Consider the following 57,671-nt stretch of genomic DNA (forward strand, 5'->3'; position numbering starts at 1 on the left):
CATTGCTTCATTCGTTGGGTTAACAGATGTTCTTCTCGCTCCAGATGAGCGCTTTCTCGGTATGTCTAAGGAAGAAATTCAAGAATTCAGTGAGCACTTATTTAAGTTTATGTCTCATGACCGGATTAGTCTTGCCGGCGTAATGATATCAGCTGGCTTTCTATACATGATGCTCGCCTATTTCGGAATACGAGTCGGTCAGCACTGGGCTAGAAAGGTGTTTTACATTGCTGCAACTTTAGGATTCTTAAATTTTTTCTATTTCATTGGTTTCGGCTATCTTGATCCCATTCATTTGTTGTACAACGCATTAATATTACCCTTTTTCATCTATGGCTTTATTCAAACGCGCAACATGCCGCATGGAAGTCATGGCCAAAACCTCCATAATAGTAGAGCCTGGCGGAAGAGTCAGTTCGGTCAGACGATGTTCATCATACTTGGAGGAGCTTTCCTCACTGCGGGAATGGTCATTTCATTTATTGGGGTGACCGATGTATTCGTGAAAGAGGATCTCGGATTTCTACAACTAGAGCCAAATGAAATTCACGAACACAATCATCAATTCATTTCTTTAATCGCTCATGACCGTGCAGGATTCGGTGGTGCATTAATTTCAGCAGGAATTTTAATCATGCTTATAGCCATGTGGGGATTTCGCGAGGGAGAAAAGTGGATTTGGTGGACATTGACTGTAGGTGGCATTCCTGGGTTTGCAGCTGGTATCGGCATCCATTATCATATCGGTTATGTTGATCAGTATCATCTGGCTCCTGCATACTTTGCCATTCTACTCTACCTACTAGGTGTCATTTATTCTTACTCCTATTTAATGACTGCAAAGCGCTCTCCAGAATGAAGAGCGCTTTATGATTTATGAAGTAAAATAAGGTAGATAGTAGATAAATGTAATTACACCACTAGTCAGCAAATACACAATAGATCCGATCATGAATGGGTTAAACTGAATCTTAAAAGTCTTCATTTCCCCTGTACTAATCCCAGTAGTCCCTTTAATCGTTGCATCCATCATATTGGTCGATCGATTTAACCCTAACAATACGAACCATACAATTCCAAACATTAGTAAACCACATAGAAACATTGACTCCATGAAACTCCATCCTACTAGCTTAGAAAACAACCAAGATACGGCACCGTTAAAAGCAATCGTAACTAGAATAAATAAATATCTCATGTAACCCCCACCTTTTATGTATTTAATGATTTTACGAAAATAGATGGTGTAAGGTTTCAATTTTTTCCAATTTATATAGGTGTAGCTTTATTGCCTTTAATCGCATTAATAATTCTAAGTCCGTCAGATGGTAAGCCCGCGTAAGATTTCATCCAATTAGGATATCGGATTGGAATAATGGTCATGAAAAACAAATAGAAATTAAACAAGCTAATAGCAGCAACGAAATTTCTCATCGAACCATCCATTAACTGAGAGAAAGATAGGATGATCGTTAATGTAGCAAGGATGAAGGACAGAATCGGACCTCCTGCAGCGACGATAATTTGTTGTCTATAACTTAGAGGATATTCTACGGTTCTAATAGATCCAAAATAAGCCCACTTAATATGGAAGCGGATCCTACCAAGCTTGAAGGACTCACGATTTGAACGGTCATTTGGTCCGAGGAATACAATCGCATTGGAATTAGACGACAGTAGGACACCTATTGCATGTCCAATTTCATGCAAAAGAACAGATATCGGAATGACTAAAATATAAAATACTAAAAAGAAAATCATGTTCATAAGATCCTCCACTCACTTAAAGGAGCTTTTATTGTAATACTTCCTATTCGTTATTTGTTTTCTTTAACTATCTTTTCAACATAATTCCATGCATCATTAATTTTAAAATTTTCATCTAAGTGGAAGTTCATTTGAAATGAACCGTTTTTTACGTTAAACGAACTAGATAAAATGTGATTGTTATTTTGTTTCTTTTCAATGTACTCTACGGTTACGCCATTCATATCTCTTACCTTTGAGTTGTTCATACTGTTTTTAAAATTACTAACTGACACATTTATGTTTGGCTTTCCTTCATAAGGACCATAAATATATTCTTGCTGCTGTTCATCATGTTTTGTTTCTAATTTTTCACCTAGTTCACCTGCATATGATACTAAAACAACATGGCGGTCTCCGTTTGGCTCGCCTGGGTTAATCTCAGGTGGGTATTCCAAACTAATATTATTTACTTTATAGTTATCTATATCTGGGAAAGAAACGTCAAACCCGATGTGATCTTTAATTTTTGTTTGAATATCATCTGTGAAAACCGCTTCACTTTGATTGGAACAAGCAATCAATACGAATAACATAAAGATTCCAAAGAACTTTATTGATTTACTCATAGATACCCCCTCGTATTATTAACTAGCACTTTATGTATCTATAGACATCATCTCGATTCTTCACTTTCTTTTCCGTTTGTACTCCATGTTTCCATATGGAAGTCTTCTAGATAATTATCTTTTCCTATCTTTTCAAATATCTTCTTTTCCTCATTGAATTCTAATATGAGTATATCTCCTCTATTACCTGAATGAAGCTTTGTTTCTATTATTGCAATTCGATTCTCTCCGAGTTGTACTACCCGCTCCCCTTCATCCACAACTTGATAAGAATCATGAGAGTGGTTGTCGGGCATTTGGTTTACATCAAGTGATGGAACAGGTTTCAACGCAATGAAAATTAAACAAATTAATATCCCAATGAAAATATTTCTATTAGACCTTTCTGGCACTTTCTTTTCCCCCTAATGATTTTCAAGATCATCTATGTCTATAAAATAGTGCCACAAAAGGCAAACCAATTTGTGGCACAAATTCTTCTTATATACTAATATCTCGCTTTTGGAAGAAGACAAAAGTAAGAATCATAAAAATTACATAATACACGGATAAGATTAACAGCGATATTGGCAATGTAATATCTCCTAAAATATGATCCTGTAGCGCATAAACCGTTAAATCGAGATGCGGAAAGATCAAAAATTTTGCCCATTCGTATTTCTCTGCCAAAAAGACAATTAATCCGCCTAGTGTTGAAGATACAAATAATACAAAGATTCCAATACCGACAGCCAACGCCTGACTTTTGAATAATGTGGAGAGCATAAAGGCAATTGCTGTAATGATCAACAAACTTGGAAGGTAATAGACCATCTTCAAGAAGAACTGCGGACCTAGTTCCGCTACCTTTTCTCCTTCTAAAGTATATTCAAAGAATTTAGCTGAAAAATCCCCATTACCGAATGTGATTAATCCAACTAGATAGCCAGAAACAATGAGTGTTACGACTAAAATTAATGAATAAATGATCAATGATAAATATTTAGAAAGTAGAATGGACCATCTTGGATGTGGCCTAATTAACAGCTGCTTAATTGTCCCATCAGCAAATTCAGAAGACACACTTGCACTGCATACAATTACAGCAAGTAACGTCACCAGCGTAGTCATACCATATATAACATCATTCATAAAATGCCAATTACTTACTGCGGTAGGGTTAATGTTTTCATCAAGACTTTTCTGCTTTTGTTCAATTTCATTGTTAATAAATTGTTTTTTTTCTTTTGGTGCCTCATTTGCTTCCTTCTGTAATTGCTCAATTTCTGCCTTCATACTCGCCTTCCAATTATCATCTTGTTCACCTGTAGCTGCATTGTATATGATACCGCTCGCAATGACCCCTATTACAATGATAATGAGATAGATCCAGCTCGATTTCTTTTGGAACAGTTTCATAAGTTCATTACGGACTAAGGAAATCATTTCACTTCCTCCCTTGCGCCTTTGTTTGTTATTTCAAAAAAGCGGTCTTCAAGTGAAGCTTCTACTCTATTAATGCCATAGACATTGATATCATTTGAGATTAATGTCCTATTAATTGTACTTATGTCAGCTCGGTTTACGTTGACCGAGAACTGGTGGTCTGAGAGTACTTTGACGCTTAAAGCTTCCATTTTCTCTTTCACAACCTCTACTGCTTCTTCAGAGTTGTCCACCTCAAAGACGACTTCTTTCGCTTCATCGATTTCCATCGTTTCTTTCATGGAAGAAATATGTATGAGCTTACCTTTTTCAAGGATTGCAAATCGATCACACATAAGCTGCATTTCAGATAACAGATGCGAGGAAACGAGGACTGAAATTCCATCACGCGCAAGCATATGTAAATAATCTCTGAATTCTCTAATACCCTGAGGGTCCAATCCATTTGTTGGCTCATCTAGAATAAGCAGTGACGGATTATGTAATAACGCTTGAGCCACTCCGAGCCTTTGCCTCATTCCAAGGGAATATGTTTTAACCTTTTGATGAATGACATCTTCTAATTTTACTAATTTAGCAACCTCATTAATCCGTTCATCTGACACTTTTTTAAGTGCCATATTTGCATAATGCTTTAAATTTTTGTACCCACTCATATACTTGTAAAACTCGGGGTTTTCAACAATGGCACCCATCTCACTCATTGTCTCTTTAAATTGTTCATCAAGGTTATTTCCATTTATGATTACTGCTCCGTCTGTTCGATTGATTAAGCTTACAATCATACGAATAATGGTTGTTTTTCCTGCACCATTAGGGCCTAATAGTCCAAAAATTTCCCCCTTATTCACACTGAAACTAACTTGATCTACTACTTTTTTCTTACCAATGACCTTCGTCAACGATTGTACTTCTAAAGCGTATGCCGTCATACTTTCCCCCTCTTTCTGAAAAAATAATAGCTTAATAAACTCACCTATAAATACGACCCAGAAGCAAAAAAGTTCCAAATTTTCACAGAAAATGTTCTTATGCTTTATGTATCAATAATTAAATCGTCTTAAATCTTCTATAATTGGAAGAGTCACAAATGTAAGACAAACAACCATTTATAAAGGATAGTTTTCAATATCTTCGAATAAAGACACCAGGATACTCAAGGATAAGTCCATCCTGATCCACTGTGATTACTGTTTCATAATCTCTACACTTGTAGTGAAACTTTCTAGTTCCACCTTCCGAATATCCTTTAAACTTATATTGTTGTTCTAATTTCATAAACCCCAGAGTTGGAACATCAATATAGAGCACATTAAAGTTTCTTTCTTGCCCTTCCTCCCATTCAAAACGATTAATTGGAAGAGTATTTGAAAATGGTGTCATTGATATGTCAATATCAATAATTCCGTCCATTTCAACTAATTCACTGTTATGTAAAAACCATTTTCCTTTACAATTTGAATCCAATTGAAGTTTTTCATTAAGTTCTAAATTAATGATTTCAATACTTTTAGTAAACCACCTATTATCTGTTATCACTTCATATGAAAATTTATACGCGTCTCGTTTGGATGTATAAAGAACCAGTCCTTCTGCTTTTATGTTTGTATCATTTTCACTGATTCTTAAGAATTCAGATCCCGACTGCTCTTTATGTTCCCAGAAAACTTTCTTATACAATCAATCACTCCTAAGCTCAAGTTCTTTTACTTTGTTAACTTTCATTTAAAATTACTTTTGTGATTTTCTCCTTAATCCCTATAAATGATTGATTTCAAAAACTGCCTGTTCAGCTGCCAGGAGGGCACCTTCAAGATGGCCACCATATTTTGAATGAGCCTCTGTACCAGCAAAAACAATTTTCTTTTCCCATACCTCAGATTTTGGTGGTTGACCATAGACCGGAAAATCTTTAAGCGGGTCTAAATCTTCCTCAACAGCCGTTTCGAGATCTCTGGACCAATCCTTGTATAGGATTGCCTTTACGTTTTGAGCAGAAGGACCAAAGAGTCTAACCAATTGATCTATGACCAAATTTAAAACTTTATCCTCACCCATTTCTCGGCGCGTTTTCGCTGACATGCCGAAGAATCCAAATAATGCACCAGATCCTGTTTCAGGAGAAGCATCATGGATTTCTTGTAAAGGTCCAACCCAGCTTGTTGCAAACCCAGAGAGTTCCGACTCCCTCCAAAAGGGACGCTCATAAACTGCAATTGCCTTGGCTTGCCCTGCCATCCACGTAGGTTTGCTTATGAGGTCAGTTACTATATCTTGGGATAAGGAAGGAGAGAAATTAATATGACGCGCCACAATCCGAGGCGGCACTGCTAGGATTACAGCTCTTGCCGGAACTTCTTTTCTCTTTCCCTCAGCACATGCTGCTTCAACCTTAATAACACCGTCTTCATCAAGTTGAATTGCTGTAACTCGCGTTTCAAGCTCAACTACACCTGTGGGAATTGTATCTTCGACAGCATTAATAAGGGACTCCACCCCACCAATGATGCGAACTGATCTTTCACTTGAGTTTTCTGGTAGTACATAACGCTCTGGCGGAATGTTATGCGATCGTTCTGAAAGCATTGCCCCTTTTGTGTACTGGGCGAACGTTCCGATCTTCAGTTCTTTTACAAGGTTGGTGATCGTGCTCTCATACTGCGGCCAGTACCATGTCGGGCCGAGATCAAATTTTCCTAGGTCAGGTCTAATTGGATCTGATGTACTTAAGACCCTACCGCCAATCCTATCTCTTGCTTCTAGTACCTTACAGTCGATACCTTGTTTAGCAAGGAGAGACGCAGCCCGCAAGCCACTTAAACCAGCACCAACAATGACTACAGGATTGTTCAACTTCCTTCCTCCTTCCAATGATGTATAAAATTCCATTTAAACTTAATAATCTCTTACAGTATCCAATTCTCAATACAATAAACTTTTTTATCTCCCGCATCTAACTTTACTTTCTTCCCTATAGCTAAGGGGTGCATCGGATGAGTATGACATGTATCGAAATCAGCTAGTACAGGCACATCCACACCATCCAATTGTTCTAGGAGTAGATCTAATGGCGTCTTCCTTGTATCTAAATCATCATAACATTCATGTTTTCCTAAAATGATGCCCGACACTTTATTAAAAAGCCCATGCATTTTCAACATAGCAAAATTCTTTTCTACTGTTGCAGCATTTTTCCCACAATCTTCTATTAAAAGAATGTCCCCATAATTAATAGTTGGGAAATACTCGGTGCCAATAAAACCATACATGGCATTAACATTTCCTCCGATTAATCGACCCTCTGCAACACCTGGTATTCCAGTTATCCATTCATTTTGATATAACGTTTTTTCAGTTGTTTTTTCCAGCCAGTTTACAGGTTCATCAGACCAGTATGGAGGCATCGGTATTTCATATGGTATTTTTTCTTTATACGTAAAATAGTTTTCAAAGTAACGATATGTATCATTCACTAGTGGTTCAAATTCACCAAAAGATGGAATGAGAGCGGGTCCATAATAAGTAGAGATATTCGTCTTAGCAAATAGCGCCAAAATAATCGCTGTTGCGTCTGAATATCCTACAACCATCTTTGGGTTTTGCTTGAACGCTTCATAATCGATATAGGGCAACATGCTGTTAGAGTTTGTCCCACCAATCGTGGACATAATCATGTTGATTTCTGGATTTCTGAGTAATTCATTTAATTCTAGTGCCCGTTCTTTAGGTGAACCCGAACGATAAACTTCGGATTTCCCCGTCAAACTACCTTCTACAATAACAAAGCCCTTCTTTTCCAAAAAAGACTTGGCACGTTCGAAACGTGGCTTTGCTGTAACCGTTGCAGGTGAAGATGGAGTAAAGATTCCTATCTTATCTCCTTTTTGTAATACTGATGTCAAAACAATCAAATCCTTCCATGATTTTAAATAAGATCGATATCTTTGTAACGAAGTAATTCCAATTATTTCAAAACGATCTGCATTCCGCAATAAAAATTTACACAAAAAAGAAGCTCATCCTTTTTAGGAATCGCCCTTTCATTGAAAAGCATCTAAATAATTAGCAAATTGAATGGATACTTTTAATAAATTTACCACTTTGGTCATCAATATGGTCAATACCACTCTCACAGTTTTCGATATTTTCCCATTCAACTACATACTTTCCTCTTTTATGATTCACTTCTATTATTTTACCTCCAGGATGCCGTTCAATTACGATTGATTCTACTTCTTCTATTGATATTTTTGAATCCGAATTTTCACAGCCATTGGAGATGAAAAGTATAAAGACAAATAAAATACTAAAACCAATTTTCTTCATTTTATCCCCCTTTATCTAGACCAAAATTATTGAAACTTAGAAACCAAAAAGAAAAACATTCTAATCCTTCTACCATTTAAGCTTTTTCCATCCGTCAAAATAGGTTTTTACGATTTTCACGGTACGAAAGGACTCATTGTGATTAAATAAAAAACACGTATCTCTGTGTGAGTTACGTGTTTTCGCCGTCTTGTTATTTCGTTGAGTCACGAAGTTGAATTCGGTGTGGCAGTATGACTGTTCGATCTTCAACCGTTTCGTTTTTCATAAATTTCGTCAGCAGTCTCATTGCAACTGCACCAATGTCATACATCGGTTGTACGACAGTTGTTAACGTCGGTCTAACCATAGAGGCTAACCGTGTATTATCAAATCCGATAACTTCTATATCTTCAGGAATGCTTAGCCCTCGATCTTGTGCACCATGAATGACGCCGAGTGCCATTTCGTCAGTACCGACAAACACAGAAGTTGGCTGTTCTGTTAATGATAAGAACTTTTCTACTGCTTCAATCCCTGAATCATATGTGTAGTCACCAATGGAGACATAGTCTTCATTCATTTCCAAATTCGCTTCTTCTAAAGCTCGGCGATATCCAGAAAACTTATGGTGACCGTTAATTGGGTCTTCTAATGGACCTGATACCATGGCAACCCGTTCGTTACCTTGTTCTATTAACATGTGCACTGCATCAAAAACCGCTTCCTGATAGTTGATGTTAACAGTTGGAATCTCCTCATCAGGTGATATGGTAGCAGCAAGAACAATCGGTACAGGAGAGCGCTTAAATTCCTCGACATGCTCCTCAGTAATTGTGCCTCCCATAAAGACGATGCCATCCACTTGTTTACCCAAGAGTGTGTTCAGCAAATGGATCTCTTTGTCTTTATTTTGATCAGAGTTACAAAGAATGATGTTGTAGTTATACATTGTAGCAATGTCTTCAATTCCTCTAGCTAACTCTGCAAAGAACATACTAGAGATATCTGGGATAATGACACCTACTGTTGTCGTCTTCTTACTAGCCAAACCTCGAGCGACTGCATTTGGACGATATCCAAGCCTTTCGATCGCATCAAGCACTTTCTTCCGAGTTGCTGGTTTAACGTTTGGATTCCCGTTCACAACACGTGAAACGGTTGCCATCGATACTCCGGCTTCTCTAGCTACATCATAAATAGTTGAATTATTGTTCATAACGGCCTCCTATTCTGCACGTTGTTGTTCCAAACGATGATTTATGTTTATTTTATCCTAAAAGGGCTACTTTCTATGAATTAAATTAGCTCAGGATAAGTTTGTTTCAATGATGAGACAAATTCATTGTATTGATTGATGTCCATTTGTTGCGTTGCATCTGACAAGGCAACAGCTGGGTCAGGGTGCACTTCTGCCATGATGCCGTCTGCTCCAATTGCTAATGCAGCTTTGGCAATAGGGAGTAGAATATCTCGACGGCCCGTTGAATGGGTGACATCCACAAAGACGGGTAAGTGTGTTTCCTGCTTCAAAATGGGTACAGCTGAAATATCTAGCGTGTTCCTCGTTGCTCTCTCATACGTTCTTATGCCCCGCTCACAAAGAATAATATCACCATTTCCTTGTGACATAATGTATTCAGCAGCATTCATAAACTCAGAGAGTGTGGCAGCCAGACCACGTTTCAATAGTACAGGCTTGGATGTTCTTCCTGCCTCTTTAAGTAATTCAAAGTTATGCATATTACGTGCACCTATTTGAATGATATCTACATATTCAGTTGCTTCTTGTATGTCAGCTGGATTGACAATTTCGCTTATTACAGCTAAATCATAATTTCGTGCAACATCTCGCAAGATTTTCAGACCTTCCATCCCTAGTCCTTGGAAGTCATATGGAGAGGTCCGAGGTTTGAAGGCACCACCACGAAGGATTTTTCCGCCTTGCTCCTTTACAGCTTTTGCTACTGCATCCACCTGTTCATAGTACTCGACAGAGCATGGACCGGCAATTATCCTCTGTTTTCCATCTCCAATGGTTTCACCGAGTACATTAACGACAGAGTCCTCGGGTTTGTTTTTTCTAGAAACGAGTAAATCTCGTCTATGCTCATCCTCCTGTAACTCTAACCCTGCTTTAAAAATTTGCTTAAATAAATGTTGTAGTGTTGCAGTTTCAAGAGGTCCATGATTATGTTCTGCAATCAAATCCATCATATGTCGTTCTCGGACAGGTTCAAAACGATTAACGCCTTGCTTCTTCTTCACTTTACCAATTTGTTGAACAATCTCAGCACGTTGGTTAAGAGTTTTGACTAATTGTAAATTTATTTGATCAATCTGTTCACGTAAATGGTCGAGTTCTTGGTTACTCATTATTTCACTTCCTAGAATATAAGGATCCCTCATAAATTAAGTATGATTCATTTCTAGTTTAGTCGACAGAAAAAATGTCGTCTACTTCTGAGTCATCTAACATGTTCTTTTGTTAACTTCTCTAATTTATCATAAGTAATGTTCCAATGGGAATCGTGAGCAAGCACTTTTCCGTCTTTTATTAGAAAAAGCTGTGGAGATTCATGCTTTATACCAAACTCTTCAGCCAGTTGATTAGATAGTGGTCTAGCTTCTTGTACATTTAAATAATAAACTGGGATGTCAGAGTGATCATCCGAAAAGTTCTTCACTTCTTCATAAGCTGAACCACTAATTGGACATGTTGTACTATTTTTTAGAAAGTAAAAGGGTTCTGCTCTTTCAATTGCTTTAAATTCTTCCAGGCTACTCACTTTCTTCATGTATATCCACCTCTTTAATGTGTCTGGTTCTCCAAATCCCTTTAATCCCTTATAACATAAAGGAAAAGTGCCGGACAATCTCAAATAGGGTTAGCGTCCTAATGAGTATCCGTGCACTCTACAAATGATTATATCAACTTACTTAGATTTCGTCGTGTGCTTCTCTTCATAATTTGTTTCTAAATTGTTCAAATCTTTATTCGGCGTTTGCATTGCATCTTCAATTGCATCTGCTTTACCTTCATTATATTCTTCTTCAAGTAACTCGGCCTCTTTATCCTTGTTTCTCCAGTTCGCATAATCGTCTTTCACATTGCTTGAGAATTCTTTTACTTTATTAGCAGCTTGAGAAGTTTGTGTACTTACTGTTTGAGCAATATTGGATGACTTTTCTTTTGCCATTGATGCAACTTCAGTACTCTTCCCCTTTAATTGAACAGCTTGGTCATTCAAGTCTGTTCGGAGCTCTTTCCCTGATTTAGGAGCGAGCAACAATGCTGTAGTAGCACCTACAATTCCTCCGATTAAAGACCCGATCAAGAAATCCTTCGTATCAATACTTGAATTTTGATTGTTGTTTTTTTCATTTGACATACATGATTCCTCCTCTATTTTGGTTCGGTCGTTCGTTCAACTCTTCTGTTTCTAAGTTTAAATTTCTCGTAAATATCTAATGCTGCATTACTCCATTGTACAACTTGTGAAACGGTATCCGATTTATTCTCACCCTCGCGTGCGATACGAGTAGATACATTTTTCACAGAATGACTTACAGTAGAGAGACTATCTCCAATTTCACGTACTCCATGGAATACGGAGTTAAGAGACTCAGATTTGTGTTGGATATCTTCGGCCAATCGATTGGTCTTATGTAACAAATCCGTTGTTTCCCTCGATACCCCGTCTAGTTGATTTTCCAGTCCATCGAGTGTTTTTGCGACATTCGCCAAAGTCAGTTGGAGTGATTTCAAAGTCTTTGAGATAAATACGACCAATACTGCAAACGCTACTGCAATTAGAGCTACACTTAAATACAAGATTATTTCCATAACGTAAACCACCTCCTGTTTAGTATTCCATTTCCCATTCTGTCTATTCGTTAAACCAAGTATCTATTGTAATGAAATTCGATGCTAAGCACAAACAATCCTCCTACCTTTTTTCTAAAGTGAAAATAAAGTACAATAGTATGTAGGAAATATTTTAGAGAAGAGAGAGGAGATAGATTTATGAGAGACCCTAGAATTCAAACATTAGCAAACAATATCATTACATATTCAGTTGATTTACAACCCGGTGAGAAAGTTTTGATAGAAAATACAGGCTATCAGCAAGAGCTTGTAAACGCTTTAGTGGAAGAAGCATATAAGGTGGGGGGATTGCCATTCGTATCAATTAAAGACGAGTCCACCCAGAGAGCCTTACTCATGAATGCAAAGGAAGAACAGCTTGCATTACAAGGTAAGTTCGAGGAAACGATTATGAAAGAAATGGACGCTTATGTGGCGATCCGTTCAGGAAACAACATTTCTGAGATGTCAGATGTTCCTTCTGAACAGATCGCGATGTACCAAAAGAAAGTATACAAAGGTGTTCATCACGGCATCCGAATCCCTAAAACAAAGTGGTGTGTGCTCCGTTATCCTACACCAAACATGTCACAGCTTGCTGACATGAGCTCAACTGCATTCGAAAACTTGTATTTCAATGTATGTAATCTTGACTATAGCAAGATGGATGAAGCGATGAATCCATTGGCAAAATTAATGGATCAAACAGACCAAGTTCAAATTAAAGGACCTGGAACTGATTTAACCTTCTCGATTAAGGATATTCCATCAATTAAATGTGCAGGAAATAAAAATCTTCCAGATGGAGAAGTTTACACAGCACCTATTAGAGAATCTGTAAATGGAACGATTACTTACAACTCTCCATCACCTTATCAAGGATTTGTCTTCCATAACGTGAGCTTTACGTTTAAAGACGGAAAAATTATTGAAGCAAGTGCAAATGATACTGAACGACTCAATAAAGTGTTGGATACCGATGAGGGTGCACGCTTCATTGGAGAATTTGCAATTGGTGTAAATCCATTTATCCAAAATCCAATGCAAGATATCTTGTTCGACGAAAAAATTGATGGCAGCTTCCACTTCACACCTGGACAATGCTATGAAGAGGCTTCAAATGGTAATGACTCTAACATCCACTGGGACCTTGTTAATATTCAGCGCCCAGACTACGGTGGAGGAGAAATTTACTTCGATGGCGTATTAATTCGTAAAGACGGACGATTCGTCTTACCTGAATTAGAACCACTCAATCCTGAAAACCTGAAATAAAATCATACAGAATGAGAGTGATGCAAAATGAATTGCATCACTCTCTTTTTTGTTAATACCTCATACTAAAATTGTACATTAAAGACAAAACAGCTGGCTCGATGTCAATATAACATCTGAGCCAGCTGTTTGTTCATTTAAAATTACGAAGCCAATTCATTTTCGTAGGCTTTTTGATACTTTTGTATGTCACCTGCACCCATGAATAGGAGTACACTATTGGTATGTTTCGATAACAAATCAATCGTCTCTTCACTAATTTTGTGCGAGTTTTCTATGCGTTCTTGAAGGTTATCTATTGATAGGTTTCCAGCATTTTCACGAGCTGATCCGAAAATGTCGCAAAGATAAACCTGATCCGCACGACCGAGGCTATCCGCAAATTCATCCAAGAAGGTTTGAGTACGGGTGTACGTGTGTGGTTGGAATATTGCAACCACTTCCTTATCAGGATATTTTTGCTTTGCTGATTCAATCGTCGCCTTAATTTCAGTTGGATGATGAGCGTAATCATCGATCAACACTTGTTGTCCAACAAACTTTTCAGTGAAACGTCTTTTCACACCTTTAAACGTTTTCAGTTGCTCCTTCAAAATTGTCACATCGACTTCTTCATAATGACAAAGGGCAATGACGGATAAAGCGTTTAATACATGGTGTGTACCATAGCCTGGAATAGAAAACGTTTCATGGAATGAATTTCGGATGAACACATCGAATGTTGTTCCATTCTCATTCACTTTAATATTTCTAGCTTGAAAATCATTGTTCTCATTTAGTCCATAGAATAGAACAGGTACATTTGCTTGAATTTGTTGCAAGTAAGAATCATCGCCACACGCAATAATCCCTTTCTGAACCTGCATCGCCATAGATTGGAATGCGTCGAATACGTCATTTACATCCTTAAAGTAATCAGGATGATCAAAATCTATGTTCGTCATGATCGCATATGAAGGTTCATATGAAAGGAAATGCCTACGATATTCACATGCTTCAAAGACGAAGTACTCACTGTCTTCCACACCTTTACCAGAACCATCACCAATTAAAAATGATGTCGGATGAGCCGCTCCTAAAACATGAGCAAGTAATCCAGTAGTAGATGTTTTTCCGTGTGAACCTGTAACAGCCACACTTGTGAATTTCTTAATGAATTCACCTAAGAAATGATGATAACGATAAACAGGAAGTCCTAATTCATTCGCCTTTGCCACTTCTTCATGTTCGTCTGGAAAAGCATTACCCGCAATGACAACTTGATCAGGGTTAATGTTGTCTGCTTGAAAAGGTAATACTGAAATATTTCTTTCTTCTAAAGCTTGTTGGGTAAAGATATACTTTTCGATATCAGATCCCTGAATCGAAAATTTCATATCGTGTAGTATTTGTGCCAGGGGACTCATTCCCGTCCCTTTAATCCCAACAAAATGGTATGTTGTCATAAAAATGAACCTCCAACTGATCTGGACTCTTTGCTCATTTGATCTATTTGTATTATATGTTTTATTTCCTTAAAAAGGGCTAGTTCCCCATATAGGCGTAAAACTCATTTTACTATTATATCAGAAACCAATACTTCAAACCATTCGCACCTATTTACCAGTCAACTTTTTCCATTCTTTCGTTCGGGCGATACTTACGGCCTTTCTTCGCTTCCTCTTTTCCATTGAGGATCACATTGTCTCCCGTGAAACCAATATTTATCTTCAATAATGAACTTCCAACACCATAAATATCGACAGGAACGTTCTCTTTCTCAAACGAACGGATACGGTCTTCCGTAAATCCACCACTTACGACAATCTTTACGTGATTGTACCCTTCTTGATCGAGTGCATGCCTTAAAGCGAAGATTAACTCTTGGTTCACACCCCGTGGGTCGAATTTCCCTAGAACGTCTTGGTTTCTCCAAAAGTACTGATCTACCATCGTTCTAGAAGTATCCACTCTAACACCCTTCAACAAGTCGCCGAATTCCCTTGCTACTTTAAGGGCATCTGTTACTACATCATTGTTGTAATCTACTAAAGCCATCAATTCATCCTCTGGAAATTGTTCATGATAAGCCCTAGATGCAGCAACAACATCTCCTTCAAATAATTGGATAAGTGCATGAGGCATCGTCCCCATACCTCTTTTACCCCACCATTCATTCATTGCATGCGTGGCTTGAGCTGTAGAACCACCAATGTATGCAGAGTATCCATCGCCGGATTGTTGTGTGAAATGATCATCACGATCTCCCATGAATATGACAGGCTTTTGTACGCCTGAAGTACTTGCAGCTTTCACAACGTTATATACATTCGTTGCAACTGACGTTCTTCTGCCTAGTATTCCGTCAATAATTCCTTCTAAGAATCCGAAATTTTGATAGGGTCCTTCAATCGTCATAACCGTTTCATACGGTTCGACCTTATCCCCATCTTTTAATGAATGGATCGTCAGTTCTTCCGGGTTTTTGGCAAACGTTTGTATTAATGCAATCGCCTCATCGGTCCCACATAAGACAGCATGCTTCTTTTGGAAGAATTGCATCATCACCTGGTTATTTGGCTTGTGCGACTCTGCAATTGCACAAGTCTTTAGGAAGTAAACTGCAGAGAACCATCCCTCACTCACTCGTTCATCAAATTTAAAGGTGTGATTCGTAAGTCTTTTTATCTTTCCTTGCATTTTAAGTTCTATTTCTTTCATGTCCATAACATGCACCTAATTCCTTCACTCGAAATAACAAAACTATAGTTTTTATTAATGTTTGTTTTTAAAAGATTGTTGCTATTGAAACCATTTAAGCGGAAGAAATATTCGAGACTCCTGCGGGAACAGCGAGCCAAGCAAGACTCCGCCACGATTAGGGATCTTCGACTAACAGTAAGGACCTTCGACTAAGTGTAGCCACGTCCTGTGGTGAACGTCGAAACCAGTACTCCCTGTGAAAGTGAGTGAGGACGCTTGCGGTTCGCCCGCGGAAAGCGAGTATATTTCTGTAGCCACTAAAAAACAACAATCTTTATGAAAAAGAGCGTTATTGATAAGCTTTCGATCTAGATAGCTCATCAATGTACACGTATATCTATAAGATAACCATTACTTTATCATATAAAACGACTGAACATAATACAAGCGCTTCCTTTAACGCTTAATCTCCTCACCAGAGTGTTCAAAGTATTCGGCTTTCGTTATAAGTACATTCCTAGGTTTACTACCCATTGCTTCAGAAACAAAACCTTTCGCTTCCATCATATCAATGAGTCGAGCTGCACGATTATAGCCGATTCTGAATCTTCTTTGGAGAGATGAGGATGAAGCAGCACCTTGCTCCAAAACAAATTCACATGCTTCATCAAACAGTTCATCACTTTGATCAAGTTCAAGAGTAGATTGTATCAGCTCTTCTCTTTCAAAGAAATAGTCTGGATCTCTTTGTCTTTTCACATGATCTGTGATTCTTTCAATCTCATCATCAGAAACAAAATTCCCTTGAATCCGTACTGGCTTCGATACACCATTTCCTAAAAAGAGCATATCACCTTTACCAAGAAGTTTATCTGCACCATTCGTATCGATGATTGTTCTCGAATCAACTGAAGATGAAACAGCAAATGCAACCCTTGTTGGAATATTAGCTTTGATTAATCCTGTAATAACATCAACTGAAGGTCTTTGCGTTGCAAGTAATAAATGAATCCCACATGCCCTTGCTTTTTGAGCAATACGACAAATTGAATCTTCAACCTCTTGTGGGGATACCATCATTAAATCAGCAAGCTCATCAATGACGACAACGATATAAGGTAGCTTTTGATCTGGATCGCCCTTCTCTTTAACGAGTTTATTGAATCGCTCCATATCCCTTACACCAGATTTTGCAAACAATTCATACCTACGTTCCATTTCATCAACGGCCCACTTCAACCCTTGTGTAGCTTCCTTGGCATCAGTGATAACAGGTGTAACAAGATGTGGTAGTTGATTGTAAGGGGCCAACTCTACCATTTTCGGATCAATTAATAATAATCTTACGTCATCTGGATGTGACTTATATAAAATACTAATAAGTAGCGAGTTAATACAAACACTCTTACCAGACCCTGTTGCTCCTGCAATTAAGCCATGTGGCATTTTCTGAAGGTCTGTAACGACTGGCTGTCCAGAAATATCAAGTCCTAATGCAACGGATAAAGGTGATGAATTTTGATTAAAGTTCGGATGAGTAATAATTTCGCGTAATGGAACAGCCTTACTTACACTGTTCGGAACTTCAATACCAATCGCGTTCTTCCCTGGTATTGGTGCTTCAATTCTAATATCTTTAGCTGCCAAGCTAAGTTTAATATCATCAGATAGATTTGTAATCTTATTCACCTTAACACCTGGTGCTGGTTGTACTTCAATTCTCGTAACGGAAGGACCTTTTGTTGCGCCTAGCACTTTCGCCTTCACATTAAAATTATCAAGAGTGGATTGAAGCAAATCAATTTGATCATCAAGCCATGTGTCATCATCATTCGGCTCAAACAGTTCAGCATCTAAGAGTTGTGCAGAAGGGAATTCATAGTTCTCATGATGCACTTGAACTTGATTACTCTGCCTTATCGTTTCTTGTTGGCGCTCAACCTTTTGCTCAGGTTGGGACTGAGTATTCGATTGAGTCGGAGTATGATTCGCTGACTTCAGATTGGGCTTATTTGATTCTTTTGAATTACGGTCTCTTTGTAACATCATGACGTTGAAAGGAATCATGCTCTTCTTTTGCTCTGATCCGATCGGATTTCGTTTCTTCTTCTTCTCGGATGGCATCTCTTTCTGCTGTTGTTCTTCTTGTGTCTCTTGCTTAGGATGTGCTTCAGCTGTTGGTTGTTCTATTTGATCGTCTAGATCGGTATCTGTATCAGTTTCAGTATTCTCATTAGTGTAGGTACCTCCATCGTCTTCATCATGCTCGGTACCTGCTTTGATTACTGCGTCAGTATCTATTTCATCGTATGTAACTTGATCTTCTTCAGTATTTTCACCTTCGTTTGGTTCATCATCACTTACAGAACTGTTGTACGATTCTTCCTGATTCTCATCTTTCTCTAACTCGAAAATCGTTTTAATTTCTTGATCATCATCAGCTTCTATTTCATCATTCATATGAGTTTCAACTGCAAATTGAAGGTCTATTTCCTCTTCAGAAAATACTTGTTCGTCGTCTTCCATTTCAGATGGATATTCCATCTTTACATCTTCAATCATATTCTCGGATTCGAATTCCTCATACTCTTCATCGATTGCTTTTAATGTTTCATAACCCGGTTCATAGCTAGTGAACTCTTCTTGTCTACCATCCCCATACTGGGGTGGAAATACTTCAGGACGCTCACCGAAGCCATAAATCGGTGAGGGTATATCGGATGGTGTGAAGTTGACACCAGTAAATTTAGGACGTTCAGTTGCTTCCCTTGAAGTTCGAGTTGAGCTGACTGATTGGCTTCTTTTTATGTTCTCTTTTTCTGTTTCTTTTGGTTCAGTATCCCGATTACGATTACTTTCAGGTTGTTGGTTTTGACTTTGTCTGTAAGTTCTAGTTCTATTTTTCTCTTCATCTGGGATTAACGGAAATCGAAAATTCCCTTCTTTCGGATACTGATGCTTCATTTTAGGCTCAATCGTTCGTTTACTATCTTGCATTCTGCCTATTGTTTTAGTTTGATCTTGCTTTCGTTTACTCTTTTTTGATTGAGGTTCATTGTGTTGTGTTTCGTTCTTTTCATCTTCATCCTCAAGAATGAGGTCCATCATTTTTTTCAACCATTTAGACATATATGCATTCACCTTTTTTTAATAATTTTCTTCTTTCCTTTTTTAAAGGTACTTTAAGAATATCGGAAATACCTTTCATTTATAAGGGGCTAAAGAAAAGAACCAAACCTAATTCTTAATGAATTTCCTTCGAAAAGGTAAATACGTAGTAGAAAACAACCAAAGAAATTCTCTGGTTGTTTTCTACTACATCTACTTGTTCAAATTGAAGAAGTCAGCCCCTACCTCATACGTATCTTCAAGAACTAATATGCCCTTTTCCTTCGGTGCATCTGGTAAATCCAACTCTTTTGCTGAGCAAATCATACCAGATGATTTCACGCCTCGTAATTCTGCTTCTTTAATAAGCATCCCACTTGGCATTACAGCTCCAACTCTTGAAACAACAACCTTTTGGCCTTGATCAATATTAGGCGCACCGCAAACAATTTGTAAGTTCTCATCACCAATGTTCACCTTGCAAACACTAAGCTTATCGGCGTCTGGATGTTTTTCTTTCGATTCAACATATCCCACGATAAATTCTGGACGCGAATCATATTCAATTGTTTCATCAATGTTGTTCTTTTTTAGAAAGGCGTTGATTTCATTTACTATTGATTCGGAAAGCTCAATCTTTCCTTGACCAGAAATATCAAAGTACGTAGACGCGTTAAAGATGTTGAAACCTAGTGTACGACCATCACTTTTATCAACAAGCTTGACCACATCTCCGGTCTTTTCGTAATTCCGCTCAATCACATCTCCCGCATCTGTTGTTACGAGCAGGACATCTCCAATGCCTTTTTCATTATAGTGTAAGTTAATCATCTGTTATACCCCTTCCTAAAGGACACTTAATCTGCTTTAGTTGGTTTGTTTTTTGCTAAAATAAAAATGGGATCAAGCTCGTCATCCTCATACAGAAATGGTAACGCCGTAATCGGTACCCTACCATTTGAGAAGAAGTGCATCGCCATTTGTCCTAAAATATCATAGCCTTGTTCATTTCGAATATCTGCAAAAATCAACACATCTTGATGGGGTACTGCGACTGCTAAAGTACCTTCAACCTTACTTTTCATATCTTCTAATAACTGGATGTTAAGAATCCGACTCGCATCATAACCATCGTTACTATTAAGGAAGTAGAAACGATTGCCAGCCACTTCATCTTCTTTCATATTGCAATCTAAAGATCTCAGGTTAAATCGACCGATTTCTTTTAATTGCTTTAGGTCCCAGCCTTCAGCATCTAACATCTTCTGAGTTACTAAACGATAAGAGTTTCCAAGGTCCTGTGCATAAAAGACACTTGTTTCAGCTGTATGCTCTTCAAAAATTAGTTGATCACCGTTATGTTCGGTCGGGAAAGATGTTGAACGGATAACAGGATATATTCCTTTTTCGTTGTCTTTAAGAGGTTGCTGCTGATCCATTACTGAAAACACCTCATTAACATGATGGATGATTTCATCTAATGCCGCATCCTTACGTTCTTCATACTTTGCAGTTAATCCTGGTAGTGATAAAGTAATGCCTTTACCAGATTGATCATCTTCAATTCGAAGTGTTTTTTCTTCAGAATCAAATACAAACTTTCGATTATTCGCTTGGAGCTTATTTTCAAGTATACGTTTAAGTTCAATTGGTTCCATTTAACATCCTCCTTTCCATATTTGGAATTAAGAAACCGTATAGTAAGCTTCTTAACGTGTAAAAAGGCTGACTCAAAAGTACATCACTGATGAGTCAGCCCCTGGGTCATGCTATTCATAGGGCGAGACCCTAGAGAAAATTAGATCAACTCTTATTCGCCTTTTTTGTATTCTGCGATAACTTCTGTTCCTAGTCCGCCTCTTGCATTCCAAATTGCAGTAATCTGCATTTCCTTTGGATCAAGAAGTTGTACCAGATCATCAAGAATACGGTTGGTTGCATGCTCTTGATAAATACCTACGTTTCGATATGAAGTCAAGTAATATTTCAATGATTTCATCTCTACAAGATTCTCATTCGGAATATAGCTGATATGGAATTCAGCGAAATCCGGAAGTCCTGACCATGGACAAACGGATGTAAATTCAGTTGTTGGAATCTTAACGAGTGTATTTTTCCCTACATATTCGTATGGAATTGTTTCTAGTATATCAACAAGGATGACATCCTCATTTTCAATATCAAATCGAATACCTTCATATTTACTGTGGTTTACCTCAACTTTTGCCACGTTATTCACCCTTTCTAATGACAATAGAGACCTTATCTCAATGTTAAATTGTAACACCTGAAAGGGAAAAAGTCACTGTTTTACCTTACGGATTGCAGGAAGTTTACAATTTGTTCCTTTGATTTTCGCTCCTTATCTACATAGCGACCAACCTCTTTGCCATTCCGATATGCCAGAAAGCTCGGTATACCAAAGATATCAAGTTCCTGACATAATTCGATGTGCGCATCCCGATCCACGTAATAATAATCAAAGGCTGCGAATTCATCTTCAATTTCTCGCATAATTGGCTTTACTATCACACAGTCTGGACACCATACAGCTGAGAACATGATGATTGCATTCTCAGATTGAATCGCTTCGTTCCATTCCTCAGTTGAGGTAATTGTCTTCATTATTTGTACCTCCATATGTTAATAATCAATTTTCATATCTCCGGGTTGGATATACCCTTTCTTTCTTAACAATTCTGATAATACTAAAGAGATGAGAGCAGGTCCAATAAAGTGTAGTAAGGCGATGATCATAAATGTGTGTGTGTTGAATCCCATAGACTCGAAAGTCATGATTTGCCCCACGAAACCACTCGTTCCCATTCCTGCTCCTGCGGGGATATTAGATGTAACCCAAACGACGGTTCCAAAAGGAGCTAGTAACATCCCAGCCACAGTTGGTGGAATCAAAATAATCGGTTTCTTAACGATGTTTGCCACCTGAAGCATAGACGTTCCTAATCCTTGAGCGAACCAACCTCCCCATCCATTATCACGAAAGCTTGATGTTGCAAATCCAATCATTTGTGCAGCACAACCAATTGTCGCAGCACCCGCTGCCAAACCTTCCAACCCGAGCATGATCGCAATTGCAGCACTAGAAATCGGTGCAGTAAGTGCTAGCCCCATTAAAGCTGCTACAAGAATACCCATCACGAATGGTCGTTGTTCAGTTGCCCACATAATGAGCTCACCGAAATTAACCATAACGTCTGATATTTTAGGAGAAATGAATTTTGCCACAACGTATCCTGTCGTTACCGTTACAAAGGGTGTAACGATAATATCAACTTTCGTCTCTTTTGAAATCATTTTCCCTACCTCAACAGCAATAACTGAAGCAACGAAACTTCCGGCTGGTCCTCCACCAAGCGCACTTCCCGCTGCCCCCGCAATGACGGCAGAGAATAAAACAAGCGGTGGCGCATTTAACCCGTATGCGATTGCCACACCTATAGCTGGTCCCATTAAACTCATGGCAAGTGTCCCGATTTCAGTTAAAAACGCTAGACCTTCAACTCTTTCTCCAAGCGTTTTCAAGATGAGCCCAACAATTAATGATGAAAATAGTCCGAGTGCCATATAACTTAATGCAGTTACAAAATATGTATGTGCAGATAGCGAGACACCTTTTTTCGCTAGAAATGTTTTCAATTCAACTTCCCCCAAAATATACAATTCATTCAAGTCATAGTGACCAAAGTTCTATTTTTTTGAAAATAACTACTATAAAAGTATTAAGATTTTTCAAACAATCACGATAATAAGATTAGTAAGGAAAATGATAAAGCTATTCACTAATCTACCCCATTGAATACATAACCAACACGATTTCAATATTTTTATTATATACGTGTCGTTTTCAGATATAAAGGTAGAGTTAGAAATAGTCAAGGGAATTAAGGGGGAGAAGACATGGGACAGATGCCGAAGCTACCAAAGATACCAAAGTTATCAAAGGAATCATTTACATCTAAAGTACCTAACTTACCTAAGATGCCAGAGATGACAATTAACAACAAAGTACGACTTATGCTGACAATGGCAATCGTAGGAATCGTAATTTTATTTGCTTTTACGATGTTCTACATCTTTATGACTCAGAACATGGATCAAAAGAAAACAGATTTGCAAACACTATCGTCCGAAACTGCTGGTGTTGGTGCTAGTTTCTCTCAAATTCGTAAGCTAGAACAAGAATATTTGAGAACAAACAGAGAGATTATCATCACTGAAATTGAAACTCATATTAATGAACTTCATGAACAGGCGGATAATATACAAAAAGATCATAAAAACTTTGCAAAAGCGTATGAAGACATTATCAACCAAATTGTGAATTACCATGAGTCTTTTAACAACACCGCGAAGTTGACTGCAGATATAGACAGTATGCAAGGGATCCTTGATGAAAAGTCTGATGCCCTATTTAAGGTTCTTTCTTCCGAAAGTCAAAGTTTGCAATCAGAGTTTTACGAGTTAAGGGTGCTCGAGAAACAGTATTTCTTAGCAGGCACTACAACTGACCTTAACCGATACAATGATCAAAAAGAAAAAATAAGTAGTAATGTAAAGTCATCAGAAATGGATCAAGACAAAAAGTCGGCATTCAGTTCAGCATTTCTAGCGTATACAAGTGCAGTTGATACAGTCCAATCCTATCGTGGTCAAATTAACCAATCTGTCGTGAATTTCGAAGAAATCGGAATGAGCTTAGAGAAATCTATTACAAACCTTGAAAAATCAGTTCAAGCTGAATCGCAATCATTAAATAAGAGTCAGGACCGTTTATCAACGATTCTTCTTTGGACATTGATTGTGATGAGTATTGTGATCATAGGGGCGATGGTCGCTCTAGGATTCTGGCTAATGCGAACGATTAAATCATCGATCACGAGTCTTAAAGAAGGCGCTACAATTATTGGAGAAGGTAACCTAGGACATAGAGTGAGAGTAGAACAACAGGATGAAATGGGTGAACTTGCCATTACCTTCAACACCATGGCAGAAAAAATGCAAAAAGCGATGTCTGAGGTAAATGTTGCTTCAGATAAGCTTTCATCATCTTCCCAACACCTTGCTGCTATTTCTCAAGAAACCACTGCTCAAACCGAAGAAGTAAATGAAGCGATCCAACAAGTATCTAATGGCGCACAAGTTCAAGCAGATCATCTATTAGAAAGTACAGAATTAATTGATAGAGTAACATCATCAGTTGAAGATTCTGCTCAATTGAGTATGCAAATTAGTGAAGACTCACAATCTACAGAACTTGAAGGGAAAGAAGGCCTTCAAATTGTTGAGAATTTAGATAAGAGTTCAAATGAATTCCTATCTCTTGCAAACCACTTAATTAAACAAGTACAAGAAGCAAATCACAATTCACAACAAATCGGCTCTATCGTCGATACAATTAAGGACATTGCAAGTAGTACAGATTTACTTGCCTTAAATGCAGCGATTGAATCGGCTCGAGCTGGTGATGCAGGACGAGGGTTTGCAGTCGTAGCTCAAGAAGTCCGAAAGCTTGCTGAACGATCTAAATCTGAAGCGCAAAACATTTACAAGCTTATTGCTGTCATGTCTGAACAGATGGAACAGCTTTCAAATGAAGCAGAACAGTTCGATCATTACCGAACTGAACAACAAACTTCAGTTGATCGAACGAAGAATGCATTTACGAAAATTGTGGATAACGTTTCGGGAATTAATTCGCGAATCCAACAAATCCGTACTGCAATTAATCATGTACAAACATCAAACTCTGCTTTATCAGAAAAGCTACAAGAAGTAAGTGCGATTTCACAGGAATCTGTCGCAGCTTCTGAACAAGTGAGTGCATCTAGTATTCATCAAAAAGAAGCGATCAGTGAGGTCAATCATGCTGCTAATGAGCTACAACATATCGCTCTGATGCTACAAGAAGAAGTAGGTCAATTTAATTTGGTTAGTAGCTTTGTGGAAGAAGAATTAACAACAGAAGTTACTGAAGATCATGAGAGTGTAGACCATGACTCAGGTTATAAGAATGAAGCCGCTGCATCAAAAGAAATAGATGATGTAAACGGAGAGGACAAAAACTAAGTCATTGACTGATGAATAGAGCTTCAGACGTTACGGTAACGTTTGAAGCTCTTTTTTTACCAATTTCCTTTATGATCAGTATGTTTTTGATGTTCTTTAAAGGTTTTAGAGAAATGATGCTCTCCAGAACCGTCCCCTTTTACAACGAAGAAATAGTAGTTATGATTTTTCGCATTGTTACTCGCTAATAGAGATTGTTTACCTGGATTGCTGATCGGACCTGGTGGCAGCCCCTCATGAATGTATGTGTTGTATGGGCTCTTTGTTTCTAAATCTTTATACAACAAGCGCTCTCTCGGCTTATCAAGTACATATTGGACAGTCGCACAAGATTGGAGCCTCCACTCATCTTCCATCCGATTATGAAAAACGCCAGCAATTAATTCACGTTCTTTATCCACGACAGCCTCTTTTTCAACAATAGAAGCGAGTGTAACCCATTCATTGAGCGATATTTTATCTTCTGGTGCAATTTCCTCGCGTACTTGTTGGAATCTTGTAAGCATTTTTTCAATAATGGCTTTTTCCGAAGATTTTTTTGGAAATGAGTAGGTATCAGGAAACAAATATCCTTCTAATAAATACTTCATCCCCTTCTGTTTCTTTATTTCTTTAACGAGCGGATGTGAAATGCCCTCTCCAGTTTGTACCAATTTAACAAAGGCTGCGCGATTGATTAATTTATTCTTTTCTAATCGATCAGCTATTTGCTCTACAGTAAATCCCTCTGGAAACGTGACCTCAACGCCATCCTCCATAGGTGAGGTAGTGAGCTCCTCATAAACGCGTGGAATCGTCTCCGATCCTGGTATCTCATGCGTGCCTTGTTTGATTTGACTATCAAGTTTTCGAATTGAGCCGTATAACAGAAAGATTTGTTTGTTCTTAATGAGCTTTTTGTTATGTAAAACTTCTGCAACTTCACGTAACGATTGCCCTGGCTTGACGGTAATGCTTTGCGTTTCCCCTGTTGCAGGCGTTAACTCATAACCACCCCAAAATAATAAAAGAAGCAAGACAATTAGCGATATTCGGATGAGTACTCGTTTTGTCATTGAAAAAAACACCTAACTTTCATTTTCAGTTTTCATGATGCCCTTTTCGATGAGCAATCATTCAAGTGTTTGAACCCGAGTTTTCTGAAATTTCATGTTAGGATGTAAAGAGACTATCGTTTAGGAGTGATGACAATGAATTTAACTGTCTATTTAGCAGGACAAATCCATGATCCATGGAGAGATGAATTAATTGAAAAAGCTCATTCAAAAGATTTACCACTGACATTCGTGAGCCCTATGACGAACCATAGTCGGTCAGATGCCATTGGCGAAGAAATTTCAGGAGAACAGCCAACGAAAATAATGAAGGATGATAAAGCCTCTGAATTCAATAATTTAAGAACTGAAGTATTAATGGCAAAATCCGATGTAGTCATCGCTTATTTTGGAGAAAGCTATAAGCAGTGGAATACGGCAATGGATGCTTCAACCGCACTTGCGAAAAATAAACCACTGATTTTAATCAGAGATGAATCCCTCCACCATGCTTTGAAAGAGTTATCGAACAAAGCAACCGCAACCGTCGAAAACTTCGACCAAGCAATCAAAGCCCTCTCCTATGTGTTTGAAACAGAATAATAACAAAGAATACGCTGCACCTAATTGATTCGTACAATCAGTTAGGTGTTTTTTTATGTTGAATGGCCCTTTTGCGGGTACTGAAATCCGGGGTTCCTCTTTTTTAGGGTACGAGATAACCTCATCCATGGTTCTTTTGTACGACATTCAGTTCTTTATCATTACAATAAATACCATTCAAATAGTTAAATAGTCACCCGTTCAGGCCGATATAAATTATGAAAGAAGGGGGTGAAACTATGCAAGTCAACCAATCGTCTAGTACCTATTATCAATCCAATAATAATACGTACAACTATCAAAATGATCGTGCTGAGTCAAAAAATACCCAGTCAAACGGTTATGGGTATGAAGACTCGAATAGAACACGTCATGAAACAGAGGGTCAAAAGTATTCTAAACAATCCTTTACGGATATGAAAAACGTTTTGAACGCCTATTATTCTCACCAAAATGGGGGCAATGCCTCATTTGAGGATTTAAAATCCAATTTGCAAAATTTAGCGAGCAAACTAGTCAGCTATCGTGTGAATAAGTTTGAGCAATCATGGGAATCAAAATTGCACGCATTTCGAATGGATATTAGTAAAGAGGCTTATGATCGGTTCAATGCTAACAAGGCTACGTTACATTCAAGCGGGGTTAGTCAAGTAACACCAAATACTGATCCTTCTGCTCATACAGATGAAACGAGCACGCAAACCGATTCTGGAACTAATTCAGAATCACCTGGATCAACTTCTGAAGATAACGCAACAGAGACTACCAACAATGACACCAATCCTACTGGTACGACTACAGGTGAAGAAGGATCCACAGATACCAACCCAACTGATGAGCAAAACAATACAGGCGGAACAACTGGTTCAGAAACTACGAATGATGAAACAACTACTGAAGAGAATAATACGAGTGAAGAAAGTAGCGGCTCGACCGGAGGCGACACTTCAGGGGATTCGACAGGTGATTCTGAATCTGGAGATGACTCAAACAATGGAGGTGGCGGTGGTCTTTTCGATGGACTGCTCGGCAAATAATAATTAATCCTAATTAGGAGTGACCGATCACTTTGTACGATACATTGATCGAGTCACTCCTTTTTCTACTCTTTTATTTGTCGTAGTGATACTGTCCGACTAGGAGTTTAACCACATGTGCAAACATATCGCTTCGTGTAACGTAGCCGGCAGAAAACACACCAACTGCTCCTTCTTTCTTAGAAATGTCTTGTTGGTCTGTAAATGAGGCCATCACATCTCCTAATTCAGTCCCTGCACGAACAGATCGACTAACTTCATCGGGTAATAAAATTTTCGCACCGCTTGCATAATAGGTTTGCCCCTCTTTCGTTACAAGCGAACCCCAATTAGACAGAAAGAGGCCCTCTTCCGTTTCTTCAACGCCACCCTCAAGCCCAATACCGATGTCATAACCTAATGCAATACAACCCTTTGCTCGATTATATGCACCCTTTCTCGTCTCGTCATCTGAGAATGGTTGAGGAGATACATGGGATGGGACGTCAACGCCTTCCACTTCCCAGCCTATTGAATCGACTATAGTCTCTACAGACCGTATTTTCGCAGGATTTCGTGACCCGACTGCTACTTTCATACAATTCCTCCAATTGAAAGTGTCAGACACCAAAAAGAGACCGGGATGGTCTACAATTTAATTGGTGTCTGACACTTTTCGTTTTATTCGTAAATGATTTGGTCGACTGTCGATCGATCAGATTGCTTAACTAGTTTAAGTAATAATTCTTTAGCAGCTGCGTAATCGTCTATATGAATCATTGATGCAGATGTATGGATATATCGTGAGCAAATCCCTACAACTGCAGACGGTACACCTTCACCTGTTACGTGGACGCTCCCTGCATCTGTCCCACCTTTAGAGATGAAGTATTGGTAAGGGATATCATTTGATTCAGCCGTATCAAGAATAAACTCGCGCATTCCTTTATGCGTAATCATGGTCCGATCAAGAATTCGTAGTAGGGCACCTTGTCCTAGTTGACCGAAAGCTTCTTTGTCCCCGTTCGAATCATTTGCAGGGCTAGCATCTAATGCATAGAAAAGATCTGGTTGGATCATGTTTGCGGCTGTTTTTGCTCCTCTAAGGCCTGCTTCTTCTTGTACTGTCGCACCTGAGTACAGGTTATTCGGAAGCTCAGTACCCTTAAGTTCTTTCATTAATTCAATAGCTAGTCCTACCCCATATCGATTGTCCCATGCCTTCGCTAGTATCTTCTTCTCATTCGCCATTGGAGTGAATGGGCAGATTGGAACGACTTGTTGGCCAGGACGAATGCCAATCGCTTTCGCATCCTCACGATCATCCGCACCAATATCAATGTACATATGCTTCATCGGCATCGGTTTAGATCGCTGTGCCTCTTCTAATAAGTGGGGAGGCGTTGATCCAATTACTCCAATAACTGGTCCTTGATCTGTCATCACTTGAACACGTTGTGCAAGTAATACTTGACTCCACCAACCACCAAGGGTTTCGAATTTCAACATACCGTTTCTCGTAATTTGCGAAACCATAAACCCGACTTCGTCCATATGGCCAGCTACCATGATTTTAGGGTCGTTTTCTTTCCCCTTCTTCACTCCGAAAATACTGCCTAGTCGATCTTGAATCAATTCATCTGAAAAAGGTTCTAGTTCACTTCGAACAAATTTTCGGATATCATGCTCAAATCCCGGTGCACCTTGTAATTCTGTTAACGTCTTAAAAAGCTGTAACGTATCTTTGTTCATCATTTCACCCTTCTCATTACAATAGTTTTCCTACCACTATTGTAACGTAACTTCATTAGGGTCGCTAGAATCAGCCTCTTGTGGCATAAGGAATCGGGTCTTCAGCTCCAGCTTCTTCAAAGCCTTTCAAGCGTAAAAGGCAGCTATCACACTCGCCACAAGCGACTTGTTCTCCTAGGTAACAAGATGTCGTTAGGTCATACGGTACGTCCAAACGTAATCCCTCTTCAATCGTTTCCTTCTTCGTCATTTGAATAAGCGGTGCCTCAATCTCAAATTTCCCACCTGTAGCTCCAGCTTTTGTCGCAAGGTTAACCGTTTCGTTCATGCTTTCAATAAATTCAGGTCTACAATCAGGGTAACCGCTATAGTCAACGGCTGATACGCCGATATATATCGCTTCTGCTCCAATCACCTCTGCATAAGCACTTGCAAGTGATAGGAATATCATATTTCGGGCTGGTACGTATGTTGCAGGAATATCTTCATCTACTCCGCCTTGTCTAACGTCTATAGACTCATCAGTCAATGCGCTTCCACCGATCTGTTGCAGGAAGCTAACATCTACAACACGATGTTCTGGAGCATCGAAATATTTGGCAACCTTTTCAGCTTGTTCAACTTCACGATTGTGGCGTTGTCCATAATGAAACGTAATCGGATAAAGTGAATAGCCCTTTTCTTTTGCGATTCCCATACATGTAGTACTATCTAGTCCGCCGCTTAGAACGACAACAGCTTTCTTCATAACTTATACCCCTCTCTGATTTGGATCCCAGATCACTTTGTGCATTTGTAGGCTTAGTTTGACCTCTGGTAGTGGCTCAGCTAGCATTTTTGATACGAGCTTTTTCGGAGGCATCGTTTCCCATACTGGACTAAACAACACTTGACCTTCCTTGTGGTGTTCTTTTACAACTGAGGTTGCGATGTTAAAGTCTTCATCGCTTCCGATCACAAATTTAATCTCATCCTGTGATCGTAAAATTTCAAAATTCTCATGGATCATCCTATCCATCTCACCTGAATCTGGTAATTTGTAGTCCATAATGAATCTTGCTTTATTTTTTATAGCTTCATCTTCATTTCGTAACGCTTCAAATGGAATAAGATCGATTGCCCCATTCGTTTCAATATGCACATCTGTAATATGATCTAAGTCACACATTGCCTTTAGTAATGCAGCAGATTTCGTTCCATGAATCAAAGGCTCTCCACCTGTAAAGCAGATCCGACGACTTGGAAAGCTTTGAACCTTCTCCACAATCTCTTCAATCGTCGCTTTATATTCTTCCTTAGCTGGCGCATAGCTATAATCCGTATCACACCATGTACATCGTAAATTACAATGAAACACACGTACGAAAACTGTAGGAAAGCCTGCCATGCTACCTTCGCCTTCAACTGTTTCAAAAATCTCGACCATAGGAAGCTCCCATTTCATATATTCCGTTTGGTCAGGTAAAATCATTTGTTTACTCATTGTCCATCCACTCTCGTTTTAAAGTTGCGTAGCTTGTTGGCGTTTCATAAAGCTTTAATTCTTCTAAACGCGTTCCTAGCTTCTTATATTCATCTACCTTGAGGCGTCGTTCTAACTGTTCCCAGATCCAAACGATCATATTTTCTGCAGTCGTATTCATTTTCGGCAGAGCGTCATTTAAATACCGATGATCAAGTTTTGAATCAATTTCCTCTTTAAAAAGGGCTTTAATATCACCAAAATCCACTGTTATACCAATCTCATTGACGAAACCACTAACTGTAATAACTAATTTATAAGTATGTCCATGTAAACTTTTACACTTTCCTTCATAACAATGTAAATGATGGGCCGCATCAAACGTGAATTCCTTCGTAACAGCAACACGCTTATTATGATACTTCAATTCGTGACGTTGGATATCTTCGTCAATCTTTTCTACCTTTTTAGGAATTTGAAAATCCATCCTACGTACCCTCCTCTTCGTTAAATATTAAACCGTAAACTAACCTTGTATTTTTGATAAACATTCTTGCTCGCAAACACTTGCAAAAGTCTTGTAAATTTCTTAATGAAATTCACGACACTCCAGCCGGTAAAAGCGGGCTAGGTGAGACCCCACAACGACGACGTCGAAGCCACCACATCCTGTGCAAGTGAGGCTGGCAGATCGCCGAGAGAATTTCAAAGAAATTTAATTTATTCTCGAAAAAACAAAAAACTCCACCAAAAAAAGTGGAGTGTGAAAGTAAAATCTGAATTGTTCACGCTCCCTAGTTTTGTTTAATGAGGGGTGGGAATTACGAACCCTCCATAATTCAATATATTAATGACAAAACCCATTCTGTTATACTATAGAATAAAGGAAAACAATTCGGTTGGAAAGGGGCATGCCATTTTGAAAACTTCTACCATTGTAGGTGTAGGTTTAGGCTTTCTTGCAGGGGCATTCGTTTCAAAGCAAATACAAACGAGACCTATTACACCTGAAGCAGCACTCAGCAATATTAAACAGAAGGTGCAAGCAAAAGTCAGTGGATCTTGGATCTACACAAATAAAGAAAGCGTAAATGTAAATGACTTACACTATAATGTCTATAAAGGCGGATTTACACGTGAGACGCCTTCGGGTGATGAGCACTTTCTTTTCACTGTAGATGCTGACACTGGATCTGTTATTGAATTATCAAGTACAAACGTATAATTTTCAAGCACATGTTAAAGGGGCCGAACTCAAATCTTGAGTCAGCCCCTTTTCTTTAAGGCATACTATTAGTTAAATGTGTGCTTTTGGTTGTAAATGTTGTTACGAATTTGGAAGCTTGTCGAAGAATAAACTTGATTGCCCCATACAAACATGAAGTAAGCTGGGATCAATAAGATCAAGCCATGTAGAGACAAGATCCAACCAAGGTTCATCTTCTTACCAAGATGAGCAAAGCTATCTTTGTATTCAATCAGCTTGTCATTCTCAAGCTTACCAACTTCAGTTCCAGTAAGAACCTTCTTATTTGTTGCATCATAGTAAACTACTTCTCTATGAGAAAAAGTATAAATGTCGTCACGTACAGTTTGAAACTTCGCTAATGAAGCATAAACAGTAATCGGTCCAGACGCTTCTTTTCCATCTTCCGCTTGAGGAGTAGCTTCCACTTTAATTGTCTCTGAAAGGTCTACCGCATTTTTTGTCTTATGAAAATCATAAAATTCCTTTTCCAAATGCTTCTCAACAGCTTTTTCCATGCCTTTTGGTTCTTCAACATCTGTAGCTGCAAGCGCACCTGCTCCACCTGATAGTAGTAGCGTTAAAGCCATCAATGAGGCTGTAATTTGCTTCAACATATCAACATTCCCTCCTAACAATATAAGCCAATTAATATATTACACTATTATTGCTTTAAAAATCTATGTTAATTGTAACAGGTTTCTGTAAAAAATGTGATGTTTTTCAACATCCATTTTCTTACAAACCGACTAAATGTGACAATTTTTTGATCAAATGTTTCTTTTAACTACATCCACGATTTCACCGTCAGCATTAAACTGTATCGCACGATAAATGGCATCATGATAAAACGTGAACCATGCTCCCTCAGTCATTCCTTTTGGTATCCATTCTTGCTTTTGACCAATAGATGTCATCGGATAGTCATCGTACGCAAGCACCCAAAGTGGATTTTTGTGCGCATGAGTCGGCATTAGATCTGCCATATGGACAAGTCTCTCATCGCCTTGCTCGAAAACAATAATGGAATGTCCATCACTGTGACCACCTGTGTGAATCATATGTAGTCCAGGCAGCACCTCAATCCGATCTTGAAACGTTTGGATTTGTGACTCGATACCCTTCCAGTTCATTTCCCAATATGTATTTTTTGACCGAACGTTAGGATTTCTCATTTCGTTCCACTCAGTAATAGACGTATAGATCTTTGCATTTTTGAATACTGAATCATACGCATCACCATTAGGTCGCGTTAAACCACAAGCATGGTCGAAGTGAAGATGTGTCATCAATACCACATCGATATCATCTGGCGTAAGATTTAATTTCGCGAGTTCTTGTTCGATATTAGATTCTTCATTTACACCATAATTTCGCAATTGCTTGTCCGACAATTTACCATTGCCCATACCGGATTCAATGAGAATATTTTTACCCTCATATTGAAAAAAAATCGGATCTGTTCTTAACTCGATTTGGTTCTTTTCATTTACAGGATACTTCTTACTCCATAAGGGCTTAGGTACTACACCGAACATCGCTCCTCCGTCCATATGCGTGACCCCACCGTTCAACCAGTGCAGTTTAATTTCCCCGAATTGTAGCGTTTCCATGACCATTCACTCCTTTTCCATAACTAGCGTTTATTGTATCATATTGAAATTGTCCAAATCATTTACCCGTTTCGGTATACAGCCTCACAGCGATAGATTCTATTCCCTTTTTCTGAGAACTTTTCTTCATATTCAGTCATGATGTTTCCTTCGATCCCACTTTTATGAAGATCCAGACTTACATTATTCAAAACCATACCGTATTTTGAAAAGCTATGAAGTGAATATTCGAATAGACCTTGATTGTCTGTTTTCATATGGATTTCACCATTTGGTATGAGCACATTTTCGTAGGATTCCAAAAATGAATCATGACTTAACCGTCTTTTCTCATGTCGGTTTTTTGGCCAAGGATCCGAAAAATTCAAATAGACACGGTGGACTTCGTTTTCAGCAAAATATTGATTTAATTCCACTGCATTAACGTTGATCATACGAACATTTTTCTGTCCGGACTCTTTGATTTTATCAATAGCCGAGACGACGATACTTTTCTGACGTTCAATTCCAATGTAATTGACGTTCGGGTGTAATTTAGACATTTCAGTAATAAATTGTCCTTTGCCTGTGCCAACTTCTATATGGATGGGATTATTATTGTTAAACTGTTCTGCCCATTTTCCTTTCCACTCTTCTGGATTGATAACTACAATCCCAGGATGTTCTTCAATTTTATCTTGAGCCCAAGGTTTGTTTCTAAGACGCATATGATTAATCCTTTCTTTTTACAATTTCCTCGGATATTTTACCATGAAACAGGCGTAAAGATGAACAATAATAGAATTTATATAGCAATTATTCCATATCATCGAGTATATAGACGGATATTGGCGCATTTTTCTATATTAGAGACCTGAATGGTAGTGACATCAGCATAGAATGGCTAATCATGGATAATGGTGGATAACGTCATTAGGAGAGAAAACGCTTTCAAGTGTATGCTTTATAATATTGTTTGACAAAAACACATTAGGGGTGACTTTAACAAACTTATGATGAAAAAAGCGATTACGAAAACAGCGGAAGTTACAGCAGTAACAGTATTCAGCGGAATCTTTGCAGGCTATGCATTAGCAATATATCCATTTGAGCGACTTGTACACAAACAATCTACACGAGCTAAGAAAATGAAAATTAAATATGCATCACAGTACTAAGTGATTGAAATGGAGAGGGCTGTTTAGAAAGTCAGTTAAGACTGATTTTCTTACAGCCCTTTTATTTTTATAAATGTATGTTGATATCCTTGAGATTCCCTTTCTTACTGTTGGCCAAACACGAGCCAATTGCTTATCGCAGGTTTCACTAGTAAATGGTTACTGCGGGGTCTCGCTATTCAAGCAGGAGTGTCCGGTATTCCATTTGATATCAACCTTAATAAGCAGTGGAATATGTGATAAACACCTTTCTAACGGGTACAATGGGTATGAAAACACATTTTCGCTTTAACAAACCTAATGAAAAGGTGAGATGAAATTGGAAAACTTTTTTATCATGTGGGCTCCGCCACTTGTTCTATTGATTGCAATCATTGGTTTATTCGTTTGGGGCGCAAAAAAATAGTGTTTAAACTGTAGGCATTGACACATCCTAAAGACAAATGAACACGAGAAAGGGTGTATTTCAATGCCACTACAAGTGACAGATCAACTTTCTTTATTGATGGATATTTTGCGGAGCCACCAATTAGATCAATGTGGCTCTAATTCAGAATGTGCTCAAATTCAACGATTAACCAATTCATTACTTCAAAATCCACAAACCCCACTCGAACTCCGGGAAACGCTGACATCGATTCAGACTTACAGCCAAGGTGGCAATAGTGCTCCCTCTGTAGACCAACATGTAATGGGATACCAAAACGAGCTGAACCAATGGATGAATGTGCTCGAACACAACTAATTTCTTCACGAAACGCTTTTCATTTACGCTATTAGTTTTCACTATATTAAGTCACAATATGAAGCTAAATAAATGAAATATAAAAAAATGATGAAACCTTGTTTATGGCTTCATCATTTTCCTAATGTAAAATTTGTTTGTTTAATTGGCTCAAATAATTCATCCAGTAATTAGCTTGTTCCGGCTGATTTCTTTCGCAGTGCCAATAGATCGATTCGATTGTTTGAGCAACGATATACCAATACATTCTTGTTTTTAGTGATGTCGTCAAAGGAACACCGTATGAGCGTAACCAGCTGTCCCATTCATCGTCAGGAACGTACCAGTAAAGCAACATTGCAAGATCAAGTGCCGGATCTGCAATAACAGCTCCATCCCAATCAATTAAATAAAGACGTTGATCTTCAGTAATTAACCAATTATTATGATTCACATCTGCATGACATACGACGAATTGATCTGTACGTACAGCATCAATATGTGAAGATAAATAATCGAGATATGGCTTAATTTCATTTTGATATTTTGTATTTTGGAAAGATCGGTTCACAAGTTCGTTCAACACTGCATCGGGTGTCAACGGTTGAATGCCAATCCTTCTTAACATCGATAGTAGTTCTTGTGAACGATGAATTTTGGAAAGCAGTTGCGCAACAATTTGTTGATCCATCTCTGCAGCTTTTAATTCTCTGCCGTTCAACCAATGCTGAGCAGTTATGACATCCCCATTCTCTAATCGTTTCGTCCATAAAAGCTTTGGAACGATTCCTTCTGCCGATAATACAGCAAGGAATGGTGACGAATTCCTTTTTAAGAAGATTTTCTCTTCCCCATATTGTGCGATGTAGGCTTCCCCGGTTGCACCACCCGCAGGCTTCACCTGCCAGCCGCTTCCTAATATGTGTTTCAATGCTTTCACCTTCGATTTCATCATTCTATCTTTATTATCGGCTAAATCCGTTAATTTGAACGTACAATTCTATAGTTCTGTACAGATATAATATTTTAACACACAATTGTGAGTTCCAAAAGTCGCATTTGAGAAACAAGGCCTCTTAACGTTTAGATAACCTTTATTTGCTTTGGTAAAACTTTGATCGAAATCGGACTTGTGCCGATTACCTCTCCATCAGCATGCATCGTAACAGGTTTGTCAGGAATGACTTCGATGTCTCTCCCTTTTAACAATGTGACTTCTTTCATCTTTGTATGTAGTCCTAAAAATACCGTTCCAAACAGGAAAAATAGTTTTTTTCTAGATAAGTTATGTACGACACAAATATCGAATTGTCCATCATTTGGGCGGGCTTCAGGACATATTTTCATACCGCCACCGTAGTATTTTATGTTCGTAGTGGCAATGAGCCAAACATCGTCAAACACATAACGTTTGTTGTCTACTCTTATTTGAAGCGTAAATGGTTTGTATTTGAAACTAAGGTTCAATAAAGTGAAAATATAGGATAGTGAGCCTAATCCTACTTTATTCAATAGTCCTTTATATTTTGACTCGTTCGTCTGCTTAGCCACTTCACCGTCAAATCCAATTCCAATTGAACTTGAAAAGTAATTGGGCTTATGTTTACGAGCACTCAAACGAAATTCGCCCAAATCATACGACCGGCTTCTTTCGAATTTAGAAGACAAAATATAGTTTAATGCATGGAGAGGCGATCTTGATAGATTGAATCCTCTCGCAAAGTCATTACCAGAACCAGCTGAGATAAATCCTACAGGAATGTTCATATATTGACCCATTCCATTAATTACCTCATGAATCGTACCATCGCCACCTACTGAAACGATCCCCTTCATATTCTCATGATGCATGTGGCACATTTGTTGCGCAAGATCTTTCGCATGACCAGGTCTTTGTGTGAAAAAGCTTCGATACATGATGTCTCGTTTCATCAATTCCTTTTTTACTTTCTTCCAAACACGTTCACCTTTATCGTTACCTGCTTTTGGATTAATGATAAAAATTAAGAACTTTTCCATAGAAGCCTCTTTCTATATGATGGACTTGTTTTGAATCCCAATGCACGTCAGTGGTACATAGGAGTTTTGGCACCGACAAGTATTCATGACCTTTTATGTTTTTCTACAAAATACCTATAAATCCTCTATTCATTCGTAAGAATTTGTCAAATTTTCGATATTTATATGTCTTAATTACTAATGAAATAAGGTCTTTAGCACTAATGTCGATTAATCGACGTCTATTTGTTGCCATGGTTCTTGAGCCGATTCCCACTCTGGTCGAAGATATGAGGTCGTTACGCAATGATCTAACAACGTCTTCGCTGCTTTAAGTTGCTTATACTTTATTGGGCTCGGTTGCCTTTTTAACTGATCTGACCATTGTTCATAAACAGACTTATCAACCACCTGGATATAAGGTGGAATATTTGAGCGATTAATGTAGCTATTCTCAGCTAAGATTGTATACGTGAATTTCATTTCCGATGATGCTTGGTCAATAATTGATTCGATAAAATAATTCATTCGTTGTACAGCAGACACTGGACTGATGATCCGATTCTTCTCTCCCTTACGTTCAATTTCCCAAAATCGACCTTGCGTAGGATGAATCGTTTCTTGTTCATTTGCATTCATTTGAACGATGGCTTGGATTGAATCTGGACCTATTATAATCACATCCAACTGGGTTTCAGCTTTTTTCAAACGAACGATCGGTTTATAGAGCACTAAATAATTATCCGGTAGATCCATCAACATGTATCTAAGGAATGAATGATTTCGTACACGATTACTGATACGTGATTGTTCTCGGATAGTCGCACTCGCCCATTTTAATTGGAAGTTATACAATTCTTCTTTAAAGTTCTTTTTCAGAGCAGTAAGCGTAATCGGTGTATACGTTTTGTTGATGGGTTCGGTTGGTTCAGTTTCAGATGGTTCAGCTTTTCGCTGCCACCACTTTTTCGGTGGTTTAGTCTCTTCTAATATGTCATCGGTTAAATTAGAATTTTTTTCACTTTCCCAATTGATTTTCACCCTGTTCCAACGTTCCTTTTTCAAACGTATGTATTGACCTGTATATCTGAAAACATCTTGTTCATAACGAGATACACAATCCTCTATTTTCAAAAGCTGTGCCACTCAGAACACCTCACATCCATGAAGAAATTATCGGAATCAATATTGAAGCGAGTAAAGCCGAAATCGTCATTGCCACAGATCCTATTGCGGCTGCTTGATGGCCATATTCAAGGGATTTAGCTGTGCCAATTGCGTGTGAGGCTGCTCCTAACCCCAAGCCTCTTCCCATCTCACTTTCTATGTTAAACCATTTAAATAAATAAGGAGCCATGATGACACCACCCATACCTGCAACCATTACAAATACAACTGCAATTGACGGCATTCCTCCGGTCATTTTGGCGATTTCCATTGCGACAGGTGTCGTTACTGATTTAGGTAACAGTGAATAAATCACATTTTCTGGCGCGCCAACCCACTTTGCTAAGATCAGTCCAGACAGCACACCAATAGAAACGCCTGTAAAAGTCCCAACGAGTAGAGGCATCATATAACGTACGATCAACCCGCGATAGATGTATAACGGATAAGCCAGTGCAACGACTGCAGGTCCAAGTAATTTGTCTATCCATTCAGCACCTGACATATAGAAGCTATAAGAAAAGTCCATCAAGAAAAGGAAAACAATAATTAAAGTCGTTGCAGTAATGATCGGAATCGTGAAGGGATACTTCTTCCATTTATAGATTTGTATACCTAGCACATATAACCCAATTGTAAGTAAAACAAAAAATAGTTCAATCAAGCCCTCATTCATGCGAACCCTTCTTCAATTCTTTTGACATCAACCATTCTAGTATTTTGGCGGATATGACCATGACAAGAATCGTACTCGCTAACACCACAGGAATAAGGAGTAGCCCCTTTCCTTTAAAAACAAAACCAAATTCCATCACCCCTACCGTAACGGGAATGAAGAAAAGAGGTAAATGAGATAGTAAGAAATGACAACCCTCTTGCACCCATGCTAATGGCATCATTTTAGTGAGCAATAGAATAAATAAGAGTAGCATGCCAATCATACTACCAGGCATAGTTAAGTGGAACGACTCTTGAATCCATACACCTACAAGATAAATACCGTACAATAGAAAAACTTGCAAAGATCCGATTACAATTTTATACATGAGCTAAAAATCCTTCCCGAGCTTGAAGCGATGATAAGGGACGTATTTTTGTTCATTTTTCGGATATATTTCATACAAAATTACTTCATTTACGCTCCACTTGAGGCCTTGAAGGTGATTTGGCTCAGGCAAGGATTGTGTGATTGGCGTCTTTCCACCCCAACGCTTCCCTAGCGTAATATGCGGACAAAACGGCCTTGAATCCACTTCGAAACCCGCTTGGCTGCAGCTATTCTTAACTTTTTCGTGGAGTGATTGAAGCTCTGTTGATGACTTAAGCCCAACCCATGAAACGCGTGGTGTCTCAGGATTTCCAAACACGCCAGTAGAGTCTAGCTCTATTTCAAACGCGTTCATCGACTCCACATTAAGGTGATCAATAACTTTGTCAGCTGCTTGCTCAGAAGTTGCACCTAGAAATTGTAATGTAATATGATAATCACCTAAGCTTGTCCATTTTTTTAATGGAAGGATCTCTTTTACACTTTGCGCGTATGTATATATTTTCATTTGTATATGTTCAGGTATTGGAATTGCTAAGAAAGTATGTCGATCCATTCTATGACCTCCGAATCTATATACAACAGTTTATCAGAAATAGAGAATGACTTGTATGCAAACCCTAACGATATAAAGACCGTTTAATTAGAGCTGATTACTAGGATTTGATATACTATTATCAAAGTACCGAATATAAAGGACGTGTTTAGAAATGCGTGTAGTCAATAGTATAGCTGAATTAATTGGAGATACACCTTTTGTAAAATTAAACCGTCTCCCAGATCCGAATGGTGCAGACGTATATGTAAAATTAGAAGCATTCAACCCGAGTGGAAGCATAAAGGACCGTGCAGCATTCAACATGCTGAAGGAAGCTGAAGAAAAGGGCATTCTGAAAGCTGGCTCGACGATCATAGAGCCTACCTCAGGAAATACGGGAATCGGTTTAGCAATGAACGCAGCCGCTAAAGGCTACAAATCAATTATCGTCATGCCAGATACGATGACACAAGAAAGAATTAATCTCCTTAAGGCATATGGTGCAAAAGTTGTTTTAACACCTGGAGAAGATAAAATGCCTGGCGCGATCGAAAAGGCGAAGGAATTAGCAGAGCAAATTCCGAATAGCTTCATGCCAATGCAGTTCGAAAATCCAGCAAACCCTGATGCACATCGCCAAACAACTGCAATCGAAGTGTTAGATGCAGCAAAGCACATCGGGAAGAATTTCAAAACTTTCGTTGCTCCAGCCGGAACAGGTGGAACGATTACAGGTACTGGTGAAACCTTGAAAAAGCACATGCCTGAATTGCACATCAAGGTCGTTGAACCTGAAGGCTCTCCCGTTCTATCTGGTGGAAAGCCCGGAAAACACAAGCTTGTCGGTACGAGTCCGGGATTCATTCCAGATATTTTAAACCAAGAAGTCTATGATGAAATCATCCGGATTAAAGATGACGAAGCATATGAAACAACGCGTAAACTTGCGAGTGAGGAAGGGATTCTCGTTGGTCCTTCGTCTGGTGCTTCTGTCTACGCAGCGTTACAAGCTGCAAAGGAATTAACACCTGATGATGTTGTCATTGCCATGACTTGTGACTCTGGTGAGCGTTACCTTTCAAGTGATTTATTTGATTTTGATGAAGAATAGGATAATGTGCAAAACGACCTCTTACAATTAGCTGAGAGGTCGTTTTTTATGATTTATGAAGTTGCCGCAGGTGCGCCGGAAACAACCTTGAGGTTAATCAGTAATAAGACCAACCCAACTGCCGTTGTAATCCCAAAGAATAAGTACAACCCGAATAAGGAAAATGCATCATAAATAATGCCTCCGATAAATGTACAGAACCAACTTCCGAGTCCATTGCCCATTGAACTATATAAGGCTACAGCCGTTGCCTTCACATCATCTGGAGCAATTTTTCGAACGTATTGAAGAGCAGCAGGTATGAACAATCCAATTGAAAATCCTTGTGCAATTGTTGTTGCATATACAGCCACTAAGCTAGGTTCTGTAAAATAATAAAACCACCGAATAGAGGAAATCAATGTGGCAGCGATTAAGATTTTTTCGTACCCTGCCTTACGAATCCAACCACCGGAGAATTTCATGAACGGCGCTTCACTACCGGCCGCTAGTAAGAAGGCAAGTCCAACACCCGCAAGCGTACCTCCCAACTCCTGAATATATAGTCCAAAGTAGAAGTTATTCGAATGAATCGGACCAAAGACACAGAACGTTGTAAATAAAAAGAGGATGAACTTCGGCATTTTAATCAGTCGAACAAAACCAGACCGCAAGTCCACTTGTAAGGAATTGCTCTCTTTTGGCATCGATAGGACGAAGATTGTACAAATCAGTAATGCCGCTGTAAAGCTATAGAAAATGAGTGTTAAGCCTAATTTTTCAGCAAGGGACCCCATTAGGTAAACCGCCATCGCAAAACCAAGTGCACCCCATAAGCGGTAATTTCCGTAGTCTTTCTTATTCGCCATCACATAATTAAGTGTGATACTGTCCGATACCGGTACGACAGCACTTTGGAAGACTGCGAGCATAATTGAAATTAAGATAAAGCCCATATAAGAATCCATATAAACGAACGGAAGCGCAATGAATGCACTCATCGTTAATGTGAAAATCAGAACCGCCCTCGGCCGCCTCGTATAATCACAAATGATCCCCCAAATCGGCTGAGCGATGATCATGACAACTGGACTGACTGACATAATTGCCCCGATTTGTGTCCCTGATAAACCAACATCTTGCTTCAAATAAACACTTAATAATGGAAAAAGCGTACCGAAACCGAAGAAAATAAAGAAGTAGAATAAACTAATATTAACTGGAATCCGTTCAAATTTAAGTCTCATAAGCGATCTCCTGACTAAAACATAAATAATTACTCTGTAGATTGTAACGCAAGTCATGGAAAATGCAATTTTTTTATTGTGATGAAATGGGAGAAAATTTATCATTGAATAAAAGGAGGAATGTGTATTGATTTTGAAATACCGCAATGAATCGAATGAATTGAAAATAATGAGATCGTTACATGTACGGATGAATTTATTTGAACAAGATGAAATGTACTATCACAGCCTTGAAAAAGGATACGCAGGTGAAGTTGTGTTTGATGAAATAGTTCAGCCTCTTGAAGAAGGACGGATATTCATTAATGATTTGATACTTGAGCACAACAATACGATGTTTCAAACCGATTCCCTAATCATCACAACCCCAAAGATCCACCTCTTCGAAGTTAAAAATTTTGAAGGTGACTTTTATATCGAGAAAGACATATGGTATTCGATGTCATCTGAGAAACAAATTAAGAATCCCATCCATCAATTACACCGCAATGAAGTTTTACTCAGGGGCATACTAACGTCACTTGGCAATAAAACGCCGATTGAATGTCACTTGATTTTTGTTAATCCAGAATTCCAGTTGTATCAAGCCCCTCGTAACTTACCGATCATTTTCCCCTCTCAGATTAAAAAATTCATGAACAAATTGGAAAGAGAACAATCACACATTACGAACAAACACACTGCGTTAGCTAAAAAACTCCTCTCGCATCACATTGTGAACCCCCCACCATTTCGATTACCCGATTATAAATACGAACAACTTGAAAAAGGAATATTTTGTCTGAGATGTCACACCATGTACGATTATTTCAAAGGGACACACCTGCACTGCAAAGTCTGCGGGATTGTAGAACCCTATCAAACTGCAGTAATCAGAACAGTGGATGAATATCGGTTGCTCTTTCCCCTTGAAAAAGTAACGACGAATAGAATACAAGAATGGTGCAAGGTGGTTAAATCTAAAAAGGCAATGCGGAATATCTTGGTTAACAACTATACATTAGTAGGTCATGGCAAATCCTCATATTATCAGTAATAACGCGGTTATCTATCAAGATTGGTGCTCCGTAGAACGATTTCCTTGCTACCGAGCACTCATAGCACCTCTTTGAGTGCTCCGTAGAACGATTTCCTTGCTACCGAGCACTCATAGCACCTCTTTGAGTGCTCCGTAGAACGATCTTCTCGCTACCGAGCACTCATAGCACCTCTTTGAGTGCTCCGTAGAACGGTCTTCTCGCTACCGAGCACCCATAGCACCTCTTTGAGTGCTCCGTAGAACGATTTCCTTGCTACCGAGCACTCATAGCACCTCTTTGAGTGCTCCGTAGAACGGTCTTCTCGCTACCGAGCACCCATAGCACCTATTTAAGTGCTCCGTAGAGTGATTCCCCCCCTACCGAGCACCCTTAGAGCAGCACCGCTACCGCTTAAGCCTCCCCCCACCCAATTCGGTATAGATTTTTGGTACAAAAATCTTCCTTATGGAATTATAGTAGCCCATAATAAAACCACTCGAGTTTTCTCTCGAGTGGTTTCTTCTTCGTTCTATTTTGCTAGTTCATAGATTGCTTGTGCATATATGGCTGTTGCTTTTAGAAGATTTTCAATGTCTATATATTCGTCTTTTTGGTGGGCGAGTTCTGGGTCACCTGGGAATAACGCGCCGAACGCTACCCCTGCATCAAGTGATCGTGCATAAGTGCCTCCTCCAATAGAGATCAAATAGCCTTCATCCCCTGTTTGCTCCTCGTAAACGTTCAGCAAAGTTTTGATTAATGGATGATCTTTTGGCACATGATGCGGTTTCAAGTGTTCAATTTCACACAACTCGTAACCGTATTTCTCCCCGACATCCGTTAAAACCTTATGAGTTCGCTCAAAATCATGGGAAACAGGGTAACGGAGGTTCATCCCAATTCGACCGCCTTCATTGGCCGTGTAAACGAAGGTTCCCGCGTTCATTGTTAACTCACCGGTAATTTCATCCGAATCCCGAATCCCTAGCTTTGCCCCTTCTGTATCAGCAGTCAAGTAGTCATTCACCAATCGAATGAACGAATCTCCATTCGGATCAAACGAATGCCCAGAAAGAAAAGCTGCCAAGAATAATCCTGCATTTTTACCCGTATGAGGTTTACTGCCGTGTACGGAGAGCCCTTCCAACTTGAATGTTACTTGATCACCGGCTACATGTGCGTCTCCGTTCAATCCATTTTCCTGGATAAACGATCTGTAATCGTCAACCACATCTCCAGAAAGTCCTCCAACGACTGCTTCAGCATAATCCGGGACCATATTCAGTCTTCGTCCGGAATCGAATGAAATTAAGCGAACATCTCCGTCTACCGACTTTGTAAAATCTTTTTGCTTCCATTCGCAGTCATATAGCCCTTTTTCAGCATAAATGATTGGAAAAGCTGCATCTGGGGCAAATCCCATAGTTGGCATCTCTTCGTGCTTGAAATAATGCTTCACGCACTGCCAGTTGCTCTCTTCATCTGTACCGAAAATGATTCGAACCCGCTTGTTCAGTTTCAGTCCAAGCTCTTGGACGATTTTCATCGCATAATAAGCTGCCATCGTCGGGCCTTTATCATCGATCGCACCTCTTGCGTAAATTCTACCGTCCCGAATCTCAGCCGCAAATGGATCTGAACTCCATCCATCACCTGCAGGTACGACATCAATATGACAAAGGACGCCCACAAGCTCTTCCCCGCTGCCAAATTCTAAGTGCCCTGCATAGCCATCTACATTTTTACTCTGAAATCCATCAGACTCACCTTTTTCAAGTAAGTGAACGAGCGCTTGGTTGATTTTCTCTCCGAACGGCGCACCTTCTCTAGCCGTATCATGGTCTAACGTGCTTTCAATTTGTAGTAGGGCTTGCAGATCCTCTATGAGGGATGCCTTCCGTTTCTCTACTTCCTCTTTCCAATTAATCATCCGTTGATCCCTCCAGGTTGGTGTTAAGATTTACGTTTTATTTTATCAAACGTTTCTTTATCACAAATCACGAACAGACGTGAATCAGGATACAATGTCTCATTCAAGCGGCGATTGATATCCATTTTATCCCCATCTGAAATCAGTGTTGCCCCTTCTTGAAGCAAGTCTTCAAAGGCATCCTTGTACGTTCTCCACTCTTTCCGAGAAGGAATTTCGTATAGGTTATCTCCTATTCCGTGGCTCATCAATTGGCTGAAGATTTTCGAGATGCCATTTGAGATTGCAGAACGAACAGCTAACCTAGAAATCGTTTCGTTGGACAAAATAAATTCATCCACATCGACATGACGGAAGTTCTTTATATGTTCTTCGTTCAATATTTCTACTGTGCTATGAATCTCCGGTGATATCCGCTCAATCGTTGTGACAATCAACAATGTTTTTCCATCGGTCAATAATGGATCCTGTATTGAACCATCTGCAAATAACAATACAGCTGCCGCTTCCTGGAGATTCGCCTGCATTAGTACGTCCTGTTCTGCAGGATCTCCCTTCACATAGTGAACATGCTCATGTAAGAAAGGTGCTTTTTTCAACTGATCAATAATAACGATTTCACGAAAATTCTCAGTTTGTAATATTTCTTCAATTGCAAATTTCGCTTTCCTAGACCAACCAATAATCACAATATGTCCATTTCCTTTATATGCCAACAATCCTTCCTCCTTTCTTCGTCTAAATGCACCGAAACTGTCTACAACTTTACCTATCACAACCCCGATTAATCCAATGCCAATTATGTATAAAAACATTGCATAAATACGTCCACCTACTGATGTTGGAGAAATGTCGCCATACCCTACAGTCGTTACTGTCGTCATAACCCACCAAAGGGATTCGAAGAGACTGGTAAATGTTTCGGGTTCAATAATCACCATGATGAGTGAACTGAAAAAGACGAGTGTAAAAGTCATCGCCATTAATACCCAATTACTTAATTTTATTACTCTAACGCGTAGCCATTTAAAAAATTGCACATGATCCTCCTTTCTCCACTTTTTACCAAATAATTGGATTTGGGTTTTGAATTATTCACAGAATTATTATACAATATTTTTAACTAGGAGGTGGGGTTGTAGTTACGAAATCCACTCAAAATGGGGATTGGAGTGGAGGAGTACATCACGATACGGATGAACAGTACATCACATTGCTTTGTCATCAGTTTCCTCCCATTGTAAACGATTTATGCGATTGTACCAATTTATCAAATCATTCAATACTTGCTTAATATCTGCTTAACATGGAATTGGTATAGTAACCATGAAGTCGTTAAATAAGGTAAGGAGTGGTTGTTTGAGTCATTCGACTGAACGGATGTTGAACCGTGTAAAAGCTATTTATATGTATATTAATGAAAGCGGTCCGGTAACAACACAACAACTTGTCGACGAATTTGGTACGACAAAGAGAACGATTCAGCGAGATTTAAACGTATTAACGTACAACAACCTTGTAGCGAGCCCCACTAGAGGGGAATGGAACACGACATCAAAAAAAGTTAAAATAGCGCAGTAAATATGAAAGGAGCTGACCGTTTATAGGTCAGCTCCCTATTTGTATTATTTCGGATGCACGTCGTTAATGTCATCAACTAGATGATCTTTCATATGTTCAGGAACGATAATATCTTCCGTTTCCAATTTGATATTATCTTCAAGCCTCATGTAGCGATTCGTATTGGACATGAGCTTTGCCCAAAATCCATCGGATAAAGATAGCCCCACAGCTCTTGATTGCTCCCAGTCGATAATAACATCCTGTACCTTCCCGATTGTTTCTCCGCTTTCTGTTTTTACTTTTTTGTGAATAATTGAATCTGTCGTAATCGAATCAATTGGATCATGTGATTGCTTTTCTATGCCAGAAATCTTTACTTTGTCTTCACCAAGATTTTGTACAGCGTTAAAGGGAATATAAAATGTTTCTTTCGTGTAATTCTTAAAGTGCGCGTCCTCATTTGTTACTGGTGATGTATTCGTTGCATTAAGACCACCAACACTGTTCACGACATTATCCATTGACGTTTCAAGGCGGTTTTCTTGAGCGTTCTCTTCAGGTCTTTTATCTACATAAAGTAGATAGTCTAAATCAAATGTCTTTTTATTTAGAAGGATGTCTTCCACCATATGGTTAAATGATTCTGAGGATTCACTACTGACAATTTCTTTATTTAAGATGTCTTTACCGAATATCAACATATTAGATTCTCCTTTCGTGGATGTTTGATTATTACCCTACTCTACGAGAATTGAAACAATCAGAAGAGCGAGCAAACAAGAGTTATTCTTCATGAGAAGAAACTGCACCAATAGAGAGAAGTTCGTCTTCTGTTAAAGCTCTGTATTCCCCAAGGTTAAGTTCGGGATCAAGCTTTAACGCGCCCATTTCAATTCTTTTTAAATATGTAACCTTTTTTCCTACGGCTTCAAACATCCTCTTTACTTGATGAAATTTTCCCTCCGTAATCGTCAACTCAATTTCTGAAGTTGCTCCACTTTTTAAAATTTTCAAATCAGCTGGTTTCGTTTCATAACCATCCTCGAGCGTAACCCCTTTTCGGAAAGCAATTTGATCGTCCTGCGTGACTTCTCCATCAATTACTGCAAAATAAACTTTTTGAACATGCTTCTTAGGAGACAGCAGTTCATGAGCCAATCGACCATCATTTGTAATGAGTAGTAATCCTTCCGTATCCTTATCTAAGCGGCCAACAGGAAAGGGTTCAAACGCTGCATCTTCTAAATTAAGTAGATCGATAACCGTTTCATGACGACCATCCTCAGTTGCAGAAATGACACCGTCTGGTTTATTCAACATTAAATATATATATTTCACATATTCAACTACTTCTCCACCGACTGTAATGACGTCTTGCTCAACGTCTACATGGGTCTTTCCATTTTTCACGGATTGATCATTTACTTTGACGAGACCTTTTTTGAGCATTTTCTTTACATCATTCCGGCTTCCATAGTTCATATTTGCTAAAAATTTATCAATTCTCATAAAAGTTATCCTCCCAACAATTGTAAAATGGTAGCTTATTTTTAAATGAAGAGTGTATAATAAGAAAAATAGTGCAAAAGGAGGGGTACCATTGAAGCGAAAGATCGGATTACTTGCTACTGGAAGAAAAAAACTAGGACATCCCGCACCTGTACTTGAATTTTATACAAGCCCATTGTTTCAGAAATCTGTTCAGTATGCAAAAGAGCATTACGATGCGGTTTACTTCTATAATGCGAAAGACGGATTGTTACTACCCGATCAAACATTAGAACCTTATGATCTGTCTATCAAAACTTTCTCTATCATGGAGAAAAAAGTTTGGGCTCGCAAGGTCATTGAAAAGTTTCAACAATATGAATCACCTGAGAAGGTTGAAGTATATTTGCATGGTGGTAAAGTTTACAGAGATCACTTAGAACCTCAACTTGAGGAAAAAGGATTCGAATATCTTATACCGATGAAAGGACTCGGAATCGGACAACAACTCGCTTGGTTTGATGAGCAGTTGAAACAATCTAAATCCTAAAAGGTTTATACATCAAAAAAAGAAGGCCCGTAAAAGGCCTTTTAATTTGCTCGCGTTTTTCTCCGTTTAAAGAATCGGTCAATCCGATCACCGAATATGTGTTGTAGGAGCCCTGAGAAGTGACTCATATATAGATAGACCCCTGCTCCTGCAATGACACTTACTAGTAATACTGAAAACGAAGTGAAGGTTTTCGTATAGTCTTTCCCCACAAGCGATTCCATTCCCCATTTAGTAAGAAGTACCGTAAGCACCATCATTCCAATGAACATCCCAATTAATAACGTGCGTTTGAACACTGGTTTAAACGAATACTTCGCAGCCCGTTTAATAATGATTAAATTGATTACGATTGATAATGTGTATCCTAAGTTAGTCCCTATGATCGCTCCAGATATGCCGAAAGAAGCGATCAGTACATAGTTCAAACTAAGCTTTACAAAAACGCCTATCAATAAACTATAAACTGCAAATCGTTGTTTGTTGATCCCTTGAAGAATGGCTGCCGTCACTGTAAACAAAGCGAATAAAATAGCTGTCGGTGCATACCAAGATAAAACAAATCCACCGATTTCAATGTTGTTTGAAAACAAAGTTGAGTAAGCTGGAAAACCGAGAATCGCTAGCCCTACCCCTGCAGGAACAGTCAGGAATAAAATGATCTCGAATGTTTTAGTAATTTGGTTCTGCAGTGTGCTAAAGTCCTTTTGGGTATAAAGTGTCGTAATCAACGGTATTACTGCTAATGCTAGTCCTGTCGATAGTGAAACAGGGATCATGATGAGTTTCTGTGCATAAGTTTGCATGACTGCAAAATAAGCTTCTGCTTGACCTAGGTCATATCCTAGTCCACTTCTCAACGCATTGTTGATTGTGAACATATCAATATTTGAATAAATCGGTATAGCTAATCCAACTGCTACAAATGGGATTGCATATCCAATTAACTCTTTATACATCTTTACTAGTGGAATTTTATGATTCTCACTGTCCTTCATCATTTTATCAAGGTGAGGTTTACGCTTCTTCCAATACCAAATCAAAATGATTAATGATGCGAGTGCACCAATGAACGCTGCAAAAGTAGCGAATCCTACAGCGGTGCTTATTTGCCCATTAAAAATTTTCATAATTACGAAAGCACTTATTAAGATAAAACCGATTCTGACTATTTGTTCAACAATTTGAGAAAGTGCTGTCGGACCCATAGATTGGAAACCTTGAAAGTAGCCTCTGATCAAGCTCATGCTCGGTACGATCAACAAGGCAGTAGAAACAAGTCGTATGACCATCGTCACATCACCGATCGAATTACCTTTCGTTCCTTTGTCTTCTACTAGGTACTGAGCAATCCACTCTGCCGAGAAGAATAACAGCAAAAAGGCAAGTACTCCACTTAACGACATCAACAATAATCCTGATTTTAAAAGGCGTCTCCCGGTCACATAATCTCCTAAAGCATTATATTTAGACACGAATTTAGAAACGGCTAATGGTAAACCTAGCGTCGAAATACTAAGTAAAATGGTATAAGGCTGATATGCATAATTGTACAATGCACCTCCAGATACATCTGGAGACTCTACGAGTTTCTCAAAAGGTATAACAAAAATCAGACCTAAAAATTTAGAAATGAAAGTAGCCGCTGTCAAAAGCAGCGTGCCACGAATTAGCTTTGACATATATACGTCCAACTCCCAATGCCATAACATTTAATCTTATGTATTTTACCACAGTATGATAGCTTTCGCGAAAGCTTTTCCATTCTCTACGGTTGGGGGTTCAATTCAATTCCAGGTAACCATAAAATTGTAGTTGCATCATCTACTTGTTCCAAAGGTAGAGAAGTTAGGGCAATTGTGAAGACCCCACTACCTTCACTCTCCATTAATAGCTTGCCAGCATGATCTTCTGCAAATAGAATGGCTCGCTCTTCTCCACTATTTAACTTGATACAAAATATGTAGCCATTAGAAGATTCATCCCAAAGCCACGCATAGGAATACCCTTTGTTTTCAAGTTGAACCAGTTCGGTAAACTGTCGAATGGATAATAATAAAACGTTCGATTCTCCATACGTCGTCCATCCACCATCATCTGGTGTATGCGCTTCTGTTATTGAAGGTGTATAAGTGTTGTTCATATATTGATTACTCCTCTCATTTTCTTTTCGTACTAAACATGGTATCTTACTATGGAGTCAAGTAAAAGTAGGTGTAGGATATGAAATATGATGTAATTATTATCGGAGGCGGTCCATCTGGACTAATGGCAGCTGTCGCAAGTGCCTCAAATGGAGCCTCTGTTCTATTAGTAGATAAAGGAAATAAACTCGGTCGGAAGCTCGCGATATCAGGTGGAGGGCGTTGTAATGTTACTAATCGTCTACCCATTAATGAAATCATCAAGCACATCCCTGGTAATGGAAAGTTCTTATACAGTGCGTTTAACATTTTCAACAATGAAGATATTATCGCCTTTTTTGAAGGATTAGGTATTGAATTAAAGGAAGAAGACCACGGGCGGATGTTCCCTGTCAATAACAAAGCACAGTCTGTCGTAGACGCCATGCTGAATAAGATTCATGACCTAGGGGTGAAAATCCGTACAAATACACAAGTCGAAAAAGTAATTTATAAGAATCAAGAAGCTAAAGGTATTCTCCTCAGAGACGGAGAAAAAATAGAAAGCAATGCCGTAATCATTGCGGTTGGTGGAAAGTCCGTCCCTCATACAGGCTCTACTGGAGATGGATATGTGTGGGCTGAAGATGCAGGGCATACAATTACAAAACTATATCCAACAGAGGTGCCACTAACTTCAAATGAACGCTTTATTAAAGAAAAAGCGTTACAAGGGATCTCCTTACGTGATGTTGAATTAAGCGTGCTGAAGCCAAATGGAAAACCTATTATCACCCATCGTATGGACATGATTTTCACTCACCTTGGTATTTCGGGTCCTGCAGTATTAAGGTGTAGTCAATTTGTCGTTAAAGCACTCAACAAGAGTAAAGATGGCCATGTACCGATGCGGATTGATCTCATGCCTGACAAAAATAATGAAGAAGTCTTTCAAGACATAATGAAGATGTTGAAGGATGAACCAAAGAAAGCAATTAAGAATGCCTTGAAAGGGTGGATTCCTGAACGGTATCTCCACTTTCTATTGGACAAAGCCAATATCCCTCTCGAAACTGTATACGCACAAGTTTCACATGCCGCATTACGAGATTTCGCATCACTTGTGAAAGGATTTACGTTCAATGTGAACGGAACGTTACCAATTGAAAAAGCTTTCGTAACGGGCGGAGGCGTTTCAACAAAAGAAGTAGAGCCGAAAACGATGCGATCTAAGTTTGTTTCGAATTTATATTTTTGTGGAGAAATTCTAGACATTCACGGATATACAGGTGGCTATAACATTACGAGTGCATTCGTTACAGGGCATTTAGCCGGTACGAACGCAAGTGATCATCAAGCTTAGGAGGTAACGCGATCTATGGATGGTTACACGATAACGACTGACCTTAACAAAATGGACCTAGTCTTCGTCCACTCATTTTTAAAAGAAAAATCGTATTGGGCGAAGGGAATTGATTTTGAAACAGTAAAAGAATCAATGAATCATTCGTTGTGCTTTGGCATTTTCGTTGAGGATACTGAAGAACAAGTAGGTTTCGCTCGTGTTGTAACCGATTATGCAACCTTCGGATATATGGCCGATGTGTTTGTAGTTGAAGCATACCGAGGTCGAGGTTTATCTAAATGGCTTATATCAGAAATCATGGATCATCCAGATTTGCAGCGATTACGCAGGTTAATGCTCGTTACAAAAGACGCACAAGGCTTATACGAGCAATTCGGATTTGAAATCTACGATAATGATGACAACGGATTAATGAGCATTCGTCGCAAAGCAGAAGATCTCTATCGTTAAGACCCCTAAAGGATCAAACGAATATGACTTAAAAAAAGGACAGACCTACCGTGTTTTGTCCTTTTTCATTTTCGGTAAAGAATCATTGCCGAAAAACTATAAAGCGATTCGAAGTCTGCAGTCTCTTCGTCTGCAGCGATTGAAACCTGGTACTGTATGCTTATGAACTTAGATGGCAATAGCTCCGTGAAAAATTCATTAATGGATTCCTCTAGGTCCTCTTCATGTTCCGCTTCAAAGATTTTCACTTGTAACATAAAAAACCACCCCCTAGGAACTTCGCTCATTAGTAAGTTCACCTGGGAGTGTTTAATATCCTTTGACGAAAGCAAACTACTTTTGTCAGGATACGGTAACATAGTATATAAATTTCTTTGTTTTTTTCTTTAAAATTCGTGCTGCCATTGCCGCAGCAATCTTTGATTCTGCAACAACGACGATATCATGTTCACAAATCTCTTCTTCCTTCGTCGTTCTTGGTAAATAAGACAATGGAATATTTTTCGTTGTCTGGTTAAACGGATTTCGATGAGACAATTGATAATCTCGTATGTCGATCATACAAAACTCACCTAATGCTTCTTGCTCAAATGTTTTGAGCTTCATATAAGGAAGTATATAGGAGAAAAAAACGTATGCTGCTGCAAACAGCAAGCCAAGTTCCCATATCATTAATCAACTTCCCCTTTCTCTTTCGCAATTATTACTTCGTGTCGCCTTCCCACTCAAGCATGCCACCAGTCATGTTCTTCACCTTGTACCCTTGCTCTTGTAAGAAAAGACTCGCATTTTCACTTCGTCTCCCGGAACGGCAAACCATGATATGCTCTTCGTCCTTGTTAATCTCTTCCATGCGCTCCGAAATTTCTGAGAGGCGGATATGCTTTGCTTCAGGAATCTTTCCGGCTGCAACTTCTTCATCCTCACGAACATCTATGATCGAAACGTTTTTTCCTTCTTTCAACAGTTGGTCTACTTCTTCAGGCGTAATTGTGCGGACAGTATAATCCTCCATCCTCATCATTCCTTTCATCTATAATCAAGATCAGTTTATATTTTTTACTTCGCCATTCATTTTACGAACTTCACTTAAAAAAGTAAAGCGATTGATTTTATTGGAAGAGAAAATAAGAAAAGCGCAAGCGCCCATGTCAGTCACGATGGTCACTGTAAGTCCGACGAGGAGGCTCGAACCAAACAAAGTTCGGTTCTGCGTGGGATTATCCTAATTTGTGGCTCAATGTGTCGCCACCACAGGAAGGTTGAAGTGATCCAAGTGTCTGGTGGCGAAGCTAGACACCTCATCATAGCGACCACATTATTATACTTTCTTAATGTGAAAAGAAGTTGCTTTTCACAGCAACTCCTCTACTATATGCTATTTAATCAATGCTCGTCTCTTCCTGAACACTTTTCGGGCGAATACAGCATCAATTCCCCCACAATAGGGAATATGAACCATAACCTATCCTGTGTTTTGATGATACATCACAGTACAGAGGGGATTGACCTACTTTCGGTCAATCCCCTTGTCGTTCTTATATTTAGTTCGCAACGATATTGACTAATTTTCCTGGCACTGCAATGACCTTACGTACAGTCTTGCCGTCTATGTTTTCTTTTACTTTATCGTCAGATAGTGCGATTTCTTCTAACTGATCCTTATTCGCATCTGTCGGAACGAGTAATTTTGCTCTTACTTTACCGTTGATTTGAACGACGATTTCTACTTCATTCTCTGTCATTTTCGACTCATCGTATGATGGCCACTCTGAGTATGTGATTGATTCTTCGTGTCCTAACTTCTCCCAAAGCTCTTCTGTAATATGAGGAGCAACTGGAGATAGCAATTGAACGAAACCTTCCATCATCTCTTTTTGCAATACGTCTTGCTTGTAGGCCTCATTGATGAATACCATCAGTTGAGAAATACCGACATTGAAACGTAGCTCTTGGAAATCTTCCGTTACCTTTTTGACCGTTTGATGGTACACACGCTCAAATTGCTCTGGAGCTTGAACGTCTTGGATTTTTCCAGAAAGTGACCCATCCTCTTCAACGAATAGACGCCAAATTCGGTCTAAGAATCTTCGTGAACCATCTAAGCCGTTTTCCGACCAAGCGATACTTGCATCAAGTGGTCCCATGAACATTTCATAAAGGCGTAACGTATCTCCACCGTGTGATTTCACAATATCATCTGGATTCACGACGTTCCCTTTCGACTTACTCATCTTCTCGTTGTTTTCACCAAGAATCATCCCTTGGTTATACAAGCGTTGGAATGGCTCTTTCGTTGGGACAACACCTACATCATATAAAACTTTGTGCCAGAACCGAGCGTACAATAAGTGGAGTACCGCGTGCTCTGCCCCACCGATATAAAGATCGACTGGTAGCCAGTGCTTCAGTTTCTCTTCAGATGCTAACGCATCGTTGTTCGTTGGATCGATATAACGTAAGTAGTACCAGCAGCTTCCTGCCCATTGTGGCATCGTATTCGTTTCACGACGACCTTTTTTACCTGTTTCAGGATCGACAACGTTCACCCAATCTTCTATGTTCGCAAGTGGTGATTCACCTGTACCAGAAGGTTTGATGTTACTCGTTTTCGGAAGTGTTAATGGTAACTCTTCATCAGGGACAGCACTCATTGTGCCATCTTCCCAATGGATAATTGGAATTGGCTCGCCCCAATAACGCTGGCGACTAAACAACCAGTCACGAAGGCGGTAAGTCGTTTTCTTTTCACCTTTGTTGTTCTCTTCCAACCACGTAATCATCGTTGCGATCGCTTTTTCCTTGTTCATTCCATTCAAGAAATCAGAGTTAACGATTTCGCCATCTTCTGTATAAGCTTCTTTCGAAATGTCTCCACCTTTTACAACTTCAACGATTGGAAGTTCGAATTTCGTCGCAAACTCGTAGTCACGCTCGTCGTGTCCAGGAACAGCCATAATCGCGCCTGTACCGTAACTGACAAGCACATAGTCTGCAATCCAAACGGGAACTTCTTTTCCGTTAACCGGGTTAATCGCGTAAGCACCAGTGAAAACACCTGATTTTTCTTTTGAAAGTTCTGTACGCTCTAAGTCACTTTTCGTGCTAATTTCTTTTTGGTAAGCTTCAACTGCAGCTTTTTGCTCAGGTGACGTAATTTCTTCCACGTATGCATGTTCAGGAGCTAATACCATATATGTCGCACCGAACAATGTATCTGGTCGAGTTGTAAATACAGTAACCGACTTGTCAGTGTTAGTGATATCGAAAGTGATTTCCGCACCTTCAGAACGACCGATCCAATTGCGTTGCATTTCTTTTAAGCTTTCCGGCCAATCCAACTCTTCAAGGTCTTCTAAAAGGCGATCTGCGTATGCTGTAATTTTCAACATCCACTGTTTCATCGGTTTACGGATGACGGGATGCCCACCGCGTTCACTTTTACCATCGATTACTTCTTCATTCGCAAGGACCGTCCCTAATGCTGGACACCAGTTAACGGCAACCTCATCAATATAAGCTAAGCCTTTCTTATAAAGTTGTAGGAAAATCCACTGCGTCCATTTGTAATAGTTCGGATCCGTCGTGTTCACTTCGCGATCCCAGTCATAAGAGAAGCCAAGTTCTTTAATCTGTCGGCGAAATGTGTTGATGTTTTGTGCGGTAAAATCTGCTGGATCATTTCCAGTATCTAAAGCATATTGCTCAGCGGGAAGTCCAAATGCGTCCCAACCGATTGGATGAAGAACGTTAAATCCTTGCATACGTTTCATACGAGCAACGATGTCGGTTGCAGTGTAACCTTCTGGATGACCAACGTGAAGTCCCGCTCCAGATGGATACGGAAACATATCTAGTGCGTAAAACTTCTTTTTGTCCGGTTCAAATTCTGTTTTGAACGTTTTGTTTTCTTCCCAATGCGATTGCCACTTGCGCTCAATCTGTTGATGATCAAAAGCCATTTTTCAAGCCACTCCCATTCATTGTTAGGTTTTTAAGTATGATCTCTCTGATTAGATGTATCTAAAAGGTGATAAACACCCAGATGAACGATAATTATTGTCGTTTTAACAGCTAGCTTGGGGAACATTCCTTCCCGCTTGTGGAACTTTTCAGCTAACTTGTGGAACTTTCCCTCCAGCTTGTGGAAAACAGTACATTATTACTACCACTTTGTTAGCACATCCCTGTGCAAGTCTGAAAGAACAAGACAACGCAGAGATCAGAAGGTAATCTTTCACACACCTGGTGATTTAGGAACAAGAAGTTCAAGGCAACGATGTTACGAGGATCGGAGCGTAGTTAAATCCTACGTGAGAACCGGAGTAACGAGTTAACGCAGAAATTCGCCGTTAATAAATC

At 39.1% G+C, this 57,671-nt stretch carries 64 protein-coding genes (1 of these 64 only partly in view); 15 read left to right on the plus strand and 49 right to left on the minus strand.

The features are described from left to right. Positions 1–859, plus strand: the 3' end of a protein-coding gene (locus L2716_RS11180; RefSeq protein WP_236334595.1) for a dihydroorotate dehydrogenase. It extends 941 nt beyond the left edge of the window; the window shows 859 of its 1,800 coding nt (coding positions 942–1,800); its start codon lies off the left edge, out of view; the stop codon is at positions 857–859. A 15-nt stretch (positions 860–874) separates the two neighbouring features. On the opposite strand, the gene L2716_RS11185 is transcribed toward L2716_RS11180, so the two are convergent. The 15 genes from L2716_RS11185 to L2716_RS11255 form a co-directional block, all read right to left on the minus strand. Next, a complete protein-coding gene (locus tag L2716_RS11185; RefSeq protein ID WP_236334598.1) occupies positions 875–1,198 on the minus strand; it encodes a hypothetical protein in 324 nt (107 codons plus the stop codon). Between the two features lie 71 nt (positions 1,199–1,269). Beyond that, positions 1,270–1,761 (minus strand): hypothetical protein, encoded by a 492-nt coding sequence (locus L2716_RS11190; protein ID WP_236334600.1) that lies wholly within the window; start codon positions 1,759–1,761, stop codon positions 1,270–1,272. A 56-nt stretch (positions 1,762–1,817) separates the two neighbouring features. Then, positions 1,818–2,375: a hypothetical protein gene (locus L2716_RS11195; protein ID WP_236334601.1), complete on the minus strand. Its 558-nt coding sequence runs from the start codon at positions 2,373–2,375 to the stop codon at positions 1,818–1,820. A 47-nt stretch (positions 2,376–2,422) separates the two neighbouring features. Further along, on the minus strand, positions 2,423–2,767 hold the full coding sequence (locus L2716_RS11200; protein ID WP_236334603.1) for a hypothetical protein: 345 nt from the start codon (positions 2,765–2,767) through the stop codon (positions 2,423–2,425). 88 nt (positions 2,768–2,855) lie between these two features. Then, entirely contained in the window at positions 2,856–3,800 is a 945-nt protein-coding gene (locus L2716_RS11205) for an ABC transporter permease subunit (RefSeq protein WP_236334605.1), read from the minus strand. Continuing rightward, positions 3,797–4,732: an ABC transporter ATP-binding protein gene (locus L2716_RS11210; protein ID WP_236334607.1), complete on the minus strand. Its 936-nt coding sequence runs from the start codon at positions 4,730–4,732 to the stop codon at positions 3,797–3,799. The genes L2716_RS11205 and L2716_RS11210 overlap by 4 nt, the downstream gene beginning before the upstream one ends. Positions 4,733–4,925: 193 nt before the next feature. After that, entirely contained in the window at positions 4,926–5,480 is a 555-nt protein-coding gene (locus L2716_RS11215) for a putative glycolipid-binding domain-containing protein (RefSeq protein WP_236334608.1), read from the minus strand. Positions 5,481–5,558: 78 nt separating this feature from the next. Then, positions 5,559–6,653 (minus strand): flavin monoamine oxidase family protein, encoded by a 1,095-nt coding sequence (locus tag L2716_RS11220; protein WP_236334610.1) that lies wholly within the window; start codon positions 6,651–6,653, stop codon positions 5,559–5,561. A 53-nt stretch (positions 6,654–6,706) separates the two neighbouring features. Continuing rightward, entirely contained in the window at positions 6,707–7,708 is a 1,002-nt protein-coding gene (locus tag L2716_RS11225; RefSeq protein ID WP_408005323.1) for a S66 family peptidase, read from the minus strand. 154 nt (positions 7,709–7,862) lie between these two features. Then, the gene (locus tag L2716_RS11230) at positions 7,863–8,126 is read right to left on the minus strand and encodes a hypothetical protein (RefSeq protein WP_236334614.1); all 264 of its coding nucleotides are present in this window, start codon (positions 8,124–8,126) and stop codon (positions 7,863–7,865) included. A gap of 193 nt (positions 8,127–8,319) precedes the next feature. After that, positions 8,320–9,324, minus strand: a complete 1,005-nt coding sequence (gene ccpA, locus L2716_RS11235) for a catabolite control protein A (protein WP_236334616.1) — start codon at positions 9,322–9,324, stop codon at positions 8,320–8,322. Positions 9,325–9,404: 80 nt separating this feature from the next. Further along, on the minus strand, positions 9,405–10,481 hold the full coding sequence (locus tag L2716_RS11240) for a bifunctional 3-deoxy-7-phosphoheptulonate synthase/chorismate mutase (protein ID WP_236334618.1): 1,077 nt from the start codon (positions 10,479–10,481) through the stop codon (positions 9,405–9,407). Positions 10,482–10,573: 92 nt separating this feature from the next. Next, positions 10,574–10,903 carry a bacillithiol system redox-active protein YtxJ gene (gene ytxJ, locus L2716_RS11245; protein ID WP_236334620.1) on the minus strand — a complete coding sequence of 110 codons (330 nt, stop codon included), beginning with the start codon at positions 10,901–10,903 and terminating at the stop codon, positions 10,574–10,576. 138 nt (positions 10,904–11,041) lie between these two features. Then, positions 11,042–11,497: a YtxH domain-containing protein gene (locus L2716_RS11250; RefSeq protein ID WP_236334623.1), complete on the minus strand. Its 456-nt coding sequence runs from the start codon at positions 11,495–11,497 to the stop codon at positions 11,042–11,044. Between the two features lie 14 nt (positions 11,498–11,511). After that, positions 11,512–11,952, minus strand: a complete 441-nt coding sequence (locus tag L2716_RS11255; RefSeq protein ID WP_236334625.1) for a DUF948 domain-containing protein — start codon at positions 11,950–11,952, stop codon at positions 11,512–11,514. Positions 11,953–12,132: 180 nt separating this feature from the next. Between L2716_RS11255 and L2716_RS11260 the strand changes: the two genes are divergently transcribed. Then, positions 12,133–13,248, plus strand: a complete 1,116-nt coding sequence (locus L2716_RS11260; RefSeq protein WP_236334627.1) for an aminopeptidase — start codon at positions 12,133–12,135, stop codon at positions 13,246–13,248. A 143-nt stretch (positions 13,249–13,391) separates the two neighbouring features. Here L2716_RS11260 and murC read toward each other — a convergent pair whose 3' ends face one another. The 8 genes from murC to L2716_RS11300 all read right to left on the minus strand — a co-directional run bounded on the left by murC (position 13,392) and on the right by L2716_RS11300 (position 22,695). Then, on the minus strand, positions 13,392–14,693 hold the full coding sequence (gene murC / locus L2716_RS11265; protein WP_236334629.1) for a UDP-N-acetylmuramate--L-alanine ligase: 1,302 nt from the start codon (positions 14,691–14,693) through the stop codon (positions 13,392–13,394). 154 nt (positions 14,694–14,847) lie between these two features. Then, the gene (locus tag L2716_RS11270; protein ID WP_236334632.1) at positions 14,848–15,948 is read right to left on the minus strand and encodes a nicotinate phosphoribosyltransferase; all 1,101 of its coding nucleotides are present in this window, start codon (positions 15,946–15,948) and stop codon (positions 14,848–14,850) included. Positions 15,949–16,386: 438 nt separating this feature from the next. Beyond that, entirely contained in the window at positions 16,387–19,059 is a 2,673-nt protein-coding gene (locus L2716_RS11275; RefSeq protein ID WP_236334634.1) for a DNA translocase FtsK, read from the minus strand. A 192-nt stretch (positions 19,060–19,251) separates the two neighbouring features. Further along, complete coding sequence (gene ytpR / locus L2716_RS11280) at positions 19,252–19,866, minus strand: YtpR family tRNA-binding protein (protein WP_236337861.1); 615 nt, start codon at positions 19,864–19,866, stop codon at positions 19,252–19,254. A gap of 29 nt (positions 19,867–19,895) precedes the next feature. Then, positions 19,896–20,696, minus strand: a complete 801-nt coding sequence (locus L2716_RS11285; protein WP_236334637.1) for a DUF1444 domain-containing protein — start codon at positions 20,694–20,696, stop codon at positions 19,896–19,898. A gap of 152 nt (positions 20,697–20,848) precedes the next feature. Continuing rightward, a complete protein-coding gene (gene queF, locus L2716_RS11290; protein ID WP_236334639.1) occupies positions 20,849–21,268 on the minus strand; it encodes a preQ(1) synthase in 420 nt (139 codons plus the stop codon). Positions 21,269–21,348: 80 nt separating this feature from the next. Then, a complete protein-coding gene (locus tag L2716_RS11295) occupies positions 21,349–21,663 on the minus strand; it encodes a thioredoxin family protein (RefSeq protein ID WP_236334641.1) in 315 nt (104 codons plus the stop codon). Positions 21,664–21,681: 18 nt separating this feature from the next. Further along, entirely contained in the window at positions 21,682–22,695 is a 1,014-nt protein-coding gene (locus L2716_RS11300; RefSeq protein WP_236334643.1) for a PTS sugar transporter subunit IIC, read from the minus strand. 261 nt (positions 22,696–22,956) lie between these two features. On the opposite strand from L2716_RS11300, the gene L2716_RS11305 reads away from it, so the two are divergent. Continuing rightward, positions 22,957–25,125, plus strand: a complete 2,169-nt coding sequence (locus tag L2716_RS11305) for a methyl-accepting chemotaxis protein (protein ID WP_236334645.1) — start codon at positions 22,957–22,959, stop codon at positions 25,123–25,125. A 56-nt stretch (positions 25,126–25,181) separates the two neighbouring features. Here L2716_RS11305 and mltG read toward each other — a convergent pair whose 3' ends face one another. After that, a complete protein-coding gene (gene mltG / locus L2716_RS11310) occupies positions 25,182–26,180 on the minus strand; it encodes an endolytic transglycosylase MltG (RefSeq protein WP_236334647.1) in 999 nt (332 codons plus the stop codon). Positions 26,181–26,315: 135 nt separating this feature from the next. Here mltG and L2716_RS11315 point away from each other — a divergent pair, with 135 nt between their 5' ends. Together L2716_RS11315 and L2716_RS11320 are read left to right on the plus strand one after the other, a co-directional pair. Further along, positions 26,316–26,762 carry a YtoQ family protein gene (locus L2716_RS11315; protein ID WP_236334649.1) on the plus strand — a complete coding sequence of 149 codons (447 nt, stop codon included), beginning with the start codon at positions 26,316–26,318 and terminating at the stop codon, positions 26,760–26,762. 239 nt (positions 26,763–27,001) lie between these two features. Further along, a complete protein-coding gene (locus L2716_RS11320; RefSeq protein ID WP_236334651.1) occupies positions 27,002–27,799 on the plus strand; it encodes a hypothetical protein in 798 nt (265 codons plus the stop codon). A gap of 73 nt (positions 27,800–27,872) precedes the next feature. On the opposite strand, the gene L2716_RS11325 is transcribed toward L2716_RS11320, so the two are convergent. From L2716_RS11325 to queD, 5 genes are all read right to left on the minus strand, one after another. Then, positions 27,873–28,376 (minus strand): DUF84 family protein, encoded by a 504-nt coding sequence (locus L2716_RS11325; protein ID WP_236334653.1) that lies wholly within the window; start codon positions 28,374–28,376, stop codon positions 27,873–27,875. Positions 28,377–28,459: 83 nt separating this feature from the next. Continuing rightward, positions 28,460–29,530: a M42 family metallopeptidase gene (locus L2716_RS11330; RefSeq protein WP_236334654.1), complete on the minus strand. Its 1,071-nt coding sequence runs from the start codon at positions 29,528–29,530 to the stop codon at positions 28,460–28,462. Positions 29,531–29,600: 70 nt separating this feature from the next. Next, positions 29,601–30,278, minus strand: coding sequence for a 7-cyano-7-deazaguanine synthase QueC (queC, locus tag L2716_RS11335; RefSeq protein ID WP_236334657.1), 678 nt, complete (start codon positions 30,276–30,278; stop codon positions 29,601–29,603). Between the two features lie 3 nt (positions 30,279–30,281). Continuing rightward, positions 30,282–31,013, minus strand: a complete 732-nt coding sequence (locus L2716_RS11340; protein WP_236334661.1) for a 7-carboxy-7-deazaguanine synthase QueE — start codon at positions 31,011–31,013, stop codon at positions 30,282–30,284. Continuing rightward, complete coding sequence (gene queD / locus L2716_RS11345) at positions 31,006–31,479, minus strand: 6-carboxytetrahydropterin synthase QueD (RefSeq protein WP_236334663.1); 474 nt, start codon at positions 31,477–31,479, stop codon at positions 31,006–31,008. The genes L2716_RS11340 and queD overlap by 8 nt, the downstream gene beginning before the upstream one ends. A gap of 363 nt (positions 31,480–31,842) precedes the next feature. Here queD and L2716_RS11350 point away from each other — a divergent pair, with 363 nt between their 5' ends. Next, positions 31,843–32,217, plus strand: coding sequence for a PepSY domain-containing protein (locus tag L2716_RS11350; protein ID WP_236334665.1), 375 nt, complete (start codon positions 31,843–31,845; stop codon positions 32,215–32,217). A gap of 68 nt (positions 32,218–32,285) precedes the next feature. Here the strand turns inward: L2716_RS11350 and L2716_RS11355 are convergent, their stop codons facing one another. From L2716_RS11355 to trmB, 3 genes are all read right to left on the minus strand, one after another. Then, positions 32,286–32,855: a hypothetical protein gene (locus L2716_RS11355; protein ID WP_236334667.1), complete on the minus strand. Its 570-nt coding sequence runs from the start codon at positions 32,853–32,855 to the stop codon at positions 32,286–32,288. A 153-nt stretch (positions 32,856–33,008) separates the two neighbouring features. Further along, a complete protein-coding gene (locus L2716_RS11360) occupies positions 33,009–33,851 on the minus strand; it encodes a YtnP family quorum-quenching lactonase (protein ID WP_236334669.1) in 843 nt (280 codons plus the stop codon). 62 nt (positions 33,852–33,913) lie between these two features. Continuing rightward, complete coding sequence (gene trmB / locus L2716_RS11365; protein WP_236334671.1) at positions 33,914–34,558, minus strand: tRNA (guanosine(46)-N7)-methyltransferase TrmB; 645 nt, start codon at positions 34,556–34,558, stop codon at positions 33,914–33,916. A 285-nt stretch (positions 34,559–34,843) separates the two neighbouring features. Here trmB and L2716_RS11370 point away from each other — a divergent pair, with 285 nt between their 5' ends. The 3 genes from L2716_RS11370 to L2716_RS11375 all read left to right on the plus strand — a co-directional run bounded on the left by L2716_RS11370 (position 34,844) and on the right by L2716_RS11375 (position 35,753). Then, positions 34,844–35,008, plus strand: a complete 165-nt coding sequence (locus L2716_RS11370) for a hypothetical protein (RefSeq protein ID WP_236334673.1) — start codon at positions 34,844–34,846, stop codon at positions 35,006–35,008. 313 nt (positions 35,009–35,321) lie between these two features. Continuing rightward, the gene (gene cydS / locus L2716_RS18440; protein WP_408005304.1) at positions 35,322–35,414 is read left to right on the plus strand and encodes a cytochrome bd oxidase small subunit CydS family protein; all 93 of its coding nucleotides are present in this window, start codon (positions 35,322–35,324) and stop codon (positions 35,412–35,414) included. A 63-nt stretch (positions 35,415–35,477) separates the two neighbouring features. Beyond that, positions 35,478–35,753, plus strand: a complete 276-nt coding sequence (locus L2716_RS11375) for a YtzH-like family protein (RefSeq protein WP_236334675.1) — start codon at positions 35,478–35,480, stop codon at positions 35,751–35,753. A 121-nt stretch (positions 35,754–35,874) separates the two neighbouring features. Here the strand turns inward: L2716_RS11375 and L2716_RS11380 are convergent, their stop codons facing one another. The 6 genes from L2716_RS11380 to thpR form a co-directional block, all read right to left on the minus strand. Next, positions 35,875–36,663, minus strand: a complete 789-nt coding sequence (locus L2716_RS11380; RefSeq protein ID WP_236334678.1) for a phosphotransferase family protein — start codon at positions 36,661–36,663, stop codon at positions 35,875–35,877. A 152-nt stretch (positions 36,664–36,815) separates the two neighbouring features. Beyond that, on the minus strand, positions 36,816–37,751 hold the full coding sequence (locus L2716_RS11385; RefSeq protein ID WP_236334682.1) for a diacylglycerol/lipid kinase family protein: 936 nt from the start codon (positions 37,749–37,751) through the stop codon (positions 36,816–36,818). 210 nt (positions 37,752–37,961) lie between these two features. Beyond that, complete coding sequence (locus L2716_RS11390) at positions 37,962–38,876, minus strand: hypothetical protein (protein ID WP_236334686.1); 915 nt, start codon at positions 38,874–38,876, stop codon at positions 37,962–37,964. A 10-nt stretch (positions 38,877–38,886) separates the two neighbouring features. After that, the gene (locus L2716_RS11395) at positions 38,887–39,561 is read right to left on the minus strand and encodes an LrgB family protein (RefSeq protein WP_236334691.1); all 675 of its coding nucleotides are present in this window, start codon (positions 39,559–39,561) and stop codon (positions 38,887–38,889) included. A 4-nt stretch (positions 39,562–39,565) separates the two neighbouring features. Then, positions 39,566–39,943: a CidA/LrgA family protein gene (locus tag L2716_RS11400; RefSeq protein WP_236334695.1), complete on the minus strand. Its 378-nt coding sequence runs from the start codon at positions 39,941–39,943 to the stop codon at positions 39,566–39,568. A 3-nt stretch (positions 39,944–39,946) separates the two neighbouring features. Next, a complete protein-coding gene (gene thpR / locus L2716_RS11405; RefSeq protein WP_236334698.1) occupies positions 39,947–40,501 on the minus strand; it encodes an RNA 2',3'-cyclic phosphodiesterase in 555 nt (184 codons plus the stop codon). 154 nt (positions 40,502–40,655) lie between these two features. On the opposite strand from thpR, the gene cysK reads away from it, so the two are divergent. Further along, positions 40,656–41,594: a cysteine synthase A gene (gene cysK, locus L2716_RS11410; RefSeq protein WP_236334700.1), complete on the plus strand. Its 939-nt coding sequence runs from the start codon at positions 40,656–40,658 to the stop codon at positions 41,592–41,594. A 53-nt stretch (positions 41,595–41,647) separates the two neighbouring features. On the opposite strand, the gene L2716_RS11415 is transcribed toward cysK, so the two are convergent. Further along, entirely contained in the window at positions 41,648–42,820 is a 1,173-nt protein-coding gene (locus L2716_RS11415) for an MFS transporter (RefSeq protein WP_236334701.1), read from the minus strand. A 127-nt stretch (positions 42,821–42,947) separates the two neighbouring features. Here L2716_RS11415 and L2716_RS11420 point away from each other — a divergent pair, with 127 nt between their 5' ends. After that, positions 42,948–43,856 carry a nuclease-related domain-containing protein gene (locus L2716_RS11420; RefSeq protein ID WP_236334704.1) on the plus strand — a complete coding sequence of 303 codons (909 nt, stop codon included), beginning with the start codon at positions 42,948–42,950 and terminating at the stop codon, positions 43,854–43,856. Positions 43,857–44,368: 512 nt separating this feature from the next. Here the strand turns inward: L2716_RS11420 and pepV are convergent. Together pepV and L2716_RS11430 are read right to left on the minus strand one after the other, a co-directional pair. After that, positions 44,369–45,769, minus strand: coding sequence for a dipeptidase PepV (pepV, locus tag L2716_RS11425; protein WP_236334706.1), 1,401 nt, complete (start codon positions 45,767–45,769; stop codon positions 44,369–44,371). Positions 45,770–45,792: 23 nt separating this feature from the next. Beyond that, positions 45,793–46,809 carry a potassium channel family protein gene (locus L2716_RS11430; protein ID WP_236334708.1) on the minus strand — a complete coding sequence of 339 codons (1,017 nt, stop codon included), beginning with the start codon at positions 46,807–46,809 and terminating at the stop codon, positions 45,793–45,795. Positions 46,810–47,128: 319 nt separating this feature from the next. Between L2716_RS11430 and L2716_RS11435 the strand changes: the two genes are divergently transcribed. Continuing rightward, positions 47,129–47,350 (plus strand): DeoR family transcriptional regulator, encoded by a 222-nt coding sequence (locus L2716_RS11435; protein ID WP_236334711.1) that lies wholly within the window; start codon positions 47,129–47,131, stop codon positions 47,348–47,350. 44 nt (positions 47,351–47,394) lie between these two features. Here L2716_RS11435 and L2716_RS11440 read toward each other — a convergent pair whose 3' ends face one another. Together L2716_RS11440 and L2716_RS11445 are read right to left on the minus strand one after the other, a co-directional pair. Continuing rightward, positions 47,395–48,033 carry a PRC-barrel domain-containing protein gene (locus L2716_RS11440; RefSeq protein WP_236334713.1) on the minus strand — a complete coding sequence of 213 codons (639 nt, stop codon included), beginning with the start codon at positions 48,031–48,033 and terminating at the stop codon, positions 47,395–47,397. Positions 48,034–48,115: 82 nt separating this feature from the next. After that, the gene (locus L2716_RS11445) at positions 48,116–48,841 is read right to left on the minus strand and encodes a pseudouridine synthase (protein ID WP_236334715.1); all 726 of its coding nucleotides are present in this window, start codon (positions 48,839–48,841) and stop codon (positions 48,116–48,118) included. Between the two features lie 91 nt (positions 48,842–48,932). Between L2716_RS11445 and L2716_RS11450 the strand changes: the two genes are divergently transcribed. Continuing rightward, positions 48,933–49,370 (plus strand): DUF6884 domain-containing protein, encoded by a 438-nt coding sequence (locus tag L2716_RS11450; RefSeq protein WP_236334717.1) that lies wholly within the window; start codon positions 48,933–48,935, stop codon positions 49,368–49,370. Between the two features lie 41 nt (positions 49,371–49,411). Here L2716_RS11450 and L2716_RS11455 read toward each other — a convergent pair whose 3' ends face one another. Continuing rightward, positions 49,412–51,052 carry a putative polysaccharide biosynthesis protein gene (locus L2716_RS11455; RefSeq protein ID WP_236334718.1) on the minus strand — a complete coding sequence of 547 codons (1,641 nt, stop codon included), beginning with the start codon at positions 51,050–51,052 and terminating at the stop codon, positions 49,412–49,414. An 86-nt stretch (positions 51,053–51,138) separates the two neighbouring features. Then, entirely contained in the window at positions 51,139–51,513 is a 375-nt protein-coding gene (locus L2716_RS11460) for an eIF2A family protein (RefSeq protein WP_236334720.1), read from the minus strand. An 80-nt stretch (positions 51,514–51,593) separates the two neighbouring features. Between L2716_RS11460 and L2716_RS11465 the strand changes: the two genes are divergently transcribed. Together L2716_RS11465 and L2716_RS11470 are read left to right on the plus strand one after the other, a co-directional pair. Then, the gene (locus L2716_RS11465) at positions 51,594–52,856 is read left to right on the plus strand and encodes a BaiN/RdsA family NAD(P)/FAD-dependent oxidoreductase (protein ID WP_236334722.1); all 1,263 of its coding nucleotides are present in this window, start codon (positions 51,594–51,596) and stop codon (positions 52,854–52,856) included. A 15-nt stretch (positions 52,857–52,871) separates the two neighbouring features. After that, positions 52,872–53,309: a GNAT family N-acetyltransferase gene (locus L2716_RS11470; protein WP_236334724.1), complete on the plus strand. Its 438-nt coding sequence runs from the start codon at positions 52,872–52,874 to the stop codon at positions 53,307–53,309. Between the two features lie 65 nt (positions 53,310–53,374). Here the strand turns inward: L2716_RS11470 and L2716_RS11475 are convergent, their stop codons facing one another. The 4 genes from L2716_RS11475 to leuS all read right to left on the minus strand — a co-directional run bounded on the left by L2716_RS11475 (position 53,375) and on the right by leuS (position 57,271). Beyond that, positions 53,375–53,566, minus strand: coding sequence for a sporulation protein Cse60 (locus L2716_RS11475; protein ID WP_236334727.1), 192 nt, complete (start codon positions 53,564–53,566; stop codon positions 53,375–53,377). 85 nt (positions 53,567–53,651) lie between these two features. Next, entirely contained in the window at positions 53,652–53,981 is a 330-nt protein-coding gene (locus L2716_RS11480; RefSeq protein ID WP_236334729.1) for a rhodanese-like domain-containing protein, read from the minus strand. A gap of 31 nt (positions 53,982–54,012) precedes the next feature. Beyond that, positions 54,013–54,324, minus strand: coding sequence for a rhodanese-like domain-containing protein (locus tag L2716_RS11485; RefSeq protein ID WP_236334730.1), 312 nt, complete (start codon positions 54,322–54,324; stop codon positions 54,013–54,015). Positions 54,325–54,853: 529 nt separating this feature from the next. Next, a complete protein-coding gene (gene leuS / locus L2716_RS11490) occupies positions 54,854–57,271 on the minus strand; it encodes a leucine--tRNA ligase (protein WP_236334733.1) in 2,418 nt (805 codons plus the stop codon). Between the last annotated feature and the right edge of the window lie 400 nt (positions 57,272–57,671).

Origin of the sequence: Pseudalkalibacillus berkeleyi (assembly GCF_021608225.1) — a bacterium.
GTDB lineage: Bacteria > Bacillota > Bacilli > Bacillales > Fictibacillaceae > Pseudalkalibacillus > Pseudalkalibacillus berkeleyi.

Excerpts from the sequence above, each read along its gene's own strand:
- ccpA (WP_236334616.1), bottom strand. The coding sequence starts at position 9,324 with ATGAACAATAATTCAACTATTTATGATGTAGCTAGAGAAGCCGGAGTA.
- L2716_RS11325 (WP_236334653.1), bottom strand. The coding sequence starts at position 28,376 with ATGAAAGTAGCAGTCGGGTCACGAAATCCTGCGAAAATACGGTCTGTA.
- L2716_RS11270 (WP_236334632.1), bottom strand. The coding sequence starts at position 15,948 with ATGAAAGAAATAGAACTTAAAATGCAAGGAAAGATAAAAAGACTTACG.
- L2716_RS11485 (WP_236334730.1), bottom strand. The coding sequence starts at position 54,324 with ATGGAGGATTATACTGTCCGCACAATTACGCCTGAAGAAGTAGACCAA.
- L2716_RS11275 (WP_236334634.1), bottom strand. The coding sequence starts at position 19,059 with ATGTCTAAATGGTTGAAAAAAATGATGGACCTCATTCTTGAGGATGAA.
- L2716_RS11230 (WP_236334614.1), bottom strand. The coding sequence starts at position 8,126 with ATGAAGAAAATTGGTTTTAGTATTTTATTTGTCTTTATACTTTTCATC.
- L2716_RS11455 (WP_236334718.1), bottom strand. The coding sequence starts at position 51,052 with ATGTCAAAGCTAATTCGTGGCACGCTGCTTTTGACAGCGGCTACTTTC.
- L2716_RS11260 (WP_236334627.1), top strand. The coding sequence starts at position 12,133 with ATGAGAGACCCTAGAATTCAAACATTAGCAAACAATATCATTACATAT.
- L2716_RS11340 (WP_236334661.1), bottom strand. The coding sequence starts at position 31,013 with ATGAGTAAACAAATGATTTTACCTGACCAAACGGAATATATGAAATGG.
- trmB (WP_236334671.1), bottom strand. The coding sequence starts at position 34,558 with ATGCGTCTTAGAAACAAACCTTGGGCTCAAGATAAAATTGAAGAACAT.
- L2716_RS11440 (WP_236334713.1), bottom strand. The coding sequence starts at position 48,033 with ATGTTGATATTCGGTAAAGACATCTTAAATAAAGAAATTGTCAGTAGT.
- cysK (WP_236334700.1), top strand. The coding sequence starts at position 40,656 with ATGCGTGTAGTCAATAGTATAGCTGAATTAATTGGAGATACACCTTTT.
- queC (WP_236334657.1), bottom strand. The coding sequence starts at position 30,278 with ATGAAGAAAGCTGTTGTCGTTCTAAGCGGCGGACTAGATAGTACTACA.
- L2716_RS11285 (WP_236334637.1), bottom strand. The coding sequence starts at position 20,696 with ATGGAACCAATTGAACTTAAACGTATACTTGAAAATAAGCTCCAAGCG.
- L2716_RS11480 (WP_236334729.1), bottom strand. The coding sequence starts at position 53,981 with ATGATATGGGAACTTGGCTTGCTGTTTGCAGCAGCATACGTTTTTTTC.
- L2716_RS11195 (WP_236334601.1), bottom strand. The coding sequence starts at position 2,375 with ATGAGTAAATCAATAAAGTTCTTTGGAATCTTTATGTTATTCGTATTG.
- thpR (WP_236334698.1), bottom strand. The coding sequence starts at position 40,501 with ATGGATCGACATACTTTCTTAGCAATTCCAATACCTGAACATATACAA.
- L2716_RS11210 (WP_236334607.1), bottom strand. The coding sequence starts at position 4,732 with ATGACGGCATACGCTTTAGAAGTACAATCGTTGACGAAGGTCATTGGT.
- L2716_RS11185 (WP_236334598.1), bottom strand. The coding sequence starts at position 1,198 with ATGAGATATTTATTTATTCTAGTTACGATTGCTTTTAACGGTGCCGTA.
- L2716_RS11295 (WP_236334641.1), bottom strand. The coding sequence starts at position 21,663 with ATGAAGACAATTACCTCAACTGAGGAATGGAACGAAGCGATTCAATCT.
- cydS (WP_408005304.1), top strand. The coding sequence starts at position 35,322 with ATGAAATTGGAAAACTTTTTTATCATGTGGGCTCCGCCACTTGTTCTA.
- mltG (WP_236334647.1), bottom strand. The coding sequence starts at position 26,180 with ATGACAAAACGAGTACTCATCCGAATATCGCTAATTGTCTTGCTTCTT.
- L2716_RS11385 (WP_236334682.1), bottom strand. The coding sequence starts at position 37,751 with ATGGAAAAGTTCTTAATTTTTATCATTAATCCAAAAGCAGGTAACGAT.
- L2716_RS11190 (WP_236334600.1), bottom strand. The coding sequence starts at position 1,761 with ATGATTTTCTTTTTAGTATTTTATATTTTAGTCATTCCGATATCTGTT.
- L2716_RS11460 (WP_236334720.1), bottom strand. The coding sequence starts at position 51,513 with ATGAACAACACTTATACACCTTCAATAACAGAAGCGCATACACCAGAT.
- L2716_RS11470 (WP_236334724.1), top strand. The coding sequence starts at position 52,872 with ATGGATGGTTACACGATAACGACTGACCTTAACAAAATGGACCTAGTC.
- L2716_RS11445 (WP_236334715.1), bottom strand. The coding sequence starts at position 48,841 with ATGAGAATTGATAAATTTTTAGCAAATATGAACTATGGAAGCCGGAAT.
- L2716_RS11305 (WP_236334645.1), top strand. The coding sequence starts at position 22,957 with ATGGGACAGATGCCGAAGCTACCAAAGATACCAAAGTTATCAAAGGAA.
- L2716_RS11350 (WP_236334665.1), top strand. The coding sequence starts at position 31,843 with ATGACAAAACCCATTCTGTTATACTATAGAATAAAGGAAAACAATTCG.
- murC (WP_236334629.1), bottom strand. The coding sequence starts at position 14,693 with ATGACAACATACCATTTTGTTGGGATTAAAGGGACGGGAATGAGTCCC.
- L2716_RS11400 (WP_236334695.1), bottom strand. The coding sequence starts at position 39,943 with ATGTATAAAATTGTAATCGGATCTTTGCAAGTTTTTCTATTGTACGGT.
- L2716_RS11320 (WP_236334651.1), top strand. The coding sequence starts at position 27,002 with ATGCAAGTCAACCAATCGTCTAGTACCTATTATCAATCCAATAATAAT.
- L2716_RS11370 (WP_236334673.1), top strand. The coding sequence starts at position 34,844 with ATGATGAAAAAAGCGATTACGAAAACAGCGGAAGTTACAGCAGTAACA.
- L2716_RS11330 (WP_236334654.1), bottom strand. The coding sequence starts at position 29,530 with ATGAACAAAGATACGTTACAGCTTTTTAAGACGTTAACAGAATTACAA.
- L2716_RS11360 (WP_236334669.1), bottom strand. The coding sequence starts at position 33,851 with ATGGAAACGCTACAATTCGGGGAAATTAAACTGCACTGGTTGAACGGT.
- L2716_RS11250 (WP_236334623.1), bottom strand. The coding sequence starts at position 11,497 with ATGTCAAATGAAAAAAACAACAATCAAAATTCAAGTATTGATACGAAG.
- pepV (WP_236334706.1), bottom strand. The coding sequence starts at position 45,769 with ATGATTAATTGGAAAGAGGAAGTAGAGAAACGGAAGGCATCCCTCATA.
- L2716_RS11465 (WP_236334722.1), top strand. The coding sequence starts at position 51,594 with ATGAAATATGATGTAATTATTATCGGAGGCGGTCCATCTGGACTAATG.
- L2716_RS11255 (WP_236334625.1), bottom strand. The coding sequence starts at position 11,952 with ATGGAAATAATCTTGTATTTAAGTGTAGCTCTAATTGCAGTAGCGTTT.
- L2716_RS11475 (WP_236334727.1), bottom strand. The coding sequence starts at position 53,566 with ATGTTACAAGTGAAAATCTTTGAAGCGGAACATGAAGAGGACCTAGAG.
- ytxJ (WP_236334620.1), bottom strand. The coding sequence starts at position 10,903 with ATGAAGAAAGTGAGTAGCCTGGAAGAATTTAAAGCAATTGAAAGAGCA.
- L2716_RS11240 (WP_236334618.1), bottom strand. The coding sequence starts at position 10,481 with ATGAGTAACCAAGAACTCGACCATTTACGTGAACAGATTGATCAAATA.
- L2716_RS11415 (WP_236334701.1), bottom strand. The coding sequence starts at position 42,820 with ATGAGACTTAAATTTGAACGGATTCCAGTTAATATTAGTTTATTCTAC.
- queD (WP_236334663.1), bottom strand. The coding sequence starts at position 31,479 with ATGGATTTTCAAATTCCTAAAAAGGTAGAAAAGATTGACGAAGATATC.
- L2716_RS11205 (WP_236334605.1), bottom strand. The coding sequence starts at position 3,800 with ATGATTTCCTTAGTCCGTAATGAACTTATGAAACTGTTCCAAAAGAAA.
- L2716_RS11375 (WP_236334675.1), top strand. The coding sequence starts at position 35,478 with ATGCCACTACAAGTGACAGATCAACTTTCTTTATTGATGGATATTTTG.
- L2716_RS11355 (WP_236334667.1), bottom strand. The coding sequence starts at position 32,855 with ATGTTGAAGCAAATTACAGCCTCATTGATGGCTTTAACGCTACTACTA.
- leuS (WP_236334733.1), bottom strand. The coding sequence starts at position 57,271 with ATGGCTTTTGATCATCAACAGATTGAGCGCAAGTGGCAATCGCATTGG.
- L2716_RS11315 (WP_236334649.1), top strand. The coding sequence starts at position 26,316 with ATGAATTTAACTGTCTATTTAGCAGGACAAATCCATGATCCATGGAGA.